45 protein-coding genes (1 of these 45 only partly in view) are annotated in these 48,978 nt (G+C 60.1%); 20 read left to right on the top strand and 25 right to left on the bottom strand.

Translation table 11 applies throughout. The features are described from left to right. Positions 1 to 105: 105 nt before the first annotated feature. Positions 106 to 1,281: an aspartate aminotransferase family protein gene (locus BK667_RS18365; protein ID WP_123598479.1), complete on the bottom strand. Its 1,176-nt coding sequence runs from the start codon at positions 1,279 to 1,281 to the stop codon at positions 106 to 108. Between the two features lie 102 nt (positions 1,282 to 1,383). On the opposite strand from BK667_RS18365, the gene BK667_RS18360 reads away from it, so the two are divergent. From BK667_RS18360 to BK667_RS18350, 3 genes are all read left to right on the top strand, one after another. Continuing rightward, positions 1,384 to 2,289 (top strand): LysR family transcriptional regulator, encoded by a 906-nt coding sequence (locus tag BK667_RS18360; protein WP_123509278.1) that lies wholly within the window; start codon positions 1,384 to 1,386, stop codon positions 2,287 to 2,289. Positions 2,290 to 2,363: 74 nt separating this feature from the next. After that, positions 2,364 to 3,377: a sensor domain-containing diguanylate cyclase gene (locus tag BK667_RS18355; RefSeq protein ID WP_123509277.1), complete on the top strand. Its 1,014-nt coding sequence runs from the start codon at positions 2,364 to 2,366 to the stop codon at positions 3,375 to 3,377. Beyond that, positions 3,374 to 3,778: a GNAT family N-acetyltransferase gene (locus BK667_RS18350; protein ID WP_123598478.1), complete on the top strand. Its 405-nt coding sequence runs from the start codon at positions 3,374 to 3,376 to the stop codon at positions 3,776 to 3,778. Before BK667_RS18355 ends, BK667_RS18350 begins: the two co-directional genes overlap by 4 nt. A 139-nt stretch (positions 3,779 to 3,917) precedes the next feature. Here the strand turns inward: BK667_RS18350 and msrA are convergent, their stop codons facing one another. Genes msrA through msrB form a run of 3 tightly spaced genes read right to left on the bottom strand, consistent with a single transcriptional unit; the run spans position 3,918 to position 6,981 of the window. Next, positions 3,918 to 4,625 (bottom strand): peptide-methionine (S)-S-oxide reductase MsrA, encoded by a 708-nt coding sequence (gene msrA / locus BK667_RS18345; RefSeq protein WP_123598477.1) that lies wholly within the window; start codon positions 4,623 to 4,625, stop codon positions 3,918 to 3,920. 31 nt (positions 4,626 to 4,656) lie between these two features. After that, on the bottom strand, positions 4,657 to 6,420 hold the full coding sequence (locus tag BK667_RS18340) for a cytochrome c biogenesis protein DipZ (RefSeq protein WP_123598476.1): 1,764 nt from the start codon (positions 6,418 to 6,420) through the stop codon (positions 4,657 to 4,659). A 42-nt stretch (positions 6,421 to 6,462) separates the two neighbouring features. Next, on the bottom strand, positions 6,463 to 6,981 hold the full coding sequence (msrB, locus tag BK667_RS18335) for a peptide-methionine (R)-S-oxide reductase MsrB (RefSeq protein WP_123509272.1): 519 nt from the start codon (positions 6,979 to 6,981) through the stop codon (positions 6,463 to 6,465). A gap of 152 nt (positions 6,982 to 7,133) precedes the next feature. Here msrB and BK667_RS18330 point away from each other — a divergent pair, with 152 nt between their 5' ends. The 4 genes from BK667_RS18330 (at position 7,134) to BK667_RS18315 (ending at position 10,762) form a co-directional block, all read left to right on the top strand. Further along, the gene (locus tag BK667_RS18330) at positions 7,134 to 7,850 is read left to right on the top strand and encodes a response regulator transcription factor (protein WP_123509271.1); all 717 of its coding nucleotides are present in this window, start codon (positions 7,134 to 7,136) and stop codon (positions 7,848 to 7,850) included. Continuing rightward, positions 7,847 to 9,364, top strand: coding sequence for a sensor histidine kinase (locus tag BK667_RS18325; protein ID WP_123598475.1), 1,518 nt, complete (start codon positions 7,847 to 7,849; stop codon positions 9,362 to 9,364). The genes BK667_RS18330 and BK667_RS18325 overlap by 4 nt, the downstream gene beginning before the upstream one ends. A gap of 52 nt (positions 9,365 to 9,416) precedes the next feature. Then, a complete protein-coding gene (locus BK667_RS18320; RefSeq protein ID WP_123598474.1) occupies positions 9,417 to 9,920 on the top strand; it encodes a DUF6622 family protein in 504 nt (167 codons plus the stop codon). A 137-nt stretch (positions 9,921 to 10,057) separates the two neighbouring features. Then, positions 10,058 to 10,762: a hypothetical protein gene (locus BK667_RS18315; RefSeq protein ID WP_123509268.1), complete on the top strand. Its 705-nt coding sequence runs from the start codon at positions 10,058 to 10,060 to the stop codon at positions 10,760 to 10,762. Between the two features lie 79 nt (positions 10,763 to 10,841). Here the strand turns inward: BK667_RS18315 and BK667_RS18310 are convergent, their stop codons facing one another. Then, positions 10,842 to 11,336, bottom strand: coding sequence for a RidA family protein (locus tag BK667_RS18310; protein ID WP_123598473.1), 495 nt, complete (start codon positions 11,334 to 11,336; stop codon positions 10,842 to 10,844). A gap of 148 nt (positions 11,337 to 11,484) precedes the next feature. Next, positions 11,485 to 11,970: a RidA family protein gene (locus tag BK667_RS18305; RefSeq protein ID WP_123509427.1), complete on the bottom strand. Its 486-nt coding sequence runs from the start codon at positions 11,968 to 11,970 to the stop codon at positions 11,485 to 11,487. A 122-nt stretch (positions 11,971 to 12,092) separates the two neighbouring features. Between BK667_RS18305 and BK667_RS18300 the strand changes: the two genes are divergently transcribed. Next, on the top strand, positions 12,093 to 13,502 hold the full coding sequence (locus BK667_RS18300) for an aminotransferase-like domain-containing protein (protein ID WP_123509266.1): 1,410 nt from the start codon (positions 12,093 to 12,095) through the stop codon (positions 13,500 to 13,502). Positions 13,503 to 13,681: 179 nt separating this feature from the next. On the opposite strand, the gene cyoE is transcribed toward BK667_RS18300, so the two are convergent. The 7 genes from cyoE to hmpA form a co-directional block, all read right to left on the bottom strand. Further along, positions 13,682 to 14,569, bottom strand: a complete 888-nt coding sequence (gene cyoE, locus BK667_RS18295) for a heme o synthase (RefSeq protein ID WP_123410182.1) — start codon at positions 14,567 to 14,569, stop codon at positions 13,682 to 13,684. An 11-nt stretch (positions 14,570 to 14,580) separates the two neighbouring features. Further along, the gene (cyoD, locus tag BK667_RS18290) at positions 14,581 to 14,922 is read right to left on the bottom strand and encodes a cytochrome o ubiquinol oxidase subunit IV (protein ID WP_123509265.1); all 342 of its coding nucleotides are present in this window, start codon (positions 14,920 to 14,922) and stop codon (positions 14,581 to 14,583) included. Next, positions 14,922 to 15,548, bottom strand: a complete 627-nt coding sequence (locus BK667_RS18285; protein ID WP_054045508.1) for a cytochrome o ubiquinol oxidase subunit III — start codon at positions 15,546 to 15,548, stop codon at positions 14,922 to 14,924. The genes cyoD and BK667_RS18285 overlap by 1 nt, the downstream gene beginning before the upstream one ends. A gap of 3 nt (positions 15,549 to 15,551) precedes the next feature. Then, positions 15,552 to 17,582 (bottom strand): cytochrome o ubiquinol oxidase subunit I, encoded by a 2,031-nt coding sequence (cyoB, locus tag BK667_RS18280; RefSeq protein WP_123598472.1) that lies wholly within the window; start codon positions 17,580 to 17,582, stop codon positions 15,552 to 15,554. A 3-nt stretch (positions 17,583 to 17,585) separates the two neighbouring features. Further along, positions 17,586 to 18,530 carry a ubiquinol oxidase subunit II gene (gene cyoA, locus BK667_RS18275; protein WP_123509263.1) on the bottom strand — a complete coding sequence of 315 codons (945 nt, stop codon included), beginning with the start codon at positions 18,528 to 18,530 and terminating at the stop codon, positions 17,586 to 17,588. An 801-nt stretch (positions 18,531 to 19,331) separates the two neighbouring features. After that, positions 19,332 to 19,841, bottom strand: coding sequence for a disulfide bond formation protein B (locus BK667_RS18265; protein ID WP_123509262.1), 510 nt, complete (start codon positions 19,839 to 19,841; stop codon positions 19,332 to 19,334). Between the two features lie 276 nt (positions 19,842 to 20,117). Continuing rightward, the gene (hmpA, locus tag BK667_RS18260) at positions 20,118 to 21,299 is read right to left on the bottom strand and encodes an NO-inducible flavohemoprotein (protein ID WP_123598471.1); all 1,182 of its coding nucleotides are present in this window, start codon (positions 21,297 to 21,299) and stop codon (positions 20,118 to 20,120) included. 148 nt (positions 21,300 to 21,447) lie between these two features. On the opposite strand from hmpA, the gene norR reads away from it, so the two are divergent. From norR to BK667_RS18235, 5 genes are all read left to right on the top strand, one after another. After that, positions 21,448 to 22,998 (top strand): nitric oxide reductase transcriptional regulator NorR, encoded by a 1,551-nt coding sequence (norR, locus tag BK667_RS18255; RefSeq protein WP_123598470.1) that lies wholly within the window; start codon positions 21,448 to 21,450, stop codon positions 22,996 to 22,998. A gap of 190 nt (positions 22,999 to 23,188) precedes the next feature. Continuing rightward, entirely contained in the window at positions 23,189 to 24,091 is a 903-nt protein-coding gene (locus BK667_RS18250; RefSeq protein WP_123509259.1) for a chemotaxis protein CheV, read from the top strand. A 26-nt stretch (positions 24,092 to 24,117) separates the two neighbouring features. After that, positions 24,118 to 24,576, top strand: coding sequence for a GNAT family N-acetyltransferase (locus tag BK667_RS18245; protein WP_123598483.1), 459 nt, complete (start codon positions 24,118 to 24,120; stop codon positions 24,574 to 24,576). A gap of 145 nt (positions 24,577 to 24,721) precedes the next feature. After that, entirely contained in the window at positions 24,722 to 25,048 is a 327-nt protein-coding gene (locus tag BK667_RS18240) for a hypothetical protein (protein ID WP_123598469.1), read from the top strand. Between the two features lie 83 nt (positions 25,049 to 25,131). Then, complete coding sequence (locus BK667_RS18235) at positions 25,132 to 25,881, top strand: YkgJ family cysteine cluster protein (RefSeq protein WP_123598468.1); 750 nt, start codon at positions 25,132 to 25,134, stop codon at positions 25,879 to 25,881. Positions 25,882 to 26,091: 210 nt separating this feature from the next. On the opposite strand, the gene BK667_RS18230 is transcribed toward BK667_RS18235, so the two are convergent. Beyond that, positions 26,092 to 26,349, bottom strand: coding sequence for a hypothetical protein (locus BK667_RS18230; RefSeq protein WP_123410172.1), 258 nt, complete (start codon positions 26,347 to 26,349; stop codon positions 26,092 to 26,094). Between the two features lie 362 nt (positions 26,350 to 26,711). Between BK667_RS18230 and BK667_RS18225 the strand changes: the two genes are divergently transcribed. The 7 genes from BK667_RS18225 to BK667_RS18190 all read left to right on the top strand — a co-directional run bounded on the left by BK667_RS18225 (position 26,712) and on the right by BK667_RS18190 (position 36,698). After that, on the top strand, positions 26,712 to 27,872 hold the full coding sequence (locus tag BK667_RS18225) for an efflux RND transporter periplasmic adaptor subunit (protein ID WP_123598467.1): 1,161 nt from the start codon (positions 26,712 to 26,714) through the stop codon (positions 27,870 to 27,872). Next, the gene (locus BK667_RS18220) at positions 27,869 to 30,961 is read left to right on the top strand and encodes a multidrug efflux RND transporter permease subunit (RefSeq protein WP_123598466.1); all 3,093 of its coding nucleotides are present in this window, start codon (positions 27,869 to 27,871) and stop codon (positions 30,959 to 30,961) included. The genes BK667_RS18225 and BK667_RS18220 overlap by 4 nt, the downstream gene beginning before the upstream one ends. 9 nt (positions 30,962 to 30,970) lie before the next feature. After that, positions 30,971 to 31,648, top strand: a complete 678-nt coding sequence (locus BK667_RS18215; protein ID WP_054045531.1) for a heavy metal response regulator transcription factor — start codon at positions 30,971 to 30,973, stop codon at positions 31,646 to 31,648. Continuing rightward, on the top strand, positions 31,638 to 33,002 hold the full coding sequence (locus BK667_RS18210; RefSeq protein ID WP_123598465.1) for a heavy metal sensor histidine kinase: 1,365 nt from the start codon (positions 31,638 to 31,640) through the stop codon (positions 33,000 to 33,002). The genes BK667_RS18215 and BK667_RS18210 overlap by 11 nt, the downstream gene beginning before the upstream one ends. Before the next feature lie 228 nt (positions 33,003 to 33,230). Next, positions 33,231 to 33,455, top strand: a complete 225-nt coding sequence (locus BK667_RS18205; RefSeq protein ID WP_123598464.1) for a hypothetical protein — start codon at positions 33,231 to 33,233, stop codon at positions 33,453 to 33,455. Positions 33,456 to 33,699: 244 nt separating this feature from the next. After that, complete coding sequence (locus tag BK667_RS18200) at positions 33,700 to 34,968, top strand: OprD family porin (RefSeq protein ID WP_375539178.1); 1,269 nt, start codon at positions 33,700 to 33,702, stop codon at positions 34,966 to 34,968. A 230-nt stretch (positions 34,969 to 35,198) separates the two neighbouring features. Next, positions 35,199 to 36,698, top strand: coding sequence for a sensor domain-containing diguanylate cyclase (locus BK667_RS18190; RefSeq protein ID WP_123598462.1), 1,500 nt, complete (start codon positions 35,199 to 35,201; stop codon positions 36,696 to 36,698). 172 nt (positions 36,699 to 36,870) lie between these two features. Here BK667_RS18190 and lpxC read toward each other — a convergent pair whose 3' ends face one another. From lpxC to BK667_RS18135, 11 genes are all read right to left on the bottom strand, one after another. Beyond that, the gene (gene lpxC, locus BK667_RS18185; protein WP_054045542.1) at positions 36,871 to 37,782 is read right to left on the bottom strand and encodes a UDP-3-O-acyl-N-acetylglucosamine deacetylase; all 912 of its coding nucleotides are present in this window, start codon (positions 37,780 to 37,782) and stop codon (positions 36,871 to 36,873) included. Positions 37,783 to 37,894: 112 nt separating this feature from the next. Then, complete coding sequence (gene ftsZ / locus BK667_RS18180; protein WP_008147521.1) at positions 37,895 to 39,088, bottom strand: cell division protein FtsZ; 1,194 nt, start codon at positions 39,086 to 39,088, stop codon at positions 37,895 to 37,897. Positions 39,089 to 39,154: 66 nt separating this feature from the next. Next, positions 39,155 to 40,414 (bottom strand): cell division protein FtsA, encoded by a 1,260-nt coding sequence (ftsA, locus tag BK667_RS18175; protein ID WP_054045544.1) that lies wholly within the window; start codon positions 40,412 to 40,414, stop codon positions 39,155 to 39,157. Between the two features lie 15 nt (positions 40,415 to 40,429). Next, complete coding sequence (locus tag BK667_RS18170) at positions 40,430 to 41,299, bottom strand: cell division protein FtsQ/DivIB (RefSeq protein WP_123509249.1); 870 nt, start codon at positions 41,297 to 41,299, stop codon at positions 40,430 to 40,432. A gap of 4 nt (positions 41,300 to 41,303) precedes the next feature. Beyond that, a complete protein-coding gene (locus BK667_RS18165) occupies positions 41,304 to 42,272 on the bottom strand; it encodes a D-alanine--D-alanine ligase (RefSeq protein WP_123598461.1) in 969 nt (322 codons plus the stop codon). After that, the gene (gene murC / locus BK667_RS18160; RefSeq protein WP_123509248.1) at positions 42,269 to 43,729 is read right to left on the bottom strand and encodes a UDP-N-acetylmuramate--L-alanine ligase; all 1,461 of its coding nucleotides are present in this window, start codon (positions 43,727 to 43,729) and stop codon (positions 42,269 to 42,271) included. Before murC ends, BK667_RS18165 begins: the two co-directional genes overlap by 4 nt. Beyond that, positions 43,722 to 44,792 (bottom strand): undecaprenyldiphospho-muramoylpentapeptide beta-N-acetylglucosaminyltransferase, encoded by a 1,071-nt coding sequence (gene murG / locus BK667_RS18155; protein ID WP_054045552.1) that lies wholly within the window; start codon positions 44,790 to 44,792, stop codon positions 43,722 to 43,724. The genes murC and murG overlap by 8 nt, the downstream gene beginning before the upstream one ends. Then, complete coding sequence (gene ftsW / locus BK667_RS18150) at positions 44,782 to 45,999, bottom strand: putative lipid II flippase FtsW (RefSeq protein WP_054045554.1); 1,218 nt, start codon at positions 45,997 to 45,999, stop codon at positions 44,782 to 44,784. Before ftsW ends, murG begins: the two co-directional genes overlap by 11 nt. Next, the gene (gene murD, locus BK667_RS18145) at positions 45,996 to 47,342 is read right to left on the bottom strand and encodes a UDP-N-acetylmuramoyl-L-alanine--D-glutamate ligase (protein ID WP_123598460.1); all 1,347 of its coding nucleotides are present in this window, start codon (positions 47,340 to 47,342) and stop codon (positions 45,996 to 45,998) included. Before murD ends, ftsW begins: the two co-directional genes overlap by 4 nt. 5 nt (positions 47,343 to 47,347) lie before the next feature. Next, entirely contained in the window at positions 47,348 to 48,430 is a 1,083-nt protein-coding gene (gene mraY, locus BK667_RS18140) for a phospho-N-acetylmuramoyl-pentapeptide-transferase (RefSeq protein WP_123509246.1), read from the bottom strand. Further along, positions 48,430 to 48,978, bottom strand: partial view of a UDP-N-acetylmuramoyl-tripeptide--D-alanyl-D-alanine ligase gene (locus BK667_RS18135; protein ID WP_123598459.1) — the 3' end only. Its footprint extends 819 nt past the window's final position; the window shows 549 of its 1,368 coding nt (coding positions 820-1,368); its start codon lies off the right edge, out of view; the stop codon is at positions 48,430 to 48,432. Before BK667_RS18135 ends, mraY begins: the two co-directional genes overlap by 1 nt.

Genomic DNA, 48,978 nt, shown 5'->3' with positions numbered 1-48,978 from the left:
GTAGCCGTTGACGGTCTCGATCACCGAGCGTGCAGCAATATTGATGTCGACTGACCCACCGCCTTCGCGAGCAAGCCCGCTCCCACAAGGGTTACTCGGTGTTGGTCAGGCTGCGTTCAACGCCCGGCAAACCCCTCTGACAATCATCTCCACTTCCCGCTCATCTATCGTCAGCGGTGGCAGCAAGCGGATGGTTTTGCCGCGAGTTACGTTGATGAGCAGGCCGTGGTCCCGTGCGGCGATCAGGGTCAGGTCGCGGATCGGTTTGGCGAGTTCGATGCCGATCATCAAGCCTTGGCCGCGGATCGCCAGGACGTTTGGATCGTCGGCCAGTTCGACGCGCAACCGGGTGAGCAGCCGTTCGCCTTGTAGCCGGGCGTTTTCCAATAGTCCTTGCTCTTCGATGATCTCCAGCACGGTGCAGCCGACCCGGCAGGCCAATGGATTGCCACCGAATGTGCTGCCGTGACTGCCGGGGGTGAACAGTTCGGCGGCGCGACCCCGGGCCAGGCAGGCGCCGATGGGGACGCCGTTGCCCAGGCCTTTGGCCAGGGTCATGACGTCCGGGACGATGCCTTCGTGCTGGAACGCGAACCACTGGCCGGTGCGGCCGATACCGGTCTGGATTTCGTCGAGCATCAGCAGCCACGAGCGCCGATTGCACAGTTCGCGCAGGGCCTTGAGGTAACCGGGCGGCGCCAGTTGCACGCCGCTTTCGCCCTGGATCGGCTCCATCAGAATTGCCACGATTCTCGGGCCGTGGGCCTGCTGCACGGTGTCCAGCGCCTTGAGGTCGCCGAACGGCACTTTGACGAAATCTCCCGGCAGCTCATTGAAACCCAGGCGAACCGCCGGGCCGTCGCTGGCGGACAAAGTGCCGAGGGTTCGGCCGTGAAAGGCATTTTCCATGACCACCACCAGCGGTTGCTCAATGCCTTTGTGCCAGCCGTAAAGCCTCGCGAGTTTCAGTGCCGTCTCGTTGGCCTCGGCGCCGGAGTTGTTGAAAAACGCCCGGTCCATCCCCGAGAGCCGGGTCAGCTTTTGCGCCAGTTGTTGTTGCCAGTCGATGCTGTAGAGGTTCGACGTGTGCAGCAACAATCCCGCCTGCTCGCTGATGGCCGCGACGATTTTGGGGTGAGAGTGACCGACGTTGGTCACCGCCACGCCCGCCACCGCATCCAGATATTCTCGACCGGCCTGGTCCCACAGGCGCGTGCCCAGACCTTTGCTGAAACTCAGGGCCAAAGGTTGGTAAGTGCTCATCAGGCAGGCGGCGGTCATGACATCAAGCTCCATCAGTAGTCGGTGTTTTTGCAGTATGGTTAGCCACCTGAGCTGGATAAACGCTGCAATACTTCAATCATTTAAAAGCTGGGCTTGATAATGGATTTGTTCCAGGCAATGACCGTTTACGTCCGCGTAGTGGAAACCGGCAGCATGACCGCCGCCGCGTTTCAGTGCGAAATGTCCACGACCATGGTCGGCAATCACCTGCGCGCCCTGGAGCAACGGCTGGGCGTGCGTTTGCTCAACCGTACGACCCGGCGTCAGCGCTTGACCGAATTTGGCGCCGCGTATTACCAGCGCTGCCTCGAGGTATTGGGGTTGGTGGCCGATTCCGAATTACTGGCCGAACAGGCCCTGGATGAACCCAGCGGTACGTTGCGTATCACCGCTCCGTTGACCTTCGGCACTGAACGACTCGCGCCAGCACTCAGCGAATTCTCGCTGCGCTGTCCACGGGTCAAGCTGGACGTCGTGCTCACTAACGGGCGCCCGGACTTGCTGGAAAACGGTTTTGATGCGGCGATTCGCCTGGGCGCTATCGAACCGTCCAACATGATTGCCCGGCCACTCATCGATTACACCCTGACCATGTGCGCCTCCCAGGCGTACCTGGCGCGCCGGGGAACCCCGGAAAAACCTGAAGACTTGCAACACCACGACTGCCTGGCGTTCGCCTACCCGGCCGGTGATGACTGGCACTCAGTGGAAAAACAGTGGCGCCTGACCGGCCCCGAAGGCGAAGTGATGGTCGCCGTCAGTGGTCCGATGCTGATCAACAGCTCGGCCGGCCTGCACCAAGCGGCGAGAACCGGCATGGGCATCGTGATGGTCCCCGACGCGCTGGTAGAGCAAGACCTCAAGGACGGAAAACTGGTGGCCTTGATGCAGGATTACCAATTGCCGAGCCGGCCGATGAACCTGGTGTATGCCCAGGATCGCTACCGCTTGCCGAAACTGCGTAGCTTCGTCGACTTTGCCATGCAGATGTGGGGCAAGCACTAGCCGCGCCGAGGCCCCATGGACTAATCTGCTCGACGGGCGAGTCACATCGATATAGGGCGGCAAGGAGAGCGGTGATGGGCGACGCAACGGATATCGAGCCGTTGAAGTTCAATCTGTCGGACTTCAACGAAGACATGCTGCATACCATTATGGAACTGGTCAGCGACGGCATCTGGGACTGGAATGCCAACACCGGCTTCGTCTACCGCAACCCCGGGTGGTACGAGATGCTCGGTTATTCGCCGCACTCGCTGGACAACACGGTGCTGACCTGGGAAACCGTGATGCATCCCGACGATTATTCGCGGGTCATGGCAGTGTTCGATGACTACCTGAATCAGCGTGCACCCGGCTATCAGGCCGAATATCGCTGCCGCAAGCAGGATGGCACTTACACCTGGATCGAAGACCGCGGCTACATCCTGGCGCGCAACGCCGATGGCTCGGTGGCACGGATGGTCGGGGCGCACCGCAGCATCGAAGACAAGAAACGCCTGCTCGAAGAACTACAGCGGCGTAATCATTCCCTCGAAGCCCTTGTCGAAGAGCGCACCCGGGAGCTGTCCCGGGTCAATCAACAGCTGCAAATCCAACTCGAAGAAAACCGCAAGCTGGCGGAAACCGATGCCCTGACCTCGGTCGCCAATCGCTATCGCCTGGAAAAAGCCTTGCCCCAGGAATGCGACCGCGCCCAGCGTTTCCGCCAACCGTTGTCGCTGATCGCCATGGACATCGACGACTTCAAGATTATCAACGACCACTACGGCCACGCATTGGGCGACGCGGCGTTGGTACAGGTGGTCGAGTGCCTGAAAAGCTGCAGGCGCGACGGTGACTTGCTGGCCCGCTGGGGCGGCGACGAATTCATCCTGATCCTGCCCAACACCCCGCTGGCCGATGCCCGGCTAATCGCGGAAGAAATCCGCCATGGCCTGACAAACCTGCTGCCGGTGGGGGACTTTCAAGTGACCCTGAGTTTTGGCGTGGTGCAGCGCTTTGAAGAGGAACAACAAACCGGCCTGCTGGCCAGGGCCGATCAGGCGCTGTATCGGTCGAAGGTGATGGGCAAGAATGTGATTTCGGGATGAGCGCCGGTGTGCTTATTCGCGATATGAAGCCTTCAGAAGTCGAATCCGTGAGGCTTTTTCTTGGGCACAATGGCTGGGGCCACCGTACCGGCTCGGCCGAACATTTTGCGCAGCTGATTGCCAATTCCCAACGCACGGCACTGGCGGTGAAAGACTCGCGAATCGTCGGGTTTGCCCGAGGCATTACCGACGGATTGTCCAACGGGTATCTGTCGATGGTGGTCGTGTGTGGGCAGCATCGACGTGAGGGTATAGGTCGCGCATTGGTTGAGCATGTGATGGGGGAAAACACCGACATCACGTGGGTGCTGCGCGCAGGGCGGGAAGGTACTTCGGCGTTTTTCTCCAGCCTTGGTTTTGCAACCTCGACTATTGCCATGGAGCGTCGCCGGGGCAACTAGCCAAAACCGAGGCAACGCCGATCAAATGTGGGAGCGGGCTTGCTCGCGAAGGCGGCGTGTCAGACGATGTAGATGTTGACTGACACGGCCTCTTCGCGAGCAAGCCCGCTCCCACATTGTTTTGTGACTGGCCCGAGGCTTATGACCCGGTCTTCACCAACACCGCTTTCTCCTGATACCGATCCGGATACAGCTGCTTCAACTGCGACACCTTCGGCATGTCGTTGATCACGATGTACGGATACGTTGGGTGCTCGGTCAGGAAGTCCTGGTGGTAGTCCTCGGCCGGGTAGAAGCCGTTGTAGGTTTCCAGTTTGGTGACGATGGGTTTGTTGAATGAATGCGCGGCGTCGAGCTGGGCGATGTAGGCCTGGGCGACGCGTTGTTGCTCAGTGTTCTCCGGGAAAATCGCCGAGCGATACTGGGTGCCGCTGTCCGGGCCCTGGCGGTTGAGTTCCGTGGGGTTGTGGGCCACCGAGAAGTAGATTTGCAGCAGGGTGCCGTAGCTGACTTGGGTCGGATCGAAGGTGACCTCAACGGACTCGGCATGCCCGGTATCGCCCTCGCTGACCTTCTCGTATTCAGCCGTATTGGCCGCGCCCCCGGCATAACCGGACACGGCTTTCTTCACGCCTTTGACATGCTGGAACACACCCTGGACACCCCAGAAGCAACCGCCCGCGAAGACCGCGGTTTCACTGTGGGCCTGGGTGGTTTCATCAATGGTGGGTGGCGGGATGACCACGGCGTCTTCAGAAGCGCCGAAAGAGAACGCCGAGCATTGGCCGATGACGCTGGCCGCCGCCAGGCCCAACAACGTACGGCGCCAGGTGAATAGAGTTTTCATGGGGCTGACTCCTTGGAAAATGAGATCGCTATCAACCAAACGTAAAGGCATACGCCGAGACGCCCGGGTCGAGAAACTCGATGCTGAAGGTGCGATCCGTGACATCGCCAGACTGGCGCACCAATTGGTACAAGCGTTGTTCAGTCACGCGGCCGCTGCCGTCGGGCGCCACATCGGTGCCGTGCGCCTCACCCGGAACCTTGCCGTCGATCAGGACTTTGAAACGCACCGGTTTGCCGTCAGCGCCCGGACCCAGCACCAGATGCAGGTCACGCGCATGGAAGCGGTAGACGATGCGGCTGGCGGATGCGTTTGCCGTTGCTCGTTCCGCCCCGACATTCCATTGACCGCCCAGGCTCCAGTCGTTGAGGGCCAGTTGTGCCGGTGGGCTATACGTCGCCACCTTGTCGGCCGTGAAGCCTTTTTCAGGGACGAAATTCTCTGCACGCTGGTAGCCGACGTAGGTTTCCGGTGACAGGGCTTCCTTCATGTCCGGGGCGAGCTGAACACCCTCGGCGCTGACATTGATCAGACCGTCCGCAACCTTTGTCGCCCCTGCTTCCTTCAGCAGTTGCTGGATCACCCGCTCCGACTCGGCGTACTCGCCTTCGCCAAAGTGGTGATAACGAATGCGCCCCTGGGCGTCGGCAAAATAGTGCGCCGGCCAGTACTCGTTGTTGAACGCGCGCCAGATCTTGTAATCGTTATCGATGGCCACCGGGTAGTTGATGCCCAGGTCTTTCATGGCTTTGGTGACGTTGCCGACATTGCGTTCGAAGGCAAACTCCGGCGCGTGAACGCCGATCACCACCAACCCCTGATCGCGGTACTTCTCGGCCCAGGCTTTTACATACGGCAAGGTGCGCAGGCAGTTGATGCAGGAGTAGGTCCAGAAATCCACCAGCACGACTTTGCCCTTCAGCGCCTCGGCGGTGAGCGGTGGCGAGTTGAGCCATTGCACGGCGCCGTCCAGCGCCGGGAGGTTGCCTTCAACGGGCAATGTGCCTGGGGTTTTGTCAGCGACTTGCATTGCACCGCCCGAGGCCGGAAGCGCCTCGCTGTTGTTCGGTGACTTACCGGCCAGTCGTCCAACCAGAGCTTGTTCGATGCCGCCGGTGGAAGCCGTCGAAACCCGTGCCAGAATCCCGGTGTCCAGCCCCAGCGCAATCGCTGCCACACCTGCCAGCATCATCGCGCCGAGCCCGCGACGTACCCACTCGCCAGCGCCGATCGAACGCTTCATCGCTGCGAACACCTTGCCGCCCAGCAACAGCGCCACGGCCAGGGACGTAGCGGCACCTGCGGCGTATGCCAGCAGCAACAACGTGGTCCCGATACTCGCCCCTTGCAGCGCCGCACCGGTCAGCACCAATCCGAGAATCGGCCCGGCGCAAGGCGCCCACAGCAGGCCCGTGGCGACGCCAATCAGGAACGAAGCACCGGGACGCGGCCGGGCATCGGCGCCCGCCACTTCTGACAATCGACTGCCCGCCGCCACCAATGGACGCGTCAGACGGTCGGCCAGTTTTGGCAGCAACAACGTCAAGCCGAACAACGCCACGAACACCAATGCGAGCCAGCGACCGTACTGATTGAGCTGCACCACCCAACCGCCGCCCACTGCCGCTAATGTGGCGACGAGCGCGAAGGTCATGGCCATCCCCACCAGCAGCGGCAAGCCACTTTTCACAAACGGCTGCCCGGTGCGCGCGAAGACGAAGGGCAATACCGGCAGGATGCACGGGCTGACAATGGTCAGCACACCACCGAGATAAGAGAGAACCAGAAGCCACATAGCGTCGACCTGTAACAAGAAATTAAAAGGGTGACCCGGGAATCAGGCCGTCAGTGGTTTGAACGTCATCGCCAGGCCATTCATGCAGTAGCGCAGGCCAGTCGGTTTGGGCCCATCGTCGAAGACATGGCCCAGGTGCCCGCCACAACGCCGACAGTGAACCTCTTCGCGCAACACGCCAAATGAGCGGTCCTGACGCGTGGCCACGGCCTTGTCCAGCGGCGTCCAGAAACTCGGCCAACCGGTGCGGCTGTCGAACTTGGTATCGGATGAAAACAACGGCAGATCGCACCCGGCGCAGGCAAACGTGCCCGCCCGATGCTCGTTGTTCAACGGGCTGCTGTAGGCCCGCTCGGTGCCTTCTTCACGCAGGATCTCGTACTGTTCGGCACTGAGAAGGGTGTGCCATTCGCTGTCAGTGTGTGTCACTTCGAAAACCTCCGCCGCACTGGCTTCGCTGACCAGTGCCGAACTCGCCGCAAATTTTGGCAATACACCGATCACCAGGGCTGCAGCCCCCAGCCCGCCGCTCGTTAAAAGAAATTGTCTGCGTGAAAACATGGCCGTCTCCAAAAATCCCAGGTACCTGTCATGGAACACAGCCTAGGCTTGGGTTGATCGCCAAATCCTCACGGGGAGTTAAACAATTCGTGATAACTCCCCCCGAGGAAAACCCGCACAATGTGCCCATTCGCAACAAAGGATTGAGCTTGATGGAACAGACTAAACGCGTCCTGGTGGTCGAGGACGACCTGCATATCGCCGACCTTATCTGCCTGCATCTTCGCGATGAGCAGTTCGAGGTGGTGCATTGCGCCGATGGGGACGAAGGCATGCGCCTGTTGCAGCAAGGAAGCTGGGACGCGCTGATCCTCGACCTGATGTTGCCCGGCGTCGATGGCCTGGAAATCTGCAAACGCGCCCGGGCCATGGCCCGCTACACCCCGATCATCATCACCAGTGCCCGCTCCAGCGAATTGCACCGCATCCTTGGCCTGGAGCTGGGGGCCGACGATTACCTGGCCAAGCCGTTTTCCATGCTGGAGCTGGTGGCGCGGGTCAAGGCACTGCTGCGGCGGGTCGATGCCATGGCCCGCAATCTGAAAATGGACGCGGGCAGCCTGATCCTCGACGGCCTGTCCATTGACCCGATCACCCGCGAAGTCTCCCTCGACGGGCGACGCCTGGACCTCACGCCGCGGGAATTCGACTTGCTGTATTTCTTCGCCCGCCAACCGGGCAAGGTGTTTTCGCGCATGGACCTGCTCAACGCTGTGTGGGGCTACAGCCACGAAGGCTACGAACACACGGTCAACACCCACATCAATCGCCTGCGGGCCAAGATCGAAACCGATCCGGCCCAACCGGTACGCATCCTCACGGTGTGGGGACGTGGTTATAAATTCGCGGCACTCGAGGACCAGCCATGAGAATGACCCTGACTCAGCGCCTGTCCCTGGTGTTCGCCGTGTTGTTGCTGGTGTGCTGCGGCACTTCGGCATGGATGCAGGTGCGCTCCAACCAGATGCATGAGTTGGAAGTGGTGCAAGGGTTGTCCCGGGACCTGGCCCAGCACATCGCCCACGACACCGTGCTGATGGACGCCAAGGGCCTGATGCCGAATGCCGTTCGCGATCTGTTCAACCAACTGATGCTGGTCAACCCGAGTGTCGAGGTCTATCTGCTCGACAGCCAGGGCCGCATTGTCGGCAGCGCCGCCCCTGAGGGGCGGATACGCCGGGAGCACGTCGATCTGCAGCCGATCCAGCGTCTGCTCAAGGGCGACGCCTTGCCGATTCTGGGAGACGACCCGCGCAGCGTCGATGGCCGCAAGGTGTTCAGCGCCGCGCCGTTGCAGGTCGACGGCAAACCCGCCGGCTATCTGTATGTCGTGCTGCTCAGCGAAGAACATGACCGCTACGCCGAACGCGGCGCCACCAGCGCTGCGCTGAATACGGCGCTGCTGTCCATCGGATTGGTGGCGCTGTTGTGCCTGATTGCCGGCCTCGCAGCCTTCGCCTTGATTACCCGGCCGCTGCGGCGCCTGACCGAAACCGTCAGCCAGTTCGACATCGACGGTGTGCCGATCACGCCACCGAGATCGGCCCCGGTCGAAAAAGCCGCCAGCCACGATGAAATTGCGGTCCTCGACGCCGCGTTCCGGCAGATGCAAACCCGCCTCAGTGAACAATGGCGCTCGTTGACGCGCCAGGATCAGGAACGCCGGGAACTGGTGGCGAATATCTCCCACGACTTGCGCACGCCCCTGGCCTCGCTGCACGGTTACCTGGAAACCCTGTCGCTCAAGGACGCCACGCTCTCCCCCGCCGACCGCCGCCGCTACCTGGGCATCGCCCTGGACCAAAGCCGCAAGGTCGGTGGCCTGGCGCAATCGCTGCTGGAACTGGTGCGCCTGGAACACGGTTTTGTGCAACCGGTGCTGGAACGCTTCTCCATGACCGATCTGGTGCAGGACATCTTCCAGAAGTTCGAACTCACGGCCGAAGCGCGTCAGGTGGAACTCAAGGCAACCTTCGCCCCCAACGTTTCCGCCGCCTGCGCCGACCTGGGGCTGATCGAACGGGTGCTGACCAACCTGTTCGACAATGCCCTGCGCCATACGCCCCAGGGCGGTGAAATCGAACTGGGCCTGCGACCTCAAGGCTCGTTTGTCGAAGTGACCATCAGCGACACCGGCCCCGGCATCGCCGCCGAACTGCGCGAAGGCTTGTTCCTGCGCCCGTTCAACATTGGCGGCGCACGGCGCGATGGTGGGTTAGGCCTGCGGATCGTCCATCGAATCCTGCAATTGCATGGCCGTGACATCCAGCTGATTGATGTGCCGGGACGCGGTGCGACCTTTCGCTTCACGTTGCCCGTGGACGAGCAAACGGCCGAACAAGGGGTGGTTCGTTCGATGAACCTGAATTCACCGGGGAAATAACCGGGCGCTACCGCTATGATTCCGGCACCCATTTCGGCAAGGACGCTGCGCAATGTTGAACACCCTGCAAAACACCCCATGGTGGGTTTACTCAATACTTCTGCTGCTGTGCTACTACGGGTTCAAAGCACTGTCCCCGACTCGGGAAAGCAAAACCTCGTTACTGGTCACGCCACCGATTTTGCTGGCGTGGTCTCTGTATTCGCTGAACCTGACGCTCAACCCGCCGTTGTCGTTGACCTGCTGGTTAACCGCCGTCCTGATTGGTAGCTTGGCCGCGCTGTTGATTTTTTCGCGCAAGGGAATCGAACTGGATGATTCGCAAACCGGACTGATCCTGCCGGGATCACTCAAGACACTGGTGCTTTATCTGGTGTTTTTTGCGGTGAACTATTACTTCGGTTATCAGACAGCCGTGCAGCCGGAACTGTCGGCAACGCTGCAGATGGTGTTGTTCAAGGCGTGTGCGTCAGGCTTCGCCAGCGGGTTGTTCTGTGGTCGTACGCTCAAGCTGTATCGAATTTTCCAAACTCTGAAGCCAATGACCGCCGCATAGGAGCTGGCAGGCATCCAAATAGGCCCGCTCGCCTGTTGGGTCGTGACAACTGCGCCTCGGTCCAATAGATTAGGCGGCCTGAAAAGGCCTAGCGCTTTCTCGCCTCAACTCAAGTTAAAAGAAGTAGTGAAATTTCAATGTCCGATTCCAACACCGCTGAATCCGTAGTCACCTTGTCGTCCAAAGCGGAATACGAAAACTCCATCAATCTTTCACAGCACGTCCCCCAAGCCAAGACCATCAGCGAGATGGTCCTGGACGCTTTTCAATCTACCCGGGAAAGCGACCAGATCCGCGAGCTGCGCACCGCGATTCGCCAGGCTCATGACCGCTTCGACGACGATAAAGCCTACGAACTGATGGGCGAACTCAAGCAACTCAAGGATGCCGAAGCCTCCGACATTGCCGCTCTGGAAGACCTGAGCAGCAAATTCCCGATCAGCCGCATCCTGTCCAGCTTCAAGGACGATCCGGCGTTTCAGGAAATCGTCTACGGCCTGGCGCTGAAGGTGCTGAACCAGACGCATCAAGCCATCAGCAATCCGAGCAGCGGCAAGAGCAAGACGGCTCGCGCCAAGAAAGAAGTCGAAGTGTTCACCATCAGCAAGGATGGCGTGAACGTCACCCTGCCGTTGCGCACGCCGCGCTCGCGCCTGAACGTTGACCGTGAAGCCCTGGAATTCCTCGGTTTCACCTTTGTCGGCGAAGGTGAAGAAGCAGAGTTGGAAAGCGAAACCTTCCTGGACAATGCCGGGACGGAACAAGCGGTCAACCGCAAGAACATCATCACCGCGTTGCAGCAGCAAACCGCGTTTGACGGTTACAGCATCGCCGCGCAGTAAAGTGACTTAGCCGTACTGCAAAACAAAAAGCCCCGTACTGAGGTTCAGCACGGGGCTTTTTGTTGTCTGCAATTAAACGTCACGGCGCTGGAGGACGTAACGCCACGATCATATCCAGCTCGACTGCCGCGTTGTTCGGTAGTTGATAAACCCCGATCGTCGTTCGCGTATGTTTCCCGGCATCCCCCAGTACATGCCGGAACACATCGGACGCACCATTGGCCACTTCGCTCAGGTCAACAAAGTCCGCCGTGGACTTTACATAAACAGTGATTCGTAACAACGACTTGATTTTGTCCAGGGACCCAATGGTGTCGACAATCAATGCCAAACCCTGCATCGCGCAAAGGCTGGCGGCGACTTGAGCATCGGCGAGGGTCAGTTCAAGGCCCACCCTGCCCGGGTACTGGACCTTGCTATGCTTACGCGGCACCAAACCGCTGACATACAGTTCATTGTTGTGCCGAACCAGGGGCTCAAAATGCCAACCGATGGTGCTCTCACCGTAGATGTCATAACCAAGTTCTGCTGCCAGGGCGATGAAACGTTCATCGCAAGTCATGTGGCCCGTCATTTCCCCCCACCCCACCTCTGTATCTATCCATTAACAAACCTAACTTTTGACAGATTAGCCCAAGGTAGCTCTTCGCCATGGCAATGAATGAAAAAGCCCCGCGCTTCCTTCGAAGGCAGGGCCTTTAAATACGTGATTGCAACAATGCCTAGGGTTCCAGAGCCACGATCATATCCACTTCGACAGCGGCGTTTTTTGGCAACTGGTAAACACCGACGGTGGTTCGGGTATGTTTGCCGGCATCGCCCAGAACATGGGTAAAGACATCCGACGCGCCGTTGGCCACTTCACTGAGATCGACAAAATCAAAGGTAGATTTGACATGGACCGTGATGCGAACCAGTGACTTGATCTTATCCAGCGAACCGACGGCCTCCATGATCAATGCCAGTGCGCGTATGGCGCTGATGCCCGCGGCGGCTTGGGCATCCGCCAGGTTCAGTTCCAGGCCCACGCGGCCGGGATACTGGATTTTGCCGTTCATGCGTGGCACCAGGCCGCTGACATACAGTTCATTGCCATGCCAGACCAGCAGGGAGTAATGCCCGCCGGCGGTGTTCTCGTCGTAGATGTCGAAGCCGTGCTCCTTGGCCAGCTCGATAAAGCGTTCGTCGCGGGTGGTTGGCTTAATCATTTGCTGCACCTTCTCGATCATTCATGCAAAACGCGCTTTCGAGGGTAGGCACAGACGCTTGCCTTGAGCAGAGCAAGTTCGTATAGAATCCAGCGAACTTTACTGCCAGGGAGACCAGTAAAATGCAGGCTCAACGTGCGGTTATCGCCGCCATCGAGTTCCAGCCAGGCGTGCCGCTGGTGCAACAGATCGTCGATCAGCTGTCGATCGCCATCAGCCAGGGTGGGCTGCCCCATGGCGCCAAGCTGCCGCCGATTCGCGAGCTCGCCGAGCTGTTGAATGTGGGCAAGTCCACGGTGGTCGATGCCCTCGATCACTTGCGGGCCAAGGGCCTGGTGGTTTCACGCCAGGGTTCGGGGCATTACGTGCATCGCTCCAGCACCACGACCCCGACGGATCCCGGCCCGGACCTGCAACCCCAGGACACCCTCAGCATCGTCCGCCGCGCCGTGCTGCTGGACAACGGGGCCCTGCGCCCCGGTTGCGGATTCCTGCCTTCCTCCTGGCTACCCGCTGAAGAGCTGCTCAAAGCCGTGCGCGGCACCTTGCGCGCCACCGCCCTGCGCATGGGCGAATATGGCGTCACGGGGGGCTACTTGCCGTTACGCCAGGCGTTGCGGGTCAAACTGTCGACCTACGGCATCGACGTTCCGGTAGAACAGATCATCACCACTGCCAACACCATGCAGGCTGTCGACCTGCTGATGCGCCTGCTGATCAAACCCGGCGACACCGTGCTGCTCGATGATCCGTGCTACTTCAACATGCACACCAACCTGGCTCTGCATGGCGCCAAGGTCATCACCATTGCCCGCACGTGCGAAGGCCTGGACCTGGAGGCCTTCGAGCAAGCGCTGATCGCCCACAAGCCCGTGCTGTACATGACCAACAGCACGCTGCATAACCCGACCGGGCATTCATTCTCCCCAGCCCAGGTGTATCGGTTGATGGAGCTGAGTCACCGCTATGGTTTCCACATTGTCGAAGACGATTTGTATGGCGACCTTCAACAGCGCCGGACTCCGCGCCTGGCGGCAAGCGGCGTGGACAATGTGAGTTACGTGTCCGGGTTCTCCAAGACCCTGACGGCCAACAGCCGGGTCAGCTATGCCGTGCTGTCACCGCAACTGGCGGCACGCCTGATCACCCTGAAAATGGCCTGCGGCGGCGTGACCTCGGAATTTGCGGAACAGATTACCTGCACGATGCTCAGCAACGGGAGCTACGCCAAACATACGCGGCGAACCGTGGATCGGCTGTATGAGTCGAGCAGTCGGGTGTCCAGATGGTTAGTCGAAGCGGGGTGTTCCGTGTCTTCCCTGCCCGGTGAAGGCCTGTTTATCTGGACACGCCTGCCTCCAGGGCTTCACGCCGAAACCCTGGCGCGCAAAGGCATGGAAAATGACCTTGTCCTCGCGCCTGGCACGTTGCTCAGCAAGGCACCGGATGCCAGTCAACACTTGCGATTCAACGTCGCGCACAGTGACAACGCCCAGGTTCGCGAGCGGTTTTTCCGGTTGCTCGATCGCTGAGCATTCCTGATACACCGCATCGCGGCCTTCGCGAGCAGGCTCGCTCCCACATTTGGAATGCGTTCTCCTGTGGGAGCGAGCCTGCTCGCGAAGGGCGCACCTCGGCTCCCCAGAAAAACCCCAATAAAAAACCCCGCTCTCCTCTCGAAGGGCGGGGTTTTTCGTACAGCGGCTAAACCTTAAGGCGCATAAGTCAGCAACAGCTCACTCGGCACTTTGAAGTCCAGCGACATCATCACGCTCAGCGCGGTAATGGTGAAGATCGAGAACACGAACAGCTTGCGTGCCCAGACCGTGTCATCCACTGCCTTGTAGCCGGTCCAGGCCATGTACAACCAGTACATGCCCATGGCCGCGGCGACGGCGAGGTAGCTCATGCCGGCGTAGCCACTGAAAGTCAGCATCAATGTGGCGACCAGGAAGGCCAGGATGTAAAGCAGGATGTGCTTCTTCGCTACCTGGATCCCGCGCTTCACTGGCAGCACCGGAATCGATGCGGCCAGGTAATCGTTGAAGCGGAAGATCGCGATGGCGTAGGAATGCGGCATCTGCCACAGGCTGAACATCACCAGCAACGTCAGCGCGGCCATGTCGAAGCTGTTGGTCACGGCAACGTAACCAATCACCGGCGGCATGGCGCCCGACAGACTGCCCACCAGCGTGCCGTGAACCGACTTGCGCTTGAGGTACAGGCTGTAGAAGCCGACGTAGATGACGAAACCGATCACTGCGAACAGCGCGGCCAGTGGATTAGCCACCTTGTACAACAGCGCAACGCCAGCGATACCCAGGACAGTCGCGTAGATCAGGGCCAGTTTCAGGGAGATCAAGCCCTGGACCAGCACCCGGTTCTTGGTGCGTTCCATCTTCAGGTCGATGTCGCGGTCGATGCAGTTGTTGAACACGCAACCGGAAGCCACCACCAGGGACGTGCCGATCATGGCGGCCAGGAATATGGCCAGATCGACATGCCCTTTCGAGGCCAGGAAAAATCCGCCCGCCACAGAAAGCACGTTACCGAAAATGATCCCCGGTTTGGTGATTTGGATAAAGTGCTTAAAGGACATCCGGACTTTCCTCAGTGCGCCATCATGACGGTGTGGATGCTGAACATGATCCACAGCGACAAGCCAACCAGCAGGACGATCACCATCGCAGCGAACACAAACGCAATCACGTTGTTACGCTGGGCGGCGGAGCGGTCCAGGTGGAGGAAGTACACCAGGTGAACGAGCACCTGGATCACTGCGAAGGCCAGTACGATCCACAACGTCCAGACTTTCGGCAGCGATGGGTACATCACCAGGCCGAACGGAATGATCGTCAGGATCACCGACAGGATGAAGCCGATGGCGTAGGACTTTACGCTGCCATGACCGGCGTCGTGGCTGTCGTGTCCGTGGGAGTGTGCGTTAGCCATTACAGGGTCCCCATCAGGTAAACAACGGTGAATACGCAGATCCAGACCACGTCCAGGAAGTGCCAGAACAGGCTCAGGCAGCTCAGGCGGGTCTTGTTGGTCGACGTCAGGCCGTGCTTGTTGACCTGGTACATCATGATCGCCATCCAGATCAGACCGCTGGTCACGTGCAGACCGTGGGTGCCGACCAGGGTGAAGAACCCGGACAGGAAGCCGCTGCGGTTAGGACCGTAGCCTTCGGAGATCAGCATGTGGAACTCGTTGATCTCCATGCCGATGAAGCCCAGGCCGAACAGGAAAGTGATGGCCAACCAGCCCAATACCGCTTTCTTGTTGCCCTTGAACAACGCCAGCATGGCGAAGCCGTAGGTGATCGAGCTGAGCAACAGGCAGGCGGTTTCGCCCAGCACGTAGGGCAGCTCGAAGATGTCGTGGCCCGACGGGCCACCCGCTACGTTGTTAACCAGTACCGCGTACACCGCGAAGATCGACGCAAACAAAATGCAGTCGGTCATCAGGTAGAGCCAGAAACCGAATACGGTCATCTCGCCCGAGTCGTGGTGATGGTCATCGTGCCCATGTTCATCGACATGGGTGTGTCCAGCATTGGTCACTAAGTTCGACATGGTTTAAGCCTGTTCCAACGAGGTTTCAACACGGGTGGCACCAGCAGGGACTTTCCCGGCGGCTACCAGACGCTTGTGCTGCTCGGCTTCGATGCGCTCGATCACGTCGACCGGCACCATATAGCCCTGGTCATCACGGGCAGCATGGATAACGAAGTAGATCACGGTACCGGCGAGGCCGAAGATGGCCATCCACCAGATGTGCCAGATCATCGCGAAACCGAACACGGTCAACAGAGCACCCATGACCAGACCGGTCGCGGTGTTGTTTGGCATGTGGATCGGCTCGTACTTGGCCGGAGCCTGGTACGCAGTACCGTTTTCCTTGGCTTCAGTGAACGGGTCGATGCCTGGAGCTTTCGGCAATACCGCGAAGTTGTAGAACGGCGGTGGCGACGAGGTCGACCATTCCAGGGTATGGGCATTCCACGGATCGCCGTGTTCGCACATGTTCTCTGGCTTCTTGCGGTCACGCACACTGACGTACAACTGGATCAACTGGCAGGCAATACCGACGGCGATCATGATCGCGCCGAACATTGCAACGTGCAGGTAAGGCACCCACTCAGGGTTGGTGGTGGCGTTCAGACGACGGGTCATGCCCATGAAGCCCAGTGCATAGAGCGGCATGAACGCGACGAAGAAGCCCGAGATCCAGAACCAGAACGCTGCCTTGCCCCAACCTTCGTGCAGCTTGAAGCCGAACGCTTTAGGGAAGAAGAAGGCAAAACCAGCGATGTAGCCAAAGACTGCGCCGCCGATGATCACGTTGTGGAAGTGAGCGATCACAAACAGGCTGTTGTGCAGCACGAAGTCAGCACCCGGGATGGCCAGCAGTACGCCGGTCATGCCGCCGATGGCGAAGGTCACCATGAAGCCCAGGGTCCAGAGAACCTGGCTGGTGAACTGCAGACGACCGCGATAGATGGTGAACAGCCAGTTGAATAGCTTCACCCCCGTCGGAATCGAAATCAGCATCGTCGCCAGACCGAAGAAGGCGTTGACGCTCGCACCCGACCCCATGGTGAAGAAGTGGTGCAGCCAAACCATGAAGCCCAGGATCGAGATCGCGCCCGAGGCGTAGATCATCGAGTGGTGGCCGAACAGACGCTTGCCGGAGAAGGTCGAGATGACTTCGGAGAAGACCCCGAACGCCGGCAGAATCAGGATGTAAACCTCGGGGTGACCCCAGGCCCAGAACAGGTTGACGTACATCATTGGATTGCCACCAAGTTCATTGGTGAAAATGTGGAAATCCATGTAACGGTCAAGCGTCAGCAGTGCCAGGGTAGCGGTCAGAATCGGGAACGAAGCCACGATCAGGACGTTGGCCCAGGTGCAGGTCCAGGTGAAGATCGGCATGTCCATCATCTTCATGCCCGGGGTACGCATTTTCAGCACGGTGGCCAGGAAGTTGACCCCCGTCAGCGTCGTACCTAGACCCGATAGCTGCAGTGCCCAGATGTAGTAATCCACACCCACGCCCGGGCTGTAGCCCAGTTCCGACAGCGGTGGATACGCAACCCAACCGGTACGGGCGAATTCGCCGACACCCAGGGACACGTTCACCAGCACTACGCCGGACACCAGCAGCCAGAAGCTCAGGGAGTTCAGGAACGGGTAGGCAACGTCACGGGCGCCGATCTGCAGCGGCACTGCAAGGTTCATCAGGCCGGTGAAGAATGGCATCGCCATGAAGATGATCATGATCACACCGTGGGCGGTGAAGATCTGGTCATAGTGTTCAGGCGGCAGGTAGCCAGGCGAACCCTCGGTGGCCATGGCCAACTGGGAACGCATCATGATGGCGTCGGCAAAACCGCGCAGCAGCATGACCATGGCGACGATGATGTACATCACGCCGATTTTCTTGTGGTCGACCGACGTCAGCCACTCGGTCCACAGGTAGGTCCACTTCTTGAAATAGGTGATCAGCCCGAATACCGCCAGACCACCGAGCGCGATCATGGCGATGGTAATCATCACAATCGGTTCGTGGAACGGGACCGCTTCCCAACTTAATTTACCAAACATCGTTTACTCCTCTGCCCCGGCAGCTGAATGCGAACTCATGTCCATCCCTTCCATGGCGGCCATTTCGTGCTCTTTTTTCTCGTGGTGCATTGGCTGGCCCGGTTTCATGCCTTCGTACTTGTCGACGATGATCTGGAACAGGTTTGGCGTGAACGAGGAGTAGAGCTCGACTGGGTTGTTCTGGCTTGGTTTGGAAAGGGCTTCGTATTCAGCTTTTTCCAGCTGTTTAGGTGCCTTCTTGACATCACTGACCCAGGCATCGAAATCCGCCTGGGAAGTGGCGATAGCTTTGAACTTCATGCCGGTGAAACCCGCGCCGCTGTAGTTGGCGGAGATACCGTCGAATTCAGCGTTCTGGTTGGCAATCAGGTGCAGCTTGGTTTCCATGCCCGCCATCGCGTAGATCTGGCCACCCAGGCCCGGGATGAAGAACGAGTTCATCACGGTGTCGGAGGTGATTTTGAAATTGATCGGCGTGTTGGCCGGGAACACCAGTTTGTTAACGGTGGCGATGCCTTGTTCCGGGTAGATGAACAGCCACTTCCAGTCCATGGAGACCACTTCAACGGTGATCGGCTTGACGTCGGATTCCAGCGGCTTGTACGGGTCCAGGGCGTGGGTCGAAATGTAGGTCACGTAACCCAGGGCAATGATGATCAGGACCGGAACAGCCCACACCGCGATTTCGATCTTGGTGGAGTGCGACCATTTAGGCGCGTACACCGCGTCCGGGTTGGTAGCGCGATATTTCCAGGCGAACAGGAACGTCATGACGATGACCGGCACAACGACCAACAGCATCAGCAGCGTTGCGGTGATGATCAGGTTTCGCTCATCCAGGCCGACCTGGCCCTTGGGGTCGAGCAAGGTCATGTTGCAGCCTGACAGCAGCAACGTGCCGAGCAGCGGCAATAAGCCTAGTAGTCTGGGGTACCTGTTTTTACTCATCTCACGACCTCTAAAGCAGCTTGCGCAATGCAGTTGGGTTTTGATCGCCAACACTTCACCCTGCCAAGGGTTGGCATTTTTCTTGGATTGAATAAGGGCTGCCCGTCGCGCGTCAGACGCTGTTCGACAAATCCTGGGCTAGCGGTGAGTTCTTATTCGAATTCGTGGTCAAAGGCCTTGTTACAGACCAATTCCATTTGGTGCGGATAGTCGGAAAGGCACCGACACCTGGGAGTCGCATGAAGCCGCTAAGCCTCTCGACGCCCTATTCTGCTCAGTCGAGAGCAGCGCCGGGAATTCAGTGCGGGCGATTGTAGATACGTCGCCGCCTATAAACCATGTCTCATCTCGAAATAATTTTTATCCATTCCAGCAACAATCATTAACGGATTTTGCAAAAGTTCGGCATGGTATCGAAATTAATTCTCAACAAAAACACCAAAATTTGTGGGGCTACCACCCTCGGTTCAGACAGCCTTGATGGCGCCCTGCCTTCCGCCACCCCCGCCAAAGCCCCGATAAGCAAGGGGTCTGGCGATTCGCCAAAGCCTGTTAAAACTGCCTGTTACACCACGAAGATGAACAAAAGGGCGGCGGCTCAAACAGCGGCATTTCGTTGCGTAGCTATGCACCAATTCAGCCCTTTGAAATGCGTTGCGACACTCAAGCTGTGACAACATGTCGCAGACGTTGCGCACCCTTGGCTGTCGCACATCACGATCTGTTTACTTGAGCTCTGAAATGCAAAACGCCCCGGCCCTCTGAACGAGGACCGGGGCGTTTTTTGTTTAACCCGATGGGTTAGCGCAGGGCCTTGCGATTGCGCGAGACCAGCAGCGGCACCAGGATCACCACCAGCACAAACGACACCAGCGCCCACTGTGCCAACGACAAGCCGAGGATCGGCGGGTACGGCGTGTCACAGAAGCCATCGACCTGGAAGCCCAACGGGAAGATCTTCGCCAGCGGCAAGCCGTCGACAATCGGTTGCAGCACATCGACGCCGCAACTGACCGCCGGATAGAACTGCGTGTAGACGTGATGCCCGGCCGCCGCCACACCGCCGAGCGCGGCGATGACCACCAGCACCTCCAACACCGTAAGGCTGCGACGGGTGCGCATGGCCGCGCCAATGAACGCGAAGATGGCGATCAGCAACAACGCATAACGCTGCAGGATGCACAGCGGGCACGGCGCCTCTTCCAGCACCACCTGCATGTACAGCGCACCACCGATCAGCGCCAGGCAGATGATGCCCAGCAATACCAGATAACGCCGCTCACGGCCCAAGCGCATCGTTTCGTCACTCATCGCGTTTCCCTTCTAAATATCAATTGCCGGAAGTCTACACGCTGGCCCGGACCTTGGAGAGCCTGGCGCGCGCCGGTAGATGTCGGGGAATAGACGATAGGCTGGTTAAGGAGGGATTAACTTTTAAGCAGAAGGTGAGAATTCACCGTTCAAGACCGAGTTGGAGCTATCGCGGGCAAGCCTTGCTCCTACAGGCGTCATGCCACAAATCCTGTAGGAGCAAGGCTTGCCCGCGATTGAAACGACGCGGTGAGACTGGCTCACCGCGCCCATTGCTTACTCCAAAGCAGAAGCCGGCCCAAAGAACTCATAACGACTCTGCTTCTCCGGCACCCCCAGCGCTTTCAAGTGGCGCTTTATCGCCGCCATAAAGCCCTTTGGCCCCAGGAAGTAAGCATCCAGATCCCGCTGCTGCGGCAACCACACGCCCAGTTGTTCCTGGCTCAACAACCCGACCTTATCCGCTGCCGGGCTCACACCATCATCTTCGGCATAGCAATAAAAGCGCTTGAGCTGCGGATGACGCTCGGCCAGACCATCAATCCAGTCACGGAACGCGTGGACGCTGCCATTGCGCGCGCAGTGGATAAAGTGCACCGGCCGTTCGGTCGCCAGCGCCGCTTCAAGCATCGCGATGGTCGGGGTAATGCCGACGCCGCCGCTGATCAGCACCAGCGGTTTGTCGCTGGCGGTCAGGGTGAATTCACCCGATGGCGGGAACAGTTGGATGCTCGCGCCCACATGCAATTGATCATGCAGGTGGTTAGAGGCGCGGCCACCGGTTTCGCGTTTGACGCTGATGCGGTACTGGCCGTTGTCGGACAGGGACGACAGCGAGTAGTTACGACGAATCTCCTCGCCATCCAGGATCAGTTTCATACCGATGTACTGACCAGGTTCGGCGGCGAGAATCGGACCTTTGTCCGCAGGTTCGAAGTAGAAGGAGATGATTTCCGTGCTTTCCTCGACCTTGGCCACCACGATGAACTCCCGCGCCCCACGCCAGCCGCCCGGAGCCTGTTCTTTCTGATCGTAGATGCTGGTTTCAGCGCCGATCAGGATGTCGGCCAATTGGTTGTAGGCAGCGCCCCAGGCGCCGATCACTTCCGGCGTGGCGATTTCTTCGCCCAGCACTTCGGCGATGGCGCGCAACAGGCAGGTGCCGACAATCGGGTAGTGTTCCGGGAGAATTTGCAGGGCCACGTGCTTGTTTATGATCTTCGCCACCAGATCGCCCAACTGATCGAGTTGATCGATGTGCCGCGCATACATCAACACGCCGTTAGCCAGGGCGCGGGGCTGATCGCCGCTGGCCTGGTGGGCCTGGTTAAACAGCGGGCGGACTTCCGGGTATTCAGAGAGCATCATGCGGTAGAAGTGAGTGATCAGCGCTTCACCACCGCTTTCCAGCAGCGGCACGGTGGATTTGACGATGGCACGGTCTTGAACGCTAAGCATTAGGGCAACTCCTGAGCTTGGATGTGAATGCCTTAGGTTTATCAGTTTCCATGCCAACAATTAAAACCTTATAAATCAGCTAGTTAATCTCAGCGTAGTCATATCGACACAGACTGCTTTATAGTCACACCGACTACATGGAGTCACTATGACTGCAAAATCCCTGCTCACCGCCCTGCTCCCACTGGTCTCCGACCTTTCCCGCGAACTGCCGGAAGGCGAGCGCTATCGGCGCCTGCTCGAAGCCATGCGCGCCCTGCTGCCCTGCGATGCCGCCGCCCTGCTGCGCCTCGACGGTGAATGGCTGGTGCCGCTGGCCGTGGACGGCTTGAGCACCGATACCCTGGGCCGACGCTTCAAAGTCAGCGAACACCCGCGCTTCGAGGCCTTGCTCAGCAGTCCCGGCCCGACCCGCTTCGCCGCCGACAGCGAGTTGCCCGACCCTTACGACGGCTTGGTCGATGGCCTCGACGAACACCTGGAAGTGCATGACTGCATGGGCTGCCCGCTGTTTATCGATGAGCGCCCGTGGGGCCTGTTGACCCTCGATGCCCTGGACCCGGAACGCTTCGAACCGATCGAACTCGACGCCCTGCAAGCCTTCGCCAGTCTCGCCGCCGCCACCGTCAACGCCGCCGAGCGTATCCAGCGCCTGGCCAATCGCGCCGAAGACGAACACCAGCGCGCCGAGGTCTACCGCCAGGCCAGCGGCCAGCAGAACCGCGAGATGATCGGCCAGAGCAAGGCCCACAAACGCCTGGTGGAAGAAATCAGCCTGGTGGGCGGCAGCGACCTCACCGTGCTGATCACCGGTGAAACCGGGGTCGGCAAGGAGCTGGTGGCCCAGGCGATTCACGCCGCCTCGTCCCGGGCCGACAAGCCGATCATCAGCCTCAACTGCGCCGCCCTGCCGGACACACTGGTGGAGAGCGAGTTGTTCGGCCACGTGCGCGGCGCCTTCACCGGGGCAACCAGCGACCGGCGTGGCAAATTCGAACTGGCCAATGGCGGCACGCTGTTTCTCGATGAAGTCGGCGAACTGTCCCTGACCGTGCAGGCCAAGCTGTTGCGGGTGCTGCAAAGCGGTCAGTTGCAGCGCTTGGGCTCGGATAAAGAGCATCAAGTGGACGTGCGGCTGATCGCGGCGACCAACCGTGACCTGGCTGAAGAAGTGCGCAGTGGTCGCTACCGCGCCGACTTCTATCATCGGCTGAGCGTTTATCCGTTGTTGGTGCCGGCGCTGCGCGATCGCGGACGTGATGTGTTGCTGCTCAGCGGTTTCTTCCTGGAGCAGAACCGCTCGCGCATGGGCCTCAACAGTTTGCGCCTGAACAGCGATGCCCAAGCGGCGCTACTCGCTTATCAATGGCCGGGGAACGTGCGGGAACTGGAACACTTGATCGGCCGCAGCGCGTTGAAGGCGCTGGGCAACTGCAAGGAACGGCCGAAGATTCTCAGTTTGAGTGCGGCGGATCTGGATTTGCCTCACGGCAGTATTGAAGTGCCGACCGAGCAACCGGCCGTCAGCCCTGTGGCTTTAGTCTCGGGTGACTTGCGGGCGGCAACCGAGGATTATCAGCGCCGACTGATCAACGCTTGTCTGGAACGCCACCATAACAACTGGGCGAGCGCGGCCCGTGAGCTAGGCTTGGATCGGGCGAACCTGGGGCGCATGGCCAAGCGATTGGGGATGAAGTGAGGGCCCTTTCGCGAGCAGGCTCGCTCCCACAGGGGTAATGCATTTCATTGTGGGAGCGAGCCTGCTCGCGAAGTCGTCATACCATTCACCCGAATTTCTAAAGCCTGCCCTTAACAAGTCGATAACCCGGCATCAATAGTTTTTGGCGACTCTTCACTCGCCCATCACCTTTCGCCAAAGAAGGTTTTTTATGTCCACCACCAAAGCCCGCGCAGATTCACTTTCGCTTCTTCTGTTTACCTTGCGCAGCGGCAAGCTGATGGCGATCAACCTGCTGAAAGTCAGTGAAATCATCCCCTGCCCGCCGCTGACCAAGCTGCCGGAGTCGCACCCTCACGTCAAAGGCATCGCCACCCTGCGCGGCACCTCGTTGTCGGTGATCGACCTGAGCCGCGCCATCGGCGAGCGGCCGCTGGAAGATCCCAACGGTGGCTGCCTGATCGTCACCGACGTCAGCCGCTCCAAACAGGGCCTGCACGTGCAGGCCGTGAGCAAGATCGTCCACTGCCTGACCACCGACATCCGTCCGCCACCCTTCGGTTCCGGTGGCCTGCGCTCGTACATCACCGGCGTGACGTCGGTCGACGGCGTGCTGGTGCAAGTGCTGGACATCGAAAAAGTCATCCACGGCATCGCCCCGGCGCAGATCGAGATGGCCCCCACCGAACTGAGCATGGAAGACGCCGAAGTGCTGGGCAACGCGCGAATCCTGGTGGTCGATGACAGCCAGACCGCGCTGCAACAATCGGTGCACACCCTGCGCAACCTCGGCCTGCAATGCCACACCGCCCGCAGCGCCAAGGAAGCCATCGACTGCCTGCTGGACCTGCAAGGCACCGCCCAACAGATCAACCTGATTGTCTCGGACATCGAGATGTCGGAGATGGACGGCTACGCCTTCACCCGCACCCTGCGCGAAACCCCGGACTTCTCGCACCTGTACGTGCTGCTGCACACCTCGCTGGACAGCGCGATGAACAGCGAAAAGGCGCGTCTGGCCGGGGCCAACGGAGTACTGACCAAGTTCTCCTCGCCTGAACTGACCAAATGCCTGATCGAAGCCGCCAGAGCTGTCGCCGAGCAGGGTCACTGAGTTTGGCCGAGGACTTTTGCTTTCTGATGCGGCGCAACCTCGCTGAGGCTGTGCCAGCCTTTGACTGGCCAATCGGCATCGAACTGCGCCAGTACCGCCCCGAATTCGCCGAAGCCGTGCACCAGTTGATGGAGTTGGGTTATCGCGAAGGCGGCGGTCGTGTGCCGGGGCTGGAGGTCTGGCAGAAACGCTTTGAAACCGATCCTGAATACGATCCGAGCCTGTGCTTTATCGCGCTGGATGGCGAAGTAATCGTCGGTGTTTGTCAGTGCTGGACCAGCGCCTACATCAAGAGCCTGGTGGTGCATCCCCGCGCGCAAGGCCTCGGTCTGGGCCGGGCCTTGTTGCTGAATGCTTTCAATGTGTTTCATCAGCGCCGCGAGGGATTTGTCGATCTGAAAGTGCTGGAAGACAATCTTCGGGCACAGCGATTGTATGAAAGTGCCGGAATGCGGGTGGTTCGCCGGGAGCCTGTTCCAGCCTGATACACCGCCTTCGCGGGCAAGCCTCGCGCCTACAGAAGATTGATCCCTGTAGGCGCGAGGCTTGCCCGCGAAGAGGCCCGCACAAACACCCCATAACCATCAGGCATACTCCAACCTTGGCCAACACACACAAGGATGCCCCCTCATGAAAACCACCACCCTGCTCTTCCTCAGCCTCACCGCCCTCGCCACCCAAGCCCACGCCTCCAGCCCCGACGCCTGGGCCGCCTACGACAAAGCCGTCCTCACCGGTTGCACCAAGGCCAGCGGCCTGAAGGACGCCAAACCCGTCGGCACCGCCGCGCAATTCGACGACCGCGTCGGCTATACCGCGCTCCTGCTGCAAGGCCAATACCCGCAAAAGCATATGAAAGGTCAGCAAGGCACCGAGTTGTGCCTCTACGACAAAAAAGCCAAAACCGCCTACGTCACCGAATGGGACTCCATCCGCCCCACGGCCAAAAAGCCGTGAGTGGCGCATAACTTGCTTCGACCCAAGCCTGTGCGGTGGCTTTCTGTCGCCCCTTCATGCCCTCACATGCGACCGGTCGATCAATGAATACGACGTTTTCCTGCGTAGGTTGCGGCAAATGCTGCAACGATCACCACGTGCCCCTGACCCTGACGGAAGCCCGCATGTGGGCGCACGATGGCGGCCAGGTGATCGTGCTGGTGGAAGGCTTCCTGGGCACCGGCCTGGGTCTGCCGGTGCAGCAGCGGGACCACGCCGAACGTCGATCGGTAAAAGTTCGAAGTGGCGCCAGCGATGCGTACGTCGCCATCACCTTCGCCGCCTACAACGTCGGCCCCTGCCGGAATCTTGACGAAGACAACCTCTGCCGTATCTACGAACGCCGGCCGCTGGTGTGCCGCATCTACCCGATGGAAATCAATCCGCACATTCCCCTGAACCCGGCGGTGAAGGATTGCCCGCCCGAGTCGTGGGAACAAGGGCCGAACCTGATTGTGGGTGGCGAGTTGGTCGATCAGGAACTAGCCACGCTGATCCAGCGCTCGCGCCAGGCCGATCGCGATGATGTACAGACCAAGAATGCGATTTGCGGGTTGCTGGGGATTCGTACCACTGCGCTGAAGGGCGACGGGTTCACTGCCTATTTGCCGGAGATGGGCGCTTTTGCTTCAGTGATCGATCAGGTCGTGGCGCAGCCGTTGGAAGCGCCGGACGGCGAATGGCTGTTTCATGTCTCGGGCGAGGACATCGCCGGGCAAGTGCTGGCGGAGGGGGCTGAAGTGGCGACTGATGTGCCGCTCAACTATGCGTTTATCTCGTTGCGGGCGGCTTGATCCAAGCGATGCGTTGCCTTTGAAGGCCCCTTCGCGAGCAGGCTCGCTCCCACATTGGAATGCATTTCCCGTGGGGGCAGGGGCATTACGGTGGCCTTCGTCGAGAGTTCACGGAAGTGAATCTTCGACGAGTGGCCACCGACTTTCCCAGAAGATGAATCGCTCATTCTTGCGGGAAGTGTCTCTGTATCAGGAAGGCATTTTTTCGGATCAGCGTTTACCCATCGAACGACGCGTACCCGGTGGCGCGGCGCCAGGGGTCTTGGTGTGGCCGTTCTTGGCGCCGTTCTTGTACCACGGCTGGCTGGCGTTCTTGGCCGCGGCCAGTTCGCCCGGTTTGAACGGAAACTTGAACGCCGGGATCGCGGCTTTGGTTTCGCTGTCTGCGCTGGAGTCGACGCTGTCTGGCAGGTCTGCCGGGTCGTCGCTCAAAGCGTCGGCGACCGGCGGTTGTGTCGGGGAAGTCATGAAAGCTCCGGGTGGTGCACAAAGAGTCGGGCCCGGTGGGTGGGCCGCGAAAGGCGCGAGTATAACTGGATGGAGCGCTGCAAGCTGCAAGCATCAAGCGGCAAGTCGTCGGTCAGTGGGTTTTGGCGGTGTCACCGCTGACGCCTTCGCGGGCAAGCCTCGCTCCTACAGGGGAATGCATTTCAAATGTAGGAGCAAGGCTTGCCCGCGATGAACGATAACGCGCTCCATCTGACTGACAGCAGGCCCAAACTGACAGCGCCGTCAGTTAGCAGTCACCTTCCTGACCGGGTAACAGGACTATAAGGGGAGGTATAAAATCTGACCCTATTCCCGTCCCTCTAGCCCGGCGCCCCACTCGCATGCGAATTCAGAAAAAATCCGCGTTGATCGCAGCCCCTCTGATTGTCCTGGCAGCGCTGGGTCTGTGGTACGCCACCAAACCGGCCACCGCCAAACTCGCCGCCCCGACGGCGATCCCGGTGCGGGTTGTCGCGGTCACCGAAAAAGATGTGCCGCGCTTTGTCAGCGGTATCGGTTCGGTGTTGTCCCTGCACAGCGTGGTAGTGCGTCCGCAAATCGACGGCATTCTCACCAAATTGCTGGTCAAGGAAGGTCAACTGGTCAAGACCGGCGACTTGCTCGCCACCATCGACGACCGCTCGATTCGCGCCAGTCTCGACCAGGCCCGCGCCCAACTCGGCGAAAGCCAGGCGCAGTTGCAAGTGGCGCTGGTCAACCTCAAGCGCTACAAACTGCTCAGCGTCGATGACGGCGTGTCCAAGCAGACCTATGACCAGCAACAAGCGCTGGTCAACCAACTCAAAGCCACCGCCCAGGGCAATCAAGCGTCCATCGATGCGGCCCAGGTGCAGCTTTCCTACACGCAGATTCGCTCCCCGGTCACCGGTCGCGTCGGTATTCGTACCGTCGACGAGGGCAACTTCCTGCGCATGGCAGACGCTCAAGGGCTGTTCACCGTGACCCAGATCGACCCGATTGCCGTGGAATTCTCCCTGCCGCAACAAATGCTGCCGACCCTGCAAGGCTTGATCGGCGACCCGCAACGCGCCCAGGTCAAGGCCTACATCGGCGCCGACACCGATGGCGAAACCGGCAACCTGCTGGGCGAAGGCCACCTGACCCTGATCGACAACCAGATCAGCGCCAACACCGGGACCATCCGCGCCAAGGCTGAATTCAACAATCCAAACCAGAAACTCTGGCCCGGCCTGCTGGTGACGGTAAAGATTCAGACAGCGCTGGATAAAGATGCGCTGGTGGTGCCACCGACTGTCGTACAGCGCGGCCTCGATCAGCACTTCGTGTATCGGATCAACGGCGATAAGGTCGAAACCGTGCAAGTACAAATGGTCTACCAAGGCAGCGGCCAGGACATCATCACCGGCGTCAAACCCGGTGACGTGCTGGTCAGCGATGGCCAGTCGCGGCTCAAGCCCGGCTCGACGGTGCAGGTGCTGACGGAGCCGCCGCAAGTGGTGCAAGCGGAGCCTAAACAATGAGAGGGCCTTCCGCGTGGTGCATCGATCACCCGGTCGCCACCATCCTGCTGACCTTTGCCCTGGTGCTGCTGGGCGTGATCGCTTTCCCGCGACTGCCGATCGCGCCGCTGCCGGAAGCCGAATTCCCGACGATTCAGGTCAACGCGCAACTGCCCGGCGCCAGCCCTGACACCATGGCCTCATCGGTGGCCACGCCGCTGGAGGTGCAATTCAGTGCCATCCCCGGCATGACCCAAATGACCTCCAGCAGCGCATTGGGCTCGAGCCTGCTGACCCTGCAATTCACCCTCGATAAAAGCATCGACACCGCCGCCCAGGAAGTCCAGGCCGCGATCAACACCGCCGCCGGCAAACTGCCCAAGGACATGCCGACTCTGCCAACCTGGAAGAAGGTCAACCCGGCCGATAGCCCGGTGCTGATCCTCAGCGTCAGCTCCACACAAATGCCCGGCACCGAACTCAGTGACCTGGTGGAAACCCTGCTCTCGCGTCAGATCAGTCAGATCGACGGTGTAGGCCAAATCAACATCACCGGTCAGCAACGTCCGGCGATCCGCGTTCAAGCGTCAGCCGACAAACTGGCCGCTATCGGCCTGACCCTGGCGGACATTCGCCTGGCAATCCAGCAGACCAGCCTCAACCTGGCCAAAGGTGCGTTGTACGGTGAGTCGAGCATTTCGACCCTGTCCACCAACGACCAGTTGTTCCACCCCGACGAATACAGCCAACTCATTGTTTCCTACAAGGACGGTGCACCGGTTCACCTCAAAGATGTCGCCAAAGTCGTCAACGGTTCGGAAGATGCCTACGTCCAGGCCTGGGCCGGCGATCAACCTGGTGTGAACCTGGTGATTTCCCGGCAACCGGGGGCGAACATCGTCGAAACCGTGGATCGGATTCAAGCCGCCCTGCCAGGCCTGGAAGCGATGTTGCCGGCCTCGGTGCAGGTCAAGGTGTTGATCGACCGCACCCAGACCATCCGCGCGTCGTTGCACGAAGTGGAAATCACCCTGCTGATCGCGATCATGCTGGTGGTGGCGGTGATGGCGCTGTTCCTGCGTCAGTGGTCGGCGACCATGATTGTGTCGGCGGTGCTCGGTGTGTCGCTGACCGCCAGTTTCGCCCTGATGTACATCATGGGCTTCAGCCTGAACAACCTGACCCTGGTGGCCATCGTGGTGGCCGTGGGGTTTGTGGTGGACGATGCGATTGTGGTGGTGGAAAACATTCACCGTCACCTGGAGGCTGGCGACGGCATGCGCGAGGCCGCGATCAAAGGTGCCGGCGAGATTGGTTTCACCGTGGTCTCGATCAGTTTCTCGCTGGTCGCCGCGTTTATTCCGTTGCTGTTTATGGGCGGTGTGGTCGGGCGGTTGTTTAAAGAATTCGCCCTGACCGCGACCTCGACCATCATGATTTCGGTGGTGGTGTCGCTGACGTTGGCGCCAACCCTGGCCGCGTTGTTCATGCGTGCGCCGGTGCATCATGCCCACAGCAAACCGACCTTTGGCGAACGCTTGCTGGCGGGCTACGAAAAACTACTGCGCCGCGCCCTCGCCCATCAGAAGCTGATGATTGGGGTGTTCTGCTTGTCCCTGGGCCTGGCCATCGCCGGTTACATCTTCATCCCCAAAGGCTTCTTCCCGATTCAGGACACCGGTTTCGTCCTTGGCACCACCGAAGCGGCTGCGGACATTTCCTACGGCGACATGGTGAAAAAACACCTGGCGATGGCGGAAATCGTCGCGGCAGATCCGGCGGTCCAGGCGTTTTCCCACTCCGTCGGCGTTTCCGGCAGCAACCAGACCATCGCCAACGGCCGGTTCTGGATTGCCCTGAAAAAACGCGGCGACCGTGATGTGACCGCCAGCCAGTTCATCGACCGGATTCGCCCGCAACTGATGAAAGTCCCCGGCATCGTACTGTACCTGCGCGCCGGCCAGGATATCAACCTCAGTTCCGGCCCGAGCCGCGCCCAGTACCAATACGTGCTCAAGAGCAACGACGGCCCGACACTCAGCACCTGGACCCAGCGCCTGACGGACAAGCTGCGGACCAACCCGGCGTTCCGCGACATTTCCAACGACCTGCAACTGGGCGGCAGCATCACCCACATCAGCATCGACCGCAGCGCGGCGGCTCGTTTTGGCCTGACCGCCAGCGATGTCGACGAAGCGTTGTATGACGCCTTCGGCCAGCGGCAGATCAACGAGTTCCAGACCCAGATCAACCAGTACAACGTGATTCTGGAGCTGGACACCAAGCAGCGCGGCAAGGCCGAAAGCCTGAACTATTTCTACCTGCGCTCGCCGTTGAGCGGTGAAATGGTGCCGTTGTCGGCCCTGGCGAAGTTCGATGCACCGACCATTGGCCCGCTGTCCATCGCCCACGACGGGATGTTCCCCGCCGCCAACCTGTCGTTCAACCTGGCACCCGGCGTTGCATTGGGCGACGCGGTGATTTTGCTCAATCAGGCCAAGGCCGAAATCGGCATGCCGGCGGCGATCAGCGGTAATTTCCAGGGCGCGGCCCAGGCGTTCCAGAGTTCGCTGGCCAGCCAGCCGTGGCTGATTCTGGCGGCGCTGGTGGCGGTGTACATCATTCTCGGCGTGCTTTATGAAAGCTTCGTCCATCCGCTGACCATCATCTCGACCCTGCCGTCGGCGGGGCTCGGCGCGGTGATCATGCTGTGGATCTGGGGCCAGGACTTTTCGATCATGGCGTTGATCGGTCTGGTGTTGCTGATCGGCATCGTCAAGAAAAACGGCATCCTGATGATCGACTTCGCCCTCGAAGCCCAGCGCAAGGGTGGCTTGCCGCCGGAAGAGGCGATTTTCCAGGCCTGTATCACGCGGTTCCGGCCGATCATCATGACCACCCTCGCCGCCCTGCTCGGCGCGTTGCCGCTGATGCTCGGCTACGGCACCGGCGCCGAACTGCGCCAGCCACTGGGGATTGCCGTAGTCGGCGGCCTGCTGGTGAGTCAGGCGCTGACGCTGTTTACCACTCCGGTCATATACTTGTGGCTTGAGCGACTTTTCCATAGACCCAATCCAGAGCCACTGCCGGCACTGGCGACCACAGACTGAGGCGGGGTCATGCGCGTTCTGATTATCGAAGATGAAGAAAAAACCGCGGATTATCTGCACCGCGGCCTGACGGAACAGGGTTACACCGTGGACCTGGCGCGGGACGGCGTCGAAGGCCTGCACCTGGCGCTGGAAAGCGACTACGCGGTGATCATCCTCGACGTGATGTTGCCGGGCCTCGACGGCTTCGGCGTACTGCGAGCCTTGCGCGCGCGCAAGCAAACCCCGGTGATAATGCTCACCGCCCGCGAGCGCGTGGAAGACCGCATCAAAGGCCTGCGCGATGGCGCCGATGATTACCTCGGCAAACCGTTTTCTTTCCTTGAATTGGTGGCGCGCCTGCAAGCGTTGACCCGGCGCAGCGGCGGCCATGAACCGGTGCAAGTGAGCATCGCCGACCTGTGGATCGATTTGATCAGCCGCAAGGCCACCCGCGCCGGCACGCGCCTGGACTTGACGGCCAAGGAGTTCTCGCTGCTCAGCGTATTGGCGCGGCGCCAGGGTGAAATCCTGTCGAAAACCGCGATTGCCGAGATGGTCTGGGACATCAATTTCGACAGCGACGCCAACGTCGTCGAAGTCGCGATCAAACGCCTGCGGGCCAAGCTCGACGGGCCATTCGACGAGAAGTTGCTGCACACGATTCGTGGCATGGGTTATGTGCTGGAGAGTCGCGGTGTCCAGTAACTCGATCGCGCTGCGTCTGAGCGGGATGTTTACGCTGGTGGCGCTGCTGGTGTTTCTGTTGATCGGCTGGGCGTTGTATCAGCAGGTCGACAAGGGCTTGGGCCTGTTGCCCGAAGCCGAATTGGACGCACGTTACAGCGTGCTCGAATCCACGGTCGGCCGTTACGGTACGCCCGAGCATTGGGTGAAGATCAACAACAAGCTCAAGTTGCTCGGCGAAGAAGACAAGCGCATCAGTTTCTGGATCATCAGCGGCAATCCGCAGTACGAATACGGCAACATCACCCCGCAGATCCGCGCATTTGCTGAAGGACCGCTGGGCCGGCGGGACTTGTTGCTGCCGGATCACTCTTATCCATTGAAAGTACTGGTCAGCCAGTTTCCGGCCAAGGACCAGCGCCCGCCATTGCGCTTCATGATCGGCATCGACACCGAGACATTTCTACAGACCCAGCATCATTTGCTGATTGCCCTGATCAGCCTGGCGATTATCGGTGTGCTGCTGGCTTCGGCCCTGGGTTACTGGGTGGCGCGGATCGGCCTCAAGCCGTTGATCAAGTTGTCCCAGGAAGCCCAGCGCCTGGCGCCGCCATTGCGTGCGGGGCGCTTGCGCCTGTCGCCGTTGCCGCCGGAGCTGGATCAGTTTGTCAGTTCGTTCAACTCCACGCTGGAACGGGTTGAGCAGGCTTATTCGCGCCTGGAGTCGTTCAACGCCGACGTCGCCCACGAATTGCGCTCGCCGCTGACCAACCTGATTGGCCAGACGCAAGTGGCGCTGACCCGAGGACGTTCGGCGGAACATTATTTCGAAGTGCTGCAATCGAACCTCGAAGAACTGGAACGGCTGCGCTCGATTATCAATGACATGCTGTTCCTCGCCAGCGCCGACCAGGGCAGCAAGGCCACCAAACTGACCTCCACATCCCTGGCCGATGAAGTGGCCACGACTTTGGAGTATCTGGATTTCATTCTGGAAGATGCCCAGGTTCAGGTGCAGGTCAGCGGTGATGCGCAAGTGCGGATCGAAATCGCGCATCTGCGTCGGGCGTTGATCAATTTGCTGAGCAATGCGGTGCAGCACACCCAGCCTGGGCAGGTGATTGAGGTGCGGATCGAGGTTGAGGAGCATCAGGTGAGTATCGGCGTGGCCAATCCGGGGTCGCCGATTGCCAGTGAGCACCTGCCGCGGTTGTTCGAGCGGTTTTATCGGGTGGATGCGTCGCGCAGTAACAGCGGCAACAACCACGGGCTCGGTTTGGCGATTGTGAAAGCGATTGCGCTGATGCATGGCGGGGATGTGTTTGTGCGCAGTGATCATGGGATGAATACCTTCGGTATCCATCTCCCGGTTTGATGATCGTTCCCACGCTCTGCGTGGGAATGCAGCCCGGGACGCTCCGCGTCCCATTGGAACGCGGAGCGTCCCTTGAGGCATTCCCACGCAGAGCGTGGGAACGATCAAAGGCTGCGATCTTTGCTTTATCCGCAACAGTCCTTTCTGAAATCCGCTCTGTTTCCCATCGTCCTTGAACCTTAACCTTGGCGCACTAAACAGCACTTGCCAAGCAAGAAGGTTTTAAAGATGTCCAACACCATGGGTATTGCCAGCGCTTTCGTTTTGTCCACTTTGTTCCTGTCTCCGGTCGCCATGGCTGAAGAATCGCCGTCCTTCGTCGCACAGAATGCGACGCGGGCCAAAGCGTTCCAACAGGCACAGGCCGAGATGACCGCCAAGGCGCGCGATGCTGAGCAAACCCCTCAAGCGTCCACTTCTGCAGCCCGGCCAACGGTTGAGAAAGACAGCTGATCCACCGTATCGCTCTGTTTCCCTCGACACTTTTCATCGGCTCTTCCCTTTGAAAAGTTGTCTTCAAAGCCGCTGCTATCAGCGGCTTTTTTTATTGTGCAGAAAACACCTCCCGCTTCGTCTCCCTAAACAAGAAGTAAAAAACGTCGATCCATGAACTGACGTTAATGACCCAAAAGGAGCTGTACCGCACGTGTCTTTTTCTCTGAAACTCAGTCCGTTGTTCATTGCAATCGCTGCAACGATGGCCGCCAATGCACAGGCCGCCGATGAATCCAGCCGCGAAGGTTTTGTCGAAGGGTCGAGCCTCAACCTCAACGCCCGCAACTACTACATGAACCGCAACCGCCATCAACACACCGATGACAACATTGAATGGGGCCAAGGGTTTCTCGGCAAGTTCGAATCCGGTTTCACCCAAGGCACCGTCGGTTTCGGTATTGATGCCCACGCCATGCTCGGATTGAAACTCGACGGCGGTGGCGGCACTGACAATTCGAGCATCCTGCCGGTCAGCGATGGCAACGGCAAAGCGCCGGGGTCGTTCTCCACGGCAGGCGGGACGCTGAAAATGCGCGCCTTTGATACCGAGCTGAAGGCTGGCGACCTGTTTCTCACCAACCCGGTGATCGCCGGTGGTGAAAGCCGCATGCTGCCCCAGACGTTTCGTGGCGTCAGCCTGACCAACCACAGCTTCGACGGTTTCCTCATCGAAGGCGGCCAGGCCAGCTTCACCAAGCCTTACAACCAGAGCGGCCACACGCGGATCGGCACGTCCTATGGCAGCCTCGCCGACGGCGACGAGAGCCAGCACCTGAACTGGGCCGGCGTGGCCTGGAGCGGTTTGCCGGGCCTGACCAGCAGCCTGGATGCCGCCGAGCTCAAGGACATCTGGAACCAGTACTACTACGATCTGGATTACACCTATCAGCTCAACGACCTGGTCAGCCTCAACCCCGGCTTGCACTTCTATCACACGCAAGACACCGGCGATGCGCTGCTGGGCAACATCGACAACAACACCTACAGCCTGCATTTCACCGTGGGCGTGGGCAATCACAGCGTCACGGCCGCCTATCAGCGGGTCAACGGCAATACGCCGTTCGACTACATCAGCCAGGGCGACAGCATCTACCTGGACAACTCCCAGCAATACTCGGACTTCAACGGCCCCAACGAGCGCTCGTGGAAGCTCAAGTACGCCTACGATTTCGTGGGGCTCGGCCTGCCCGGCCTGACCTCGGCGGTTTCCTATTCACGAGGTGAAACCGACCTGACCAAGGTCGATCCAGACAGCAAGGGCTACGCCTCGTGGTACAGCGCCGATGGCAAACACGCCAAGCACTGGGAACGCGACATTGATCTGAAGTACGTCGTCCAGGAGGGCAAGGCCAAGGACCTGGCGGTGCGCCTGCAATGGGCGACCAACCGTGGTGGTAATGGATATGGCGCGCTGGATCAGGACACGGATGAATACCGTGTGATCGTCGACTACCCGATCAACGTGTTCTAACCCCAGTCCTGACCTAACAACACAAAACCTGTGGGAGCGAGCCTGCTCGCGAAAGCGGTGTGTCAGTTGATGATGATGTCGACTGAAACTCCGTCTTCGCGAGCAGGCTCGCTCCCACAGGTTGTTCCTGCCCAATTTTCCGTGAATGATCTGTGATAAGCGCACGCCCCCTCGGGAAACGGCGTTTATCGGACTACGCTTACTAAGCCCCTTCAGCAGACATCAGAACCATGACCGCGAGCCGAACCCCCTACATTCCAGGCCGGACCGGACGTCCTGAGCTCCTGCTGATACTCGGCAGTTGCCTGACCGTCATCGCGATTCTCAGTATCGTGACCTTCCTGCTGATCCGCGAGCACGCCAACGCTCAGCAGGCCGCGACCCGTAGCGCGACAACCATTGCCCAACTGATTGATGCCGACGTGCTGCGCACGGTCGAACTCTATGACTTGACCCTGCAAGGGCTGATTGCCGCCTCACAACGGGATGATCTGAAACAGATGCCACCACAGGTCCGCCATCTGGTGCTGTTTGATCGCTCCTCCACGGCGCGTTTCAAGGGTGACATCCTGTTGCTGGACAAGCACGGAGAGGTCCTGGCCGATTCGTCACTGATCGAGCCGAAACCGGGCAACTTCGCCGATCGTGATTACTTCGTCGCCCATGTGTCCAACCGTGACAGCGGAATGTTCATCAGCCGCCCGTTCAAACCCCGCTGCGATTGCGAAGACAAGGACCAGTGGCGGATCAGCTTCAGCCGGCGCATCGCCTCGCCCACCGGGGAGTTTCTTGGGGTGGCCGTGGCGTCGATGCGCCTGGCGTACTTCGATGAATTGTTCAACAGCCTGGACATCGGCGATGACAGCACCCTGAACATCATCAATAACGACGGTATCCTGCTGGCGCAAAAGCCCTACCTGCAAAGCGACTCGATCGGCAAAAGCTTCGCCAGCCGGCCGAATGTCGTGCGCATCCTGCGCGAGGGCAGCGGCAGCTTCAGCAGTGTGTCGAGCATCGACCACCAGAAGCGCTTGTACACCTTTTCCAGGGTCGGCAATTTGCCGTTGACGGTGATTGTCGCCCTGTCCAGCGACGAAGTGTTCGCCACCTGGGAGCGCACGGCAGTGGTGATCAGCGGTGCCACCGGCGTGTTGTGCATCGGTCTGCTCTGGTTGGCCTGGTTGTTGAGTCGCGAACTGCGCCTGCGCCACAACGCCGAGCGGGACCTGGCGCAATTGGCCGCCACCGATGCCCTGACGGGCATGGCCAACCGCCGAACCCTGGATCAGGTCCTGCGCCACGAATGGTTTCGCGCCCAGCGCTCCGCGCTACCGTTGTCGGTGTTAATGATCGATGCCGACCACTTCAAGGCGTTCAATGACCGGCATGGTCATCAGGGCGGTGATGATGCGCTGCGCTCACTGGCCAAGGTGATCAGCGCCAATGTGCGGCGGCCCAGTGATCTGGTCGCCCGCTATGGCGGCGAGGAGTTTTCAGTGATCCTGCCGGAAACCGACAGCGCAGGGGCGCGGCAGATTGCCGAAGCCATTCGCGTCGCAGTGGAGCAACTGCCGTTGGTGGCGGGCGCGGAATCGCCGATGACTGTCAGTATCGGGATAAGTACCTGGACCAGCGCCAGCGAGATCAGCCTGGAACAATTGTTGTTTGCGGCGGACAAGGCGTTGTATCAGGCCAAGGAAGGGGGGCGCAATCGAGTGGTGGCCGGATGATCGTTCCCACGCTCTGCGTGGGAATGCCTCAACGGACGCTCCGCGTTCGGCGTTGGATGGGACGCGGAGCGTCCCGGGCTGCATTCCCACGCAGAGCGTGGGAACGATCGGCATCGGGCATAAAAAAAGGCCACCCGAAGGCAGCCTTTAAAAAACTAGAGAGGTTTTTTGCTTACACGGCCGCAACAGGACGCATGTAAGAGATCGGTGCAGTGCTGGCGTCTTCGAAAGTCACGACTTCCCAAGCATCTGTCTGCTCAATCAACTTGCGCAGCAGCTGGTTGTTCAATGCGTGTCCGGACTTGAAGCCCTTGAACTCACCAATCAGGCTATTGCCCAGCAGGTAGAGGTCACCAATTGCATCGAGGATTTTGTGCTTCACGAATTCGTCTTCATAGCGAAGGCCGTCTTCGTTCAGTACACCATCCGCGTCGACCACAATAGCGTTTTCAACGCTGCCGCCGAGTGCGAGGTTGTGCTTGCGCAGGTACTCAATGTCACTCATGAAACCAAAGGTACGGGCGCGGCTGACTTCTTTTACGAACGAAGTGCTGGAAAAATCCACGCTTGCACTTTGTGTGCGGTTACGGAAAACCGGGTGATCGAAATCGATCTCGAAGCTCACTTTGAAACCTTCGAAAGGGACGAAAGTGGCGCGCTTGTCGCCGTCTTCCACTGTCACTTCCCGCAGGATCCGGATGAACTTCTTGGCGGCGTCCTGCTCTTCCAGGCCGGCCGATTGAATCAGGAATACGAAAGGTCCAGCGCTACCATCCATGATTGGAACTTCGGACGCGGAGAGCTCGACGTAGGCGTTATCGATGCCCAGGCCAGCCATGGCCGAGAGCAAGTGCTCCACCGTATCCACTTTGACGTCACCGTTGACCAGCGTGGTCGACATCGTGGTTTCGCCAACGTTTTCCGCGCGAGCAGGAATCTGCACCACAGGGTCCAGATCGGCACGAACAAACACGATGCCGGTGTCGATAGGCGCAGGCTTGAGGGTCAGGTATACCTTCTCCCCGGAGTGCAGGCCTACACCTGTGGCACGGATAATATTTTTCAGTGTGCGTTGTTTAATCATGGCTTGGGCCGCTTCAGCGCAAATTGCGAACTGGTATCAACAAAGGCTGGCGATAATAGCAGACCACGCCTTTGCTGAACACCAATCACCTTCATAGCCCTGATACATTCCATCAATCAGCCTGACGACGCAGGAAAGCCGGGATGTCCAGGTAATCCAAATCGTCTTGCGGATTCATCTTCGCGGCAGTCGCAGCACCGGCCTGAGCCTGGTTGCGCATGACGGTCGGACGGTCCAGGTCACGGTAGTTAACAGCAGGCGCGTCCTGACGCGAAGGCGCTTGTTGCTGCGGTTGCGATGCCACGGAAGTGTGCATGGTGTTGTCGATAACCTTCACAGGCTTCTCGATTTTCGCGCCCAGACCCGTGGCAACGACGGTCACGTGCAGCTCGTCGCGCATGTCTGGATCGATAACGGTACCGACCTTGACCATCGCGTGCTCGGAAGCGAAGGCTTCAATGATGCTACCCACGTCGGAGTACTCACCCAGGGACAGGTCAGGACCGGCGGTGATGTTCACCAGGATGCCGCGTGCACCTTGCAGGTTCACGTCTTCGAGCAACGGGTTGCGAATGGCCGCTTCGGTGGCCTCGCGTGCACGGTTCGGACCGCTGGCACAGCCAGTGCCCATCATCGCCATGCCCATTTCGCTCATGACAGTCCGTACGTCGGCAAAGTCGACGTTGATCATGCCCGGACGCTTGATGATGTCGGAGATACCGCGAACGGCACCGGCCAGTACATCGTCAGCCTTGGCGAAAGCCGACAGCAGGCTCGCGTCTTTACCGAGGATGGTCAGCAGCTTCTCGTTGGGAATGGTGATCAACGAGTCGACGCTTTCAGACAGCAGACGGATACCTTCGTCGGCGATCTGCATACGCTTGCGGCCTTCGAACGGGAACGGACGGGTCACCACCGCAACGGTGAGGATCCCCATTTCCTTGGCCACTTCGGCAATGATCGGCGCAGCACCGGTACCGGTACCACCGCCCATGCCCGTGGTGATGAACACCATGTTGGTGCCCTGCAGGACTTCGGCAATGCGCTCACGGTCTTCGAGAGCGGCCTGACGACCTACTTCAGGGTTGGCGCCGGCGCCCAGACCTTTGGTCACACCGGTACCCAATTGCAGGATGGTCCGCGCGCCGATGGATTTCAGCGCCTGGGCATCAGTGTTGGCGCAGATGAATTCAACGCCTTCAATGTTGCTCTTGACCATGTGGTTGACAGCGTTGCCGCCGCCTCCGCCAACACCGATAACTTTAATAACCGGGCTTGCGGGGATGTTGTCTACGAGTTCGAACATTTTCCCTCTCCTTACATTCTCTAGTTTTTTCGCCTACTGCGTTTGTTGCGGTGTTGCGGTAATTCTTTAGAAGTTGCCTTGTACCCAGCTCTTGATGCGATCGAGCAAGGCGGGTTTGGCTTCTTCATTGCTGTAACTGTCGCGGCTGCTGATGCCCGAGAACGAAATCCCGTCGGACTGCTTTTGCAGGCCATACATCAACAAGCCAACGCCAGTGGAATAAATCGGGTTGCGGACCACGTCATCCAGACCCTTGACGCCGTGCGGCACGCCCAGACGAACCGGCATGTGGAAAATCTCTTCGGCCAGCTCGACCGCGCCTTCCATCTTCGACGTACCGCCGGTCAGCACGATGCCGGCCGGGATCAGGTCTTCGTAGCCGCTGCGACGCAGTTCGGCCTGGATCAGCGTGAACAGCTCGTCGTAACGCGGCTCGACCACTTCGGCCAGGGCCTGGCGGGACAGCTCGCGGGGTGGACGGTCGCCAACGCTTGGCACCTTGATGGTTTCACCGGCACCGGCCAGTTTGGCCAGGGCGCAGGCGTAGCGAATCTTGATTTCTTCGGCGTACTGGGTCGGAGTGCGCAACGCCATGGCGATGTCGTTGGTCACCTGATCGCCCGCAATCGGGATCACCGCGGTGTGACGGATCGCGCCTTCGGTGAAGATCGCGATGTCGGTGGTGCCGCCGCCGATGTCCACCAGGCACACGCCCAGCTCTTTCTCGTCGTCGGTCAGAACCGAATAGGCCGAGGCCAGTTGCTCGAGAATGATGTCGTCGATTTCCAGACCGCAGCGACGCACGCATTTTTCAATGTTCTGTGCGGCGTTGACGGCGCAGGTCACCACGTGGACCTTGGCTTCCAGGCGTACGCCCGACATGCCCAGGGGCTCACGAACGCCTTCCTGGTTATCGATCACGTAATCCTGCGGCAGGGTGTGCAGCACCCGCTGGTCCGCCGGGATCGCCACGGCCTGGGCGGCGTCGAGGACGCGCTCAAGGTCGGCGGCGCTGACTTCACGGTCACGAATCGCCACGATGCCGTGGGAGTTCAGGCTGCGGATGTGATTGCCGGCCACGCCGACGAACGCCGAGTGGATCCGGCAACCGGCCATCAGCTGCGCTTCTTCGATGGCGCGCTGGATCGACTGCACGGTGGACTCGATGTTTACCACCACGCCTTTCTTCAGGCCGCGGGACGGATGAGTGCCGATCCCGACGATTTCCAGCGTGCCGTCGTCCGAAACCTCGCCGACCAGCGCCACCACTTTGGAGGTGCCGATATCGAGACCGACGATCATTTTGCCGCTTTGCACGTTTGCCATGGGTCCTGCCTCTTCTTAATTCTTCGCGACAGCGGGTTGGGCTGTCGTGGGCGCTACAGGTTCCCGCCAGCCAACAGCGAGGCCGTTGGCGTAGCGCAGATCGATGCGCGCAATGTTCGTAATCTGTTCTTTAAGCGTCTTGTCGTAGATGGCAATGAAGCGGCGCATCTTTTCCACCAGGTTGCCGCGTCCCAGCAGCAGTTCGATTCCCGGGCCGGCACTGCCGGCACCGGTGGTCAGGAACCAGCTGCCTCGTTCACGCAATTCCAGGCGTGCAATCGAGAAGCCCAATGGCCTGAGCATCTGGCTCAGCACCTGGTATTGCTGCATCACTTGCTGCTGGGCCCGCTGTGGGCCGAACAGCTGTGGCAAGTGTTCGTAGTTCGCCAGCTCACGCGGGGTGAACGCCTGGCCCTGGTTGTTCAACAGTGACTCATCGCCCCAACGGGCCACCGGCAGTTGTTCTTCCAGGCGAATCACGACTTGATCCGGCCACACCCGACGCACTTCGGCGTGGGCAATCCATGGCATCGTTTCAAGCTCGGTGCGCATGCTCTCCAGGTCGATGGTGAAGAAGCTCGACGCCACGTAGGGGGCGATCCGCTGCTGCACGGCTTGCTGGCTGATGTAACTCAAATCACCCTGCACGTTGATCTTGGTGATCGGCCGGTCGGCGTAGGGCAGCAACCGCTGCGCGCCTTCGTAAGTGCCGAACCCCAGCGCTACCAGCAGCACTGGCCAGAACAAGGCTTTCAGAAAACCAAAATTGGCTTTCGGCAGGCGCGCAGACATCGGCTCTTTGGCCACCATTCGGCTGGCACCCCGCGGTACCGGCTTGCGGCCGGGTGGAGCGGAGGGCTGATGTCTCAGCTGAGCGCCTTGCATGGTCTTAACCTCGCGGCTCGTTGTTGCCGGCAATGCTGGCGGCCAAAATGGCCAGAACCAGTTGCTGGAAATCCAGACCGGCAGCACGGGCTGCCATGGGCACCAGGCTATGATCGGTCATGCCCGGTGCGGTGTTGACTTCGAGGAACCAGAACTGCCCGTCGGCGTCCTGCATCACGTCTGCCCTGCCCCAACCGGCGATGCCCAGCGCCTCACAGGCTTTCGCCGTCAGGTCCATCAGTTCTTTTTCTTTGGTGCTGTCGAGGCCACACGGGATCCGGTACTGGGTATCGGAAGCCACGTACTTGGCGTCGTAATCGTAGAAACTGTGCGTCGTGCCCAGGGCAATCGGTGGCAACACCTGGTCACGCAGGGTGGCGATGGTGAACTCCGGACCTTGAATCCATTGCTCGACCAACACTTGCGAATCGTAGGTACTGGCCGCTTTCCATGCGTCGATCAACTCAGACGCGGAAGTCACTTTGGCCATACCGATACTTGAACCTTCATGGGCCGGTTTGACGATCAAAGGGAAGCCCAGTTCCGTGGCCGCCGAAATACAATCGGCCTCGGAACTCAGTACGGCGTGGCGTGGCGTCGGAATCCCGAGACTGTGCCAGACCTGCTTGGTGCGCAGCTTGTCCATGGCCAAAGCCGAAGCGAGGATGCCGCTGCCGGTGTAGGGAATGCCCAGGCATTCGAGCAGGCCCTGCATGCTGCCGTCTTCACCGCCACGACCGTGGAGAATGATGAAGGCACGATCGATTTTTTCGTTGAGCAGACGCTGCAACAGGTCATCGCCCACGTCGAGGCCGAACGCATCCACACCAGCGTTTTGAAGCGCTTCGAGAACCGCATTGCCCGACTTCAAGGAAACCTCACGCTCGGCACTCTTGCCGCCGAACAGCACGGCGACGCGGCCGAAGTCTTTCGGCGCGAGGGTGGAGACGAGGTTGGCGTAAGCAGCAGTCATTTCAACTTCCCCACAGTGGGTGCGGCAACCGCGCCCACGAACAACGGACTGTTCAACAATTTCGGTGCGAGACCGCCGATATCACCGGCGCCCTGGCACAGCAGGATGTCGCCGGCACGCAACAGCGGCTTGACGATCGGCGCCAGGTCGACACCGCGCTCGATGTAGATCGGGTCCAGCTGACCGCGCTGGCGGATGCTGTTGCACAGCTTGCGGCTGTCGGCGCCCGGGATCGGCTCTTCGCCGGCCGGATAGACTTCCATCAACAGCAGGACGTTGGCGTCGGCCAGGACATTGACGAAATCGTCGTACAGGTCGCGGGTGCGGCTATAGCGGTGCGGCTGGTAAACCATCACCAGGCGACGCTCCGGCCAGCCACCGCGCACGGCTTTGATCACAGCCGCGACTTCGGTCGGGTGGTGACCGTAATCGTCGACCAGCATCACATTGCCGCCGTCTACCGGCAGTTCGCCGTAGACCTGGAAGCGTCGGCCGACCCCCTGGAACCCGGACAGGCCCTGGACGATGGCTTCATCGCTGACGCCCTCGTCGGAGGCAATGCAGATGGTCGCCAGGGCGTTCAATACGTTGTGGTTGCCCGGCATGTTCACCGAGACATCCAGCGGTTCGCGATCAGGACGCAGCACGGTGAAGAAGGTCTGCATGCCTTGCTGGCGCACATTGATCGCGCGCACGTCGCAATCGTCGCCGAAGCCGTAAGTGACCGTCGGGCGTTTGACCAGCGGCAGGATTTCACGCACCACCGGATCGTCCAGGCACACCACGGCCAAACCGTAGAACGGCAGGTTGTGCAGGAACTCGACGAAGGTTTTCTTCAATACATTGAAGTCGCCGCCGTAGGTCGCCATGTGATCGGCGTCGATGTTGGTAACCACGGCCACCAACGGCTGCAAGTGCAGGAAGCTCGCATCGCTTTCGTCGGCTTCGGCAATCAGGTAGCGGCTGGTGCCGAGCTGGGCATTGGTGCCCGCGGCATTCAGGCGACCGCCGATGACGAACGTCGGGTCCAGGCCACCGGCCGCAAACACCGAAGCGATCAGGCTGGTGGTGGTGGTTTTGCCATGGGTACCGGCGACGGCGATGCCGTGACGGTAACGCATCAGTTCGGCGAGCATCTCGGCACGCGGCACCACCGGGATCCGGCGTTCCAGGGCGGTGGCAACTTCCGGGTTGGAGGTGTTCACGGCACTGGAAGTAACCAACACATCGGCGTTCGCGGCGTTCTCGGCACGGTGACCGATATAGATGTGGGCACCAAAGGATTCCAGGCGCTCGGTCACCGGCGAAGCCTTGAGGTCGGAACCGGACACTTCATAGCCCAGGTTCAGCAAGACTTCGGCGATACCGCACATGCCCACGCCGCCGATACCGACGAAATGGATGCGACGGATGCGGCGCATTTCCGGTTGCGGAATGGCTTTCTGATTCTCAACCATGGGCCACCTCCAGGCAGGTGTCGACAACGTTACGGGTTGCATCGGGTTTCGCCAGTCGGCGGGCCGCGTTGGCCATGTCATTGAGTCGTTGCGGTTGCATCAGGACCTCTGTCAGGCGTGCGGCAAGATCTGCGGCGCCGGTCGTTCTTTGCGGCATCAGGAAGGCTGCGCCTTCACGGGCCAAATATTCGGCGTTGCGGGTCTGGTGATCGTCGATGGCATGGGGCAGAGGCACCAGCATCGAGGGCAGACCGGCGGCGGCCAGTTCACTGATGGTCAACGCGCCTGCACGGCACACCACCAGGTCGGCCCAGCCATAGGCCTGGGCCATGTCTTTGATGAAAGGCTGCACTTGCGCCTCGACGCCAGCCTCGCGATAGCGCTGCGCAGTCACTTCATCGTGGTTTTTGCCGGCCTGATGGAACACTTCCGGGCGCAGGTCGACGGCGACTTGCGACAGGGCTTCAGGCAGCAACTTGTTCAACGGTTCTGCGCCCAGGCTTCCGCCCAGGATCAGCAAACGCGCCTTGCGACCGGCCAGGGCTGGTCGCGGTGTTTCGAGGAACAGTTCGGTGCGCACCGGGTTACCGGTGGTCCGACGGCTGTCCGACAGGGTAAAGGTGTCGGGGAATGCTTCACAGACTCGGGCGGCCAACGGCATGAGCAACCGATTGGCGGTACCGGCCACGGCGTTCTGCTCGTGAACGATGACCGGAACACCGGACAGTTTGGCCGCGACGCCGCCGGGACCGGTCACATAACCACCAAAGCCGACCACGCAGACGGGCCGCAGCCGACGAATGATCGCCCGCGCCTGCCAGACTGACTTGAGCAACATGAACGGCGCCTTGAGCAGCGACAGCTTGCCCTTGCCGCGCAATCCGCTGGCGTTGATGCGATGCAGCTCAAGACCGGCCGCCGGGACCAGATCGTTTTCAATGCCGCGCGGTGTACCGAGCCAATGCACGGTGTAACCGCGGGCCTGGAACTCGCGAGCGCAGGCCAACGCCGGGAACACGTGCCCACCGGTGCCGCCGGCCATGATCAATACGTTAGCGCCCATGGGTCGACTCCTCGGCGAAGTCGCTTTCCTGGAACTCGGTCTCTTCACTGCCCAGGTGGGTTCGACTCTCCCACTCAATGCGCAGCAACAAGCCCAGACAGGCACCACAGATCACCAACGAACTGCCGCCATAGCTGAGGAACGGCAAGGTCAAACCCTTGGTCGGCAGCAGGCCGACGTTCACCCCGATGTTGATCAGGAACTGACCGATCCACAGGAACGACAGGCCGTACGCGATATAAGCGGCGAAGAATTGCTTGGCCTTCTCGGCCCAATAGCCGATGTACATGCCACGAATACACACAAAGACAAACAGCGCGACCGTGCACAGCGAACCCACGGCACCCAGCTCTTCAGCCAACACCGAGAACACGAAGTCTGTGTGGGCTTCCGGCAGATAGAACTGTTTCTGTACGCTGTTACCCAGGCCAACGCCCAGCCATTCGCCGCGACCGAACGCGATCAAGGCTTGCGACAACTGGTAGCCGGCGCCGAACTGGTCGGCCCATGGATCGGCGAAGTTGGTCAGGCGCGCCATTCGATACGGCTGCACCTGAATCAACAGCACCACCGCCGCGACCGCCAGCACCACCATCAAGGAAAACCGGAACAGCCCGACCCCGCCAAGGAACAGCATCGCCGCCGCAGCACCCATCATCACGACGGTGGCACCGAAGTCCGGTTCCATCAGCAACAGGCCAGCCATTGGCAGCAGAACGATGAACGGCTTGAAGAAGCCCATCCAGCTTTCGCGCACTTCTTTCTGGCGCCGCACCAGATACCCGGCGAGGTAGATCACCACAAACACCTTGGCGATTTCGGACGGCTGAACGTTGAAGAAACTGAAGCCGATCCAGCGCATCGAACCGTTCACTTCCCGACCGATCCCCGGGACGATCACCATCACCAGCAAACCGAACGCGCCCAACAGCATCAGCCAGCCCAGGCGTTGCCAGGTGGCGATCGGGATCATCAGGGTGATGACGCAAGCGCCCAGGCCCAGCACGATGTAGATCAGGTGGCGAATCATGTAATACAGCGCACTACCCGACTGCGCAGCGGCGACTTCGGTCGATGCCGAGGCGATCATCACCAGCCCGAGGCCGATCAATGCCAGACAACCGGCGAGCATCGGAAAATCGAGGTCGATGCCGCGCCCGGTGATGATTGGCGATGGATACGGCTTGATGATATTTCGCAGGCTCATGCCAGATCCTCCACAGCGCGGACGAACTGGTGACCACGGTCTTCGTAATTTTTGAACATGTCGAAACTGGCGCAGGCCGGGGACAACAGCACCACGTCGCCGGGGTGCGCAGCGGCGCGGCATTGCTCCACCGCTTCGACCAGCGAACCGGCGCGAATCAGCGGCACAGCGTCGCCAATGGCATCGCCGATCTTGTCGGAATCACGGCCCATCAAAATGACAGCGCGGCAGTTGGCCGCCACCGGATCACGCAGATCCTTGAACTCGGCACCTTTGCCGTCGCCACCGGCGATCAACACGACTTTGCCGTCGATGTCCGCGCCCAGGCCTTCGATGGCGGCCAGTGCGGCGCCGACGTTGGTGGCTTTGGAATCGTTGTAGTAGCCCACGCCGTCCAGGTCGCGGACCCACTGGCAGCGATGTTCGAGGCCGGCGAAGGTGCGCAGGCTCGACAGCATCGCGTCGAACGGCAGACCGACGGCATGCCCCAGCGCCAGTGCCGCGAGGGCATTGGATTGGTTATGGGCGCCACGAATTTTCAACTCGCGCACCGGCATCAGGTTCTGGAATTCGAAGGCCAGGTACTTCTCGCCTTCCTCTTCGCGGATACCAAATGCCTTGAAATCAGGTTTGCTCAAACCGAAGGTCCAGCATGGCTGGCCCTCGCCCATCAGCGGACGGCTCAAGGCGTCCTGACGGTTGACCACAAACTGTTTGGCCCCGCGGAAGATCCGATGCTTGGCCAGGTGATAAGCCGGCAGGCCGCTGTAGCGGTCCATGTGGTCTTCGCTGACGTTGAGCACGGTCGCCACTTCGGCATTGAGCTGATCGGTGGTTTCGAGCTGGAAGCTCGACAGTTCCATCACGTACAACTCGACGTCATCGCTGAGCAAATCCAGCGCCGGCGTGCCGAGGTTGCCGCCGACCGCCACACGCTTGCCCGCCGCAGCGGCCATCTCGCCGACCAGGGTGGTGACGGTGCTTTTGGCGTTGGAACCGCTGATGGCGACGATCGGCGCTTTCGCGTTACGCGCGAACAGCTCGATATCACCGGACAATTTCACGCCACGGGCGGCGGCAGCCTGCAGGGCCGGGGTCGCCAGCGCCAGGCCGGGGCTCACGTAGAGCTCGTCGGCACGGCACAGGAATTCGACGTCCAGCTCGCCACAACGCACTTCCACGTGCGGATAGTCACGCTTGAGCGTGGCCAGTTCCGGTGGATTTTCCCGCGTATCGGCCACGGCAAACGACGTGCCCCGGTTCGCCAGGAAGCGAACCAGGGACATGCCGCTCTTGCCGAGGCCGACAACGATGCGGAAGTGGTCAGAAGCGATCAGAGACACTCGTTCTACCTCAGCTTCAGGGTGGCAAGGCCGACCAGTACGAGAATCACGGTGATGATCCAGAAACGGACGATCACGCGCGGCTCAGGCCAGCCCTTGAGTTCAAAGTGGTGGTGTATCGGCGCCATGCGGAACACCCGGCGCCCGGTCAATTTGAAGGAGGCCACCTGGATGACCACCGACAGGGTTTCCATCACGAACACGCCGCCCATGATGAACAGAACGATTTCCTGGCGGACGATCACCGCGATGGTGCCCAGGGCTGCGCCCAGCGCCAGTGCGCCAACGTCGCCCATGAAGACTTGCGCCGGGTAAGTGTTGAACCAGAGGAAGCCCAGGCCCGCGCCGATCAAGGCGCCGCAGAACACGATCAGTTCACCCGCGCCCGGTACGTAAGGGATCAGCAGGTATTCAGCGAATTTCACGTTACCGGACAGGTAGCAGAAGATCCCCAACCCGCCGCCGACCATCACGGTGGGCATGATCGCCAGACCGTCGAGGCCATCGGTCAGGTTGACCGCGTTGCTCGAGCCGACAATCACGAAATAGGTCAGGACGATGAAACCTGCACCCAGCGGAATGCTGTAGTCCTTGAGCATTGGCAGGATCAGGGTGGTTTCAACCGGTGTCACTGCGGTCTTATAAAGGAAGATCGCCGCAGCGAGGCCGAACACCGATTGCCAGAAATACTTCCAGCGGCTCGGCAAGCCTTTAGAGTTTTTCTCGATCACCTTGCGATAGTCATCGACCCAACCGATGGCACCAAACAGCAAGGTCACCAGCAGCACGGTCCAGACATAACGGTTGCTAAGGTCGGCCCAAAGCAACGTACTGACGCCGATGGACGACAGGATCAGCGCGCCGCCCATGGTCGGGGTGCCGGATTTGGACAGGTGCGATTGCGGGCCATCGTTACGAACGGATTGACCGATCTGACGGTTCTGCAACGTGCGGATCATCCACGGGCCATAGCACAGCGACAAAACCAGCGCGGTCAGCACACCGAGGATCCCGCGCAGGGTCAGGTACTGAAAGACCGCGAAGCCTTTGTAGAACTGTTGCAAGTACTCCGCTAACAGCAGCAGCATTAATGTTTCTCCAGACTGGACCCGCACAAAGCGGCGACGATGTTTTCCATCGCAGCGCTACGCGAGCCCTTGATCAAAATAGTGGTGTTTGTATCTTGCTCGGCGCCCAGGGCCTCGATCAGCTCAGCCTGGGTGCTGAAGTGAAGGGCCTGTGGGCCGAAAGCGTTTACGGCGTGCACCATCATTGGCCCGACTGCGTAAAGCGCAGAAACCTTGCCACGGGCGTACTCGCCCACGTCGCGGTGCCCCTGCTCCGCCCAGTCGCCCAACTCGCCGATATCCCCGAGCACCAGAACGGTGCGGCCGGAAAAGCCGGCGAGTATATCAACGGCGGCACACATCGAGGTGGGGTTCGCGTTGTAAGTGTCATCAATCACGCGCATGCCGTTGGTCGCCAGTTGCGCGACGGTACGGCCCTTGACCGGTTGTACCGCGCCAAGCCCGGTGGCAATGCCGAATAGCGAGACGCCCAAGGCATGCGCGGCAGCGGCGGCGGCCATGGCATTGGCGACGTTATGGGTGCCGAGCAGGTTCAGTTGAACCCGCTC

It is taken from the genome of Pseudomonas frederiksbergensis, assembly GCF_003732705.1.
Taxonomy (GTDB): Bacteria; Pseudomonadota; Gammaproteobacteria; order Pseudomonadales; family Pseudomonadaceae; genus Aquipseudomonas; species Aquipseudomonas frederiksbergensis_F.
The sequence above is the reverse complement of the archived record's forward strand: the minus strand, read 5'-3'. Positions and strand labels throughout refer to the sequence as shown.

What these genes read in the sequence shown, in the direction of transcription:
- BK667_RS18325 (WP_123598475.1), top strand. Translation starts at nt 7,847, where the DNA reads ATGAGAATGACCCTGACTCAGCGCCTGTCCCTGGTGTTCGCCGTGTTG.
- BK667_RS18330 (WP_123509271.1), top strand. Translation starts at nt 7,134, where the DNA reads ATGGAACAGACTAAACGCGTCCTGGTGGTCGAGGACGACCTGCATATC.
- BK667_RS18190 (WP_123598462.1), top strand. Translation starts at nt 35,199, where the DNA reads ATGACCGCGAGCCGAACCCCCTACATTCCAGGCCGGACCGGACGTCCT.
- BK667_RS18320 (WP_123598474.1), top strand. Translation starts at nt 9,417, where the DNA reads ATGTTGAACACCCTGCAAAACACCCCATGGTGGGTTTACTCAATACTT.
- BK667_RS18225 (WP_123598467.1), top strand. Translation starts at nt 26,712, where the DNA reads ATGCGAATTCAGAAAAAATCCGCGTTGATCGCAGCCCCTCTGATTGTC.
- cyoE (WP_123410182.1), bottom strand. Translation starts at nt 14,569, where the DNA reads ATGTCCTTTAAGCACTTTATCCAAATCACCAAACCGGGGATCATTTTC.
- murG (WP_054045552.1), bottom strand. Translation starts at nt 44,792, where the DNA reads ATGGGCGCTAACGTATTGATCATGGCCGGCGGCACCGGTGGGCACGTG.
- cyoA (WP_123509263.1), bottom strand. Translation starts at nt 18,530, where the DNA reads ATGAGTAAAAACAGGTACCCCAGACTACTAGGCTTATTGCCGCTGCTC.
- BK667_RS18215 (WP_054045531.1), top strand. Translation starts at nt 30,971, where the DNA reads ATGCGCGTTCTGATTATCGAAGATGAAGAAAAAACCGCGGATTATCTG.
- ftsA (WP_054045544.1), bottom strand. Translation starts at nt 40,414, where the DNA reads ATGGCAAACGTGCAAAGCGGCAAAATGATCGTCGGTCTCGATATCGGC.
- BK667_RS18200 (WP_375539178.1), top strand. Translation starts at nt 33,700, where the DNA reads ATGGCCGCCAATGCACAGGCCGCCGATGAATCCAGCCGCGAAGGTTTT.
- BK667_RS18235 (WP_123598468.1), top strand. Translation starts at nt 25,132, where the DNA reads ATGAATACGACGTTTTCCTGCGTAGGTTGCGGCAAATGCTGCAACGAT.
- hmpA (WP_123598471.1), bottom strand. Translation starts at nt 21,299, where the DNA reads ATGCTTAGCGTTCAAGACCGTGCCATCGTCAAATCCACCGTGCCGCTG.
- BK667_RS18360 (WP_123509278.1), top strand. Translation starts at nt 1,384, where the DNA reads ATGGATTTGTTCCAGGCAATGACCGTTTACGTCCGCGTAGTGGAAACC.
- BK667_RS18315 (WP_123509268.1), top strand. Translation starts at nt 10,058, where the DNA reads ATGTCCGATTCCAACACCGCTGAATCCGTAGTCACCTTGTCGTCCAAA.
- BK667_RS18165 (WP_123598461.1), bottom strand. Translation starts at nt 42,272, where the DNA reads ATGACTGCTGCTTACGCCAACCTCGTCTCCACCCTCGCGCCGAAAGAC.
- msrA (WP_123598477.1), bottom strand. Translation starts at nt 4,625, where the DNA reads ATGAAAACTCTATTCACCTGGCGCCGTACGTTGTTGGGCCTGGCGGCG.
- BK667_RS18305 (WP_123509427.1), bottom strand. Translation starts at nt 11,970, where the DNA reads ATGATTAAGCCAACCACCCGCGACGAACGCTTTATCGAGCTGGCCAAG.
- ftsZ (WP_008147521.1), bottom strand. Translation starts at nt 39,088, where the DNA reads ATGTTCGAACTCGTAGACAACATCCCCGCAAGCCCGGTTATTAAAGTT.
- norR (WP_123598470.1), top strand. Translation starts at nt 21,448, where the DNA reads ATGACTGCAAAATCCCTGCTCACCGCCCTGCTCCCACTGGTCTCCGAC.
- BK667_RS18310 (WP_123598473.1), bottom strand. Translation starts at nt 11,336, where the DNA reads ATGACGGGCCACATGACTTGCGATGAACGTTTCATCGCCCTGGCAGCA.
- cyoB (WP_123598472.1), bottom strand. Translation starts at nt 17,582, where the DNA reads ATGTTTGGTAAATTAAGTTGGGAAGCGGTCCCGTTCCACGAACCGATT.
- lpxC (WP_054045542.1), bottom strand. Translation starts at nt 37,782, where the DNA reads ATGATTAAACAACGCACACTGAAAAATATTATCCGTGCCACAGGTGTA.
- BK667_RS18230 (WP_123410172.1), bottom strand. Translation starts at nt 26,349, where the DNA reads ATGACTTCCCCGACACAACCGCCGGTCGCCGACGCTTTGAGCGACGAC.
- BK667_RS18240 (WP_123598469.1), top strand. Translation starts at nt 24,722, where the DNA reads ATGAAAACCACCACCCTGCTCTTCCTCAGCCTCACCGCCCTCGCCACC.
- BK667_RS18350 (WP_123598478.1), top strand. Translation starts at nt 3,374, where the DNA reads ATGAGCGCCGGTGTGCTTATTCGCGATATGAAGCCTTCAGAAGTCGAA.
- mraY (WP_123509246.1), bottom strand. Translation starts at nt 48,430, where the DNA reads ATGCTGCTGCTGTTAGCGGAGTACTTGCAACAGTTCTACAAAGGCTTC.
- BK667_RS18170 (WP_123509249.1), bottom strand. Translation starts at nt 41,299, where the DNA reads ATGCAAGGCGCTCAGCTGAGACATCAGCCCTCCGCTCCACCCGGCCGC.
- BK667_RS18205 (WP_123598464.1), top strand. Translation starts at nt 33,231, where the DNA reads ATGTCCAACACCATGGGTATTGCCAGCGCTTTCGTTTTGTCCACTTTG.
- ftsW (WP_054045554.1), bottom strand. Translation starts at nt 45,999, where the DNA reads ATGAGCCTGCGAAATATCATCAAGCCGTATCCATCGCCAATCATCACC.
- cyoD (WP_123509265.1), bottom strand. Translation starts at nt 14,922, where the DNA reads ATGGCTAACGCACACTCCCACGGACACGACAGCCACGACGCCGGTCAT.
- BK667_RS18355 (WP_123509277.1), top strand. Translation starts at nt 2,364, where the DNA reads ATGGGCGACGCAACGGATATCGAGCCGTTGAAGTTCAATCTGTCGGAC.
- BK667_RS18300 (WP_123509266.1), top strand. Translation starts at nt 12,093, where the DNA reads ATGCAGGCTCAACGTGCGGTTATCGCCGCCATCGAGTTCCAGCCAGGC.
- murC (WP_123509248.1), bottom strand. Translation starts at nt 43,729, where the DNA reads ATGGTTGAGAATCAGAAAGCCATTCCGCAACCGGAAATGCGCCGCATC.
- BK667_RS18340 (WP_123598476.1), bottom strand. Translation starts at nt 6,420, where the DNA reads ATGTGGCTTCTGGTTCTCTCTTATCTCGGTGGTGTGCTGACCATTGTC.
- BK667_RS18365 (WP_123598479.1), bottom strand. Translation starts at nt 1,281, where the DNA reads ATGACCGCCGCCTGCCTGATGAGCACTTACCAACCTTTGGCCCTGAGT.
- msrB (WP_123509272.1), bottom strand. Translation starts at nt 6,981, where the DNA reads ATGTTTTCACGCAGACAATTTCTTTTAACGAGCGGCGGGCTGGGGGCT.
- BK667_RS18250 (WP_123509259.1), top strand. Translation starts at nt 23,189, where the DNA reads ATGTCCACCACCAAAGCCCGCGCAGATTCACTTTCGCTTCTTCTGTTT.
- BK667_RS18285 (WP_054045508.1), bottom strand. Translation starts at nt 15,548, where the DNA reads ATGTCGAACTTAGTGACCAATGCTGGACACACCCATGTCGATGAACAT.
- BK667_RS18220 (WP_123598466.1), top strand. Translation starts at nt 27,869, where the DNA reads ATGAGAGGGCCTTCCGCGTGGTGCATCGATCACCCGGTCGCCACCATC.
- BK667_RS18245 (WP_123598483.1), top strand. Translation starts at nt 24,118, where the DNA reads ATGCGGCGCAACCTCGCTGAGGCTGTGCCAGCCTTTGACTGGCCAATC.
- BK667_RS18265 (WP_123509262.1), bottom strand. Translation starts at nt 19,841, where the DNA reads ATGAGTGACGAAACGATGCGCTTGGGCCGTGAGCGGCGTTATCTGGTA.